This window comes from Nostoc sp. (assembly GCF_036917235.1).
GTDB lineage: Bacteria > Cyanobacteriota > Cyanobacteriia > Cyanobacteriales > Nostocaceae > Nostoc.
Map to the genome: position 1 here is coordinate 1 of NZ_JBALDU010000103.1, position 46,894 is coordinate 46,894.

Annotated in this window: 37 protein-coding genes and 3 pseudogenes; 18 read left to right on the forward strand and 22 right to left on the reverse strand. The window is 42.6% G+C overall.

From position 1 onward, the window contains the following. Positions 1 to 69: 69 nt before the first annotated feature. The 6 genes and pseudogenes from V7K44_RS29450 to V7K44_RS29475 all read right to left on the reverse strand — a co-directional run bounded on the left by V7K44_RS29450 (position 70) and on the right by V7K44_RS29475 (position 5,045). A complete protein-coding gene (locus V7K44_RS29450; protein ID WP_334937049.1) occupies positions 70 to 1,695 on the reverse strand; it encodes a MotA/TolQ/ExbB proton channel family protein in 1,626 nt (541 codons plus the stop codon). Between the two features lie 31 nt (positions 1,696 to 1,726). After that, a complete protein-coding gene (locus V7K44_RS29455; RefSeq protein ID WP_334937051.1) occupies positions 1,727 to 2,074 on the reverse strand; it encodes a hypothetical protein in 348 nt (115 codons plus the stop codon). A 285-nt stretch (positions 2,075 to 2,359) separates the two neighbouring features. Further along, positions 2,360 to 2,800, reverse strand: coding sequence for a hypothetical protein (locus V7K44_RS29460; RefSeq protein WP_334937053.1), 441 nt, complete (start codon positions 2,798 to 2,800; stop codon positions 2,360 to 2,362). A gap of 67 nt (positions 2,801 to 2,867) precedes the next feature. Further along, the gene (locus V7K44_RS29465; protein ID WP_334937055.1) at positions 2,868 to 3,557 is read right to left on the reverse strand and encodes a hypothetical protein; all 690 of its coding nucleotides are present in this window, start codon (positions 3,555 to 3,557) and stop codon (positions 2,868 to 2,870) included. A 92-nt stretch (positions 3,558 to 3,649) separates the two neighbouring features. Then, positions 3,650 to 4,378, reverse strand: a pseudogene (locus tag V7K44_RS29470) (Uma2 family endonuclease). A 22-nt stretch (positions 4,379 to 4,400) separates the two neighbouring features. Continuing rightward, complete coding sequence (locus V7K44_RS29475; RefSeq protein WP_334937112.1) at positions 4,401 to 5,045, reverse strand: restriction endonuclease subunit R; 645 nt, start codon at positions 5,043 to 5,045, stop codon at positions 4,401 to 4,403. Positions 5,046 to 5,277: 232 nt separating this feature from the next. Between V7K44_RS29475 and acs the strand changes: the two genes are divergently transcribed. From acs to V7K44_RS29500, 5 genes are all read left to right on the forward strand, one after another. Then, on the forward strand, positions 5,278 to 7,251 hold the full coding sequence (gene acs, locus V7K44_RS29480) for an acetate--CoA ligase (RefSeq protein ID WP_334937057.1): 1,974 nt from the start codon (positions 5,278 to 5,280) through the stop codon (positions 7,249 to 7,251). A gap of 333 nt (positions 7,252 to 7,584) precedes the next feature. Beyond that, positions 7,585 to 8,265, forward strand: a complete 681-nt coding sequence (locus tag V7K44_RS29485; RefSeq protein WP_334937059.1) for a tetratricopeptide repeat protein — start codon at positions 7,585 to 7,587, stop codon at positions 8,263 to 8,265. Positions 8,266 to 8,438: 173 nt separating this feature from the next. Beyond that, positions 8,439 to 9,626 carry a nucleotide kinase domain-containing protein gene (locus V7K44_RS29490; RefSeq protein ID WP_334937061.1) on the forward strand — a complete coding sequence of 396 codons (1,188 nt, stop codon included), beginning with the start codon at positions 8,439 to 8,441 and terminating at the stop codon, positions 9,624 to 9,626. A 41-nt stretch (positions 9,627 to 9,667) separates the two neighbouring features. Further along, a complete protein-coding gene (locus tag V7K44_RS29495; protein WP_334937114.1) occupies positions 9,668 to 10,174 on the forward strand; it encodes a DUF1643 domain-containing protein in 507 nt (168 codons plus the stop codon). 250 nt (positions 10,175 to 10,424) lie between these two features. Further along, positions 10,425 to 11,381 (forward strand): nucleoside triphosphate pyrophosphohydrolase family protein, encoded by a 957-nt coding sequence (locus V7K44_RS29500; RefSeq protein WP_334937063.1) that lies wholly within the window; start codon positions 10,425 to 10,427, stop codon positions 11,379 to 11,381. Between the two features lie 346 nt (positions 11,382 to 11,727). Here V7K44_RS29500 and V7K44_RS29505 read toward each other — a convergent pair whose 3' ends face one another. From V7K44_RS29505 to V7K44_RS29520, 4 genes are all read right to left on the reverse strand, one after another. After that, on the reverse strand, positions 11,728 to 16,998 hold the full coding sequence (locus V7K44_RS29505) for an nSTAND1 domain-containing NTPase (RefSeq protein ID WP_334937065.1): 5,271 nt from the start codon (positions 16,996 to 16,998) through the stop codon (positions 11,728 to 11,730). Further along, positions 16,974 to 18,305 carry a P-loop NTPase fold protein gene (locus V7K44_RS29510; RefSeq protein WP_334937067.1) on the reverse strand — a complete coding sequence of 444 codons (1,332 nt, stop codon included), beginning with the start codon at positions 18,303 to 18,305 and terminating at the stop codon, positions 16,974 to 16,976. Before V7K44_RS29510 ends, V7K44_RS29505 begins: the two co-directional genes overlap by 25 nt. Before the next feature lie 657 nt (positions 18,306 to 18,962). After that, complete coding sequence (locus V7K44_RS29515; protein ID WP_334937069.1) at positions 18,963 to 19,820, reverse strand: SDR family oxidoreductase; 858 nt, start codon at positions 19,818 to 19,820, stop codon at positions 18,963 to 18,965. 242 nt (positions 19,821 to 20,062) lie between these two features. Next, a complete protein-coding gene (locus tag V7K44_RS29520) occupies positions 20,063 to 20,293 on the reverse strand; it encodes a hypothetical protein (protein ID WP_334937071.1) in 231 nt (76 codons plus the stop codon). Between the two features lie 407 nt (positions 20,294 to 20,700). Here V7K44_RS29520 and tatC point away from each other — a divergent pair, with 407 nt between their 5' ends. Further along, the gene (tatC, locus tag V7K44_RS29525) at positions 20,701 to 21,495 is read left to right on the forward strand and encodes a twin-arginine translocase subunit TatC (RefSeq protein ID WP_334937072.1); all 795 of its coding nucleotides are present in this window, start codon (positions 20,701 to 20,703) and stop codon (positions 21,493 to 21,495) included. A gap of 258 nt (positions 21,496 to 21,753) precedes the next feature. Here the strand turns inward: tatC and V7K44_RS29530 are convergent, their stop codons facing one another. Next, positions 21,754 to 22,311: a hypothetical protein gene (locus tag V7K44_RS29530; RefSeq protein ID WP_334841426.1), complete on the reverse strand. Its 558-nt coding sequence runs from the start codon at positions 22,309 to 22,311 to the stop codon at positions 21,754 to 21,756. Positions 22,312 to 22,446: 135 nt separating this feature from the next. Beyond that, on the reverse strand, positions 22,447 to 22,755 hold the full coding sequence (locus V7K44_RS29535) for a DUF3067 family protein (protein ID WP_334937074.1): 309 nt from the start codon (positions 22,753 to 22,755) through the stop codon (positions 22,447 to 22,449). 229 nt (positions 22,756 to 22,984) lie between these two features. Between V7K44_RS29535 and petC the strand changes: the two genes are divergently transcribed. The 5 genes from petC to V7K44_RS29560 all read left to right on the forward strand — a co-directional run bounded on the left by petC (position 22,985) and on the right by V7K44_RS29560 (position 26,698). Beyond that, positions 22,985 to 23,524, forward strand: coding sequence for a cytochrome b6-f complex iron-sulfur subunit (gene petC, locus V7K44_RS29540; protein ID WP_334937076.1), 540 nt, complete (start codon positions 22,985 to 22,987; stop codon positions 23,522 to 23,524). Between the two features lie 98 nt (positions 23,525 to 23,622). After that, on the forward strand, positions 23,623 to 24,624 hold the full coding sequence (gene petA / locus V7K44_RS29545) for a cytochrome f (protein ID WP_334937116.1): 1,002 nt from the start codon (positions 23,623 to 23,625) through the stop codon (positions 24,622 to 24,624). Between the two features lie 125 nt (positions 24,625 to 24,749). Beyond that, positions 24,750 to 25,817: an SDR family oxidoreductase gene (locus tag V7K44_RS29550; RefSeq protein WP_334937078.1), complete on the forward strand. Its 1,068-nt coding sequence runs from the start codon at positions 24,750 to 24,752 to the stop codon at positions 25,815 to 25,817. Positions 25,818 to 25,847: 30 nt separating this feature from the next. Then, on the forward strand, positions 25,848 to 25,973 hold the full coding sequence (locus tag V7K44_RS29555) for a hypothetical protein (RefSeq protein ID WP_334937080.1): 126 nt from the start codon (positions 25,848 to 25,850) through the stop codon (positions 25,971 to 25,973). Between the two features lie 38 nt (positions 25,974 to 26,011). Next, the gene (locus V7K44_RS29560) at positions 26,012 to 26,698 is read left to right on the forward strand and encodes a Uma2 family endonuclease (RefSeq protein ID WP_334937082.1); all 687 of its coding nucleotides are present in this window, start codon (positions 26,012 to 26,014) and stop codon (positions 26,696 to 26,698) included. A 53-nt stretch (positions 26,699 to 26,751) separates the two neighbouring features. On the opposite strand, the gene V7K44_RS29565 is transcribed toward V7K44_RS29560, so the two are convergent. From V7K44_RS29565 to dnaJ, 8 genes and pseudogenes are all read right to left on the reverse strand, one after another. Continuing rightward, positions 26,752 to 26,949, reverse strand: coding sequence for a DUF6887 family protein (locus tag V7K44_RS29565; RefSeq protein ID WP_334937084.1), 198 nt, complete (start codon positions 26,947 to 26,949; stop codon positions 26,752 to 26,754). Further along, positions 26,933 to 27,124: a DUF6888 family protein gene (locus V7K44_RS29570; RefSeq protein ID WP_442940725.1), complete on the reverse strand. Its 192-nt coding sequence runs from the start codon at positions 27,122 to 27,124 to the stop codon at positions 26,933 to 26,935. Before V7K44_RS29570 ends, V7K44_RS29565 begins: the two co-directional genes overlap by 17 nt. A 69-nt stretch (positions 27,125 to 27,193) precedes the next feature. After that, positions 27,194 to 28,783 (reverse strand): glycoside hydrolase family 57 protein, encoded by a 1,590-nt coding sequence (locus V7K44_RS29575; RefSeq protein WP_334937088.1) that lies wholly within the window; start codon positions 28,781 to 28,783, stop codon positions 27,194 to 27,196. A 601-nt stretch (positions 28,784 to 29,384) separates the two neighbouring features. Then, complete coding sequence (locus V7K44_RS29580; RefSeq protein ID WP_334937090.1) at positions 29,385 to 29,954, reverse strand: Uma2 family endonuclease; 570 nt, start codon at positions 29,952 to 29,954, stop codon at positions 29,385 to 29,387. Positions 29,955 to 29,998: 44 nt separating this feature from the next. Beyond that, positions 29,999 to 30,718, reverse strand: a pseudogene (locus V7K44_RS29585) (Uma2 family endonuclease). Positions 30,719 to 30,811: 93 nt separating this feature from the next. Continuing rightward, on the reverse strand, positions 30,812 to 31,942 hold the full coding sequence (rsgA, locus tag V7K44_RS29590; protein ID WP_334937092.1) for a small ribosomal subunit biogenesis GTPase RsgA: 1,131 nt from the start codon (positions 31,940 to 31,942) through the stop codon (positions 30,812 to 30,814). Beyond that, the gene (locus tag V7K44_RS29595) at positions 31,939 to 32,196 is read right to left on the reverse strand and encodes a sulfurtransferase TusA family protein (RefSeq protein ID WP_334937094.1); all 258 of its coding nucleotides are present in this window, start codon (positions 32,194 to 32,196) and stop codon (positions 31,939 to 31,941) included. The genes rsgA and V7K44_RS29595 overlap by 4 nt, the downstream gene beginning before the upstream one ends. Next, a complete protein-coding gene (gene dnaJ / locus V7K44_RS29600) occupies positions 32,196 to 33,326 on the reverse strand; it encodes a molecular chaperone DnaJ (RefSeq protein ID WP_094347888.1) in 1,131 nt (376 codons plus the stop codon). Before dnaJ ends, V7K44_RS29595 begins: the two co-directional genes overlap by 1 nt. 166 nt (positions 33,327 to 33,492) lie before the next feature. On the opposite strand from dnaJ, the gene V7K44_RS29605 reads away from it, so the two are divergent. Then, positions 33,493 to 33,771: a hypothetical protein gene (locus V7K44_RS29605; protein WP_099102333.1), complete on the forward strand. Its 279-nt coding sequence runs from the start codon at positions 33,493 to 33,495 to the stop codon at positions 33,769 to 33,771. 188 nt (positions 33,772 to 33,959) lie between these two features. Here the strand turns inward: V7K44_RS29605 and dnaK are convergent, their stop codons facing one another. Both dnaK and grpE read right to left on the reverse strand, forming a co-directional pair. Next, positions 33,960 to 35,918, reverse strand: coding sequence for a molecular chaperone DnaK (gene dnaK, locus V7K44_RS29610; RefSeq protein ID WP_334937097.1), 1,959 nt, complete (start codon positions 35,916 to 35,918; stop codon positions 33,960 to 33,962). 227 nt (positions 35,919 to 36,145) lie between these two features. Then, entirely contained in the window at positions 36,146 to 36,892 is a 747-nt protein-coding gene (gene grpE, locus V7K44_RS29615; protein WP_334937098.1) for a nucleotide exchange factor GrpE, read from the reverse strand. A 442-nt stretch (positions 36,893 to 37,334) separates the two neighbouring features. Here grpE and V7K44_RS29620 point away from each other — a divergent pair, with 442 nt between their 5' ends. From V7K44_RS29620 to V7K44_RS29645, 6 genes and pseudogenes are all read left to right on the forward strand, one after another. Next, on the forward strand, positions 37,335 to 39,338 hold the full coding sequence (locus V7K44_RS29620; RefSeq protein ID WP_334937100.1) for a GspE/PulE family protein: 2,004 nt from the start codon (positions 37,335 to 37,337) through the stop codon (positions 39,336 to 39,338). A gap of 97 nt (positions 39,339 to 39,435) precedes the next feature. Continuing rightward, a pseudogene (locus V7K44_RS29625) lies at positions 39,436 to 40,566 on the forward strand (type IV pilus twitching motility protein PilT); the annotation flags it as partial. Positions 40,567 to 40,748: 182 nt separating this feature from the next. Continuing rightward, positions 40,749 to 41,972 (forward strand): type II secretion system F family protein, encoded by a 1,224-nt coding sequence (locus V7K44_RS29630; protein WP_334937104.1) that lies wholly within the window; start codon positions 40,749 to 40,751, stop codon positions 41,970 to 41,972. A gap of 121 nt (positions 41,973 to 42,093) precedes the next feature. Further along, positions 42,094 to 42,654: a hypothetical protein gene (locus V7K44_RS29635; RefSeq protein WP_334937106.1), complete on the forward strand. Its 561-nt coding sequence runs from the start codon at positions 42,094 to 42,096 to the stop codon at positions 42,652 to 42,654. A 425-nt stretch (positions 42,655 to 43,079) separates the two neighbouring features. Then, the gene (locus V7K44_RS29640; RefSeq protein WP_334937108.1) at positions 43,080 to 44,174 is read left to right on the forward strand and encodes a serine/threonine-protein kinase; all 1,095 of its coding nucleotides are present in this window, start codon (positions 43,080 to 43,082) and stop codon (positions 44,172 to 44,174) included. Between the two features lie 552 nt (positions 44,175 to 44,726). Further along, on the forward strand, positions 44,727 to 46,754 hold the full coding sequence (locus V7K44_RS29645; RefSeq protein WP_334937110.1) for a serine/threonine-protein kinase: 2,028 nt from the start codon (positions 44,727 to 44,729) through the stop codon (positions 46,752 to 46,754). The last annotated feature ends 140 nt before the right edge of the window (positions 46,755 to 46,894 follow it).

Here is a 46,894-nt window from a genome sequence, read left to right on the forward strand (position 1 = left end):
CTATTTTTTCTCGAAGATCGACAGAGTAGGACTTCATTTAAAAGGATTTATATTTTAATCTAGTGTACCTCATAATAGACGCAAGTGCTGTAATCCATTCCGTTGGTTGCCTAGTGTCCCCTCAAGTAAACTGTTTTGTTCTTTAAAGAACATTTGTAAATTCGCTTGATATTCTTGGCGGAATCTGGTTAGATCATCTTCTACTGTTTGACGAGTTGCTGTAAGTTTTGCGTCGATATTTCCTAAAGTAGCCAAAAGATTATCCTTCGCATCATTCATCAATCCAGAAGCTTGATTACCCACTGTTTGTAGAGTATTCGTTTGCTCATGGAAGGTTGTATTTGCTTGGGTGAGAATATGGATAATTCCAGTCCGAGTAGCTTGAAGCATCTGTTTTTCTACTGCTGCGCGTTCTTGTAGTGCTGTTTGCAGTTCTTCTCGAATTCCTTTGAAGGTAGCAGCCGCTTTTTCTGCACTTGCTTCAAAAGCACTTCGCTGGGCTGTCATTCCTTGAATACTTTGGTCTACGGCTCGATTAATTTCCTGTCCTGTTTCTTGTAAAACACCTCTTGTATCTGTTTGAAATTGATTTAAAGTATCTCCCAAATTGTTAGCAAATCCCTGAAGTTTTACCAAAGTTTCATTTTGAAAGTTCTCAATTGTCAAGATGGAACTTGCCAAACTTTGAGATATACCACCCAATTCTCTATGCAGTGTTAGCACTGCGGTCGAAGCTTGCTGTGTTAACTCTGCACTTCTATCTAGTCTATCTGCAATCGGTTCGAGTACTTGAACTCGCAGATCCTTTATGAGTTCTTCTAAAACTTTCTGTCCCTGATTTTCTTGGAGTTCTCGTAGTTGTTTCTGCTCTTTTAAAATTGCTCGCAGTGCTGGTAAGATAGCACTTTGCACTTGCTCTCCTACAGCTTGACCAATACCTTGGGCTGATAACTGATTTAAACCTGCAAACTGTTCTGCAATGCTCTTACCTACAGCTTGACCAATACCTTCTGCATTTAGCTGCTTTAACCCAGTCAAGTTTTTTGCTACAAGACTAAGTGCCTCAGCTACTTCATGGTTGGCATTATCTGCTGTTTTTAAAGTAGCGATCGCATTGAGTTTATGGCGTAAACTATCACGCCGTTTTTGCCGTCCCGAATCACATACAAACAAAACTAAGGTGAATACACTACCAGAACCAAGCCCCATCATGGAAGTGGAGAAAGCTGTTTTCATTCCCATCAGTAGCTCTTTACTGGCAGTTATCAGTTCGTTGGTATCTTTTGTAGATAAATTGATTCCTTGGAGTCCCTGTTGTATACCATAAAAGGTTCCTAAAAGCCCAATAGCAGTACACAAAGTTATTACGAAACGTAGGGAACTACGAGGTATGGGGTGGGCTAAGACAGATGGATACTTTATCAGTATGAAATTACCATCTTGCTGTTTGAATCTACTAGAGTCATCGGTTCCTAGATGGCCTTTTAACCATTTGCTAACTCTGTTTGAAAGTTTTAAATTTTTACCCTTTTTCAAATTACTCAAAAATTTAATTGCGGCTCCAGTTGTGCCACACTCTGAGAGCCAATATTGCCATAATGTGTAAAGCTCGATAATAGTTGCAACTACTAACACAAAAGCAATTACCCAATGAAAAGGTTCGTTATGCCAAATAATGCCCCAAACTTTTGCCATTTCGACGCTGTACCCCTCTTGTTTATTTTGGTTATATCTTTTTAAATTGCTCTAATTCTTTTTCCGCAAGAACTTCTTGAGCTACCCGCATTGGAAGATGTTCTGCATACAGGCGGTTTCCTATAGGTTCCCGCAGACGTAAGCTATAAACTGGCTCACCTTCTGCCTTTTTATCCTCAATTAGATAAACCTGTTCTGGTGCATAGCTTCGCAATAAACGTACCTGCAAACAGGTTTTTAAATCCCGTGAAGAAATAGATAGGGGTGAATCTTCTCCAAATAATTCACGAGCTACTTTCCAAGCATGGTTAACCGCCACAATTTCGTTAACCAATTTTTCCACCGAGGGGTAAAATAGTTTTGCAGTTTCACTAATCAATGCTTTTGACCTACTTGCCTGAGCTTCAATAGGTCTATAATTCCCAAAAGGGAAACTTATTTAACTTTTATTGGTAAAGCTATTTTGATAAAAGGGGTTTTTGATGCCAAACTGCTCTTTGGACGTTGAAAAAATGTAGAGTGTTTTATCGCCGTTACCGCGTTAGCATAAAGCACCAAAAACCTAAAATGGTGCGTTACGGAAGCCGTAACACACCCTACAGCTACAAAAGTTTTATTGCGAGCGATCGCACTAGCTGTTATTGGTTCCAAATAATTCCAAATTTCACAAAATATCTGCCAACTTTCCCACCAGAGTATTTGCTAAATCCAATAAACTGATATCATCTGTATTAACACTATTTCCTTCACCAGTTAGCAGATTTTTTACAGCAGATAGCCTGTCATCTACTTCAGAAATTCTCCAAACTTCATCTAAGTTTACTGCAAAATCAAACAGCGATCGCTCTCCTAAATGCTCTCTTACCCTAACAGCGACACTATCATTACTTACCAGAAATTCTTTAATAGTATCTAATTGAAAATTACCTAATATTTCATCATGTCCCCACGTTTCTAGCCAGTCTCCCTCCACATCCTCAACGTAAATATTGACAAAATCAACCCCATAAGTTAGCCAGTTCTGCTGCATTTGTCGCGCCGTTGCTAAAGCTTCAGCAAATGTATCTACTTGATTGTTGCAGGGAGTTTCTCTTTTATTAGCCATAGAAGCTGTAATTAGCACGTAAGTATGTAGGCTAGACACAAATCTGAAATACTAAATTCCTGAAATTTTACGAAAATTTTAAATATTTGCCACCAGAAAGGTAATCACTGTTATACAGGGCCACGTTGACTAACTGGTTCACAAAATTAGTATCCTTGGGATTGTAACTTAAGAACAATCCTCTCTCTATTTCCCACGATCGCAGTGTATTTTGCCAAGCTTGGTACTTTTGTTGATTGAGTTCTTCACTAACACTAGTAACTTGAATGCACAGTGGTTGATTGTTCCGACTAACAATTAAATCTGTTGCCATTGAAAGGTCGGCTATATAACGCTGCCAAAAACTACCTTCTCGCTGAACAATATCTTGGGCTATCGATCTAATGATATCATTATCAACTTGATTAAATTCACCTGCCATCAATTTTTGTTTCCAAATATAAAATTTGGAGTCACTTGCATTAAACCATCTGGGAAAGAGATAACCATACCAATATCTCTCAATCGGCGTCATTTGCTCGAACTTTGCTTTTTGTTCTTCTTCTGAAGGTAAGGATTTGATTATCAGCCAAATACTAGAATCCGTAATTACCTCTAGCAGAAAGGCAATGACGAAGGGTTTTGCAGTCAGAGAACCTGGCTTGATATCTTTTACCCAACGATTGATTTCATCTAATCTTCTCGCTAAATTATGATCTACCGAGGAAGCTTGCTCGATAAGGGACTTTAGCTTATCCTTAATCTCTATTGCTTGCAAACTATGCCCTACTTTCAGAAGATAACGCTTTTTTTACACACCAATAACTAAATCTTAACTTGAAAGTGTACTCAATTAATTTCCTGATGTCATCAAATATTCTCTAAGTCGATGCCCTGTGTGCGTAATACCTCCCGCAATCGAGCCAGTTCTTGCTCTGCTTGTTGGGCGCGTTCTTCTGCCTGTTCGGCACGTAAACGTTCAAGTTCCGCCAATTCTTATGATGATAGTATTAATTGATTTTCAGTAGTGAAGAATCTTAATTTACCTTCATAAACTCCTAAATAAAGTTCTAACTGCTGACTCCACAAACGTCCATCAGTGGTTACTTGGATTTCTTGATACTTATCATCAACTAAATGAAATCCCTGAAGTTCCATTGTTACAGGATCAAACCAGAAATAATCTGGTGTACGGAAGGTATCTTGGTAAACTTGTTTTTTTAAACCTTTATCAACTGCTGTCGTTGAACTTGACAAAATTTCCACAATCAAGTTGGGATATTTGCCGTCTTCTTGCCAAACTACCCAACTCTTACGGTCTTTTTTCTGGGTTCCCAAAACTACAAAAAAGTCTGGGCCGCGGAAATGTTCTGATTTTTTCTGGTTAGGACTGTAGTAAATCGTCAAGTTGCCAGAAGCATAAAAATCTTGCCTTTCTCGCCACCATAATTTGAGGATGCGAATCAGCAAATCGATTTGCTCACGGTGTAAATCGCTTTCCAAGGGTGGCTCGTAACTAAGTAGATCGCCAGGAGGAAAAATTACTTCTTCCTCTGAAATATTATCAGAGATTAATTCTAAAGTAGCAGGTTCAGACATCAGCGATCGCTCCGCAATTTATTTACTGAAAATTCGCTAATTTGCAGATGGCTTTGAAAACTTGCAATAACTCTATTGCATCAGGAGATTCGTTTAAACTTAATAGTGGCATTAACTGATAAGTTGGCTGCTCCTCACGTCTTAAATGAACAAATTGATAACGCAGTCCGTTGGTCGCCAGTCCCCAAACAGATGTTTGTTGCTCTAAACTCTTAAAAGCATAAGTAAGTAATTGAGGTAAACCTTCACCAACTTCGACTGCACTATTTTTAGTTTCAATCACTACAACCCAAAATGGCGGCGCAATCTTACTTTGAAAACTGTTGATTGCTAAAATATCCATCCGTCCGGTAATTCTTCTGTCTTCATCTTCAACTGCGATCGCAATGCTATCTTCCATTGTCAACTTAATCGGCACATCGTAAAACCCTGCTAACCGCATTAGTGGGGCAATTGTTAAAAATTTAACTAACCCCTCAGAAATTTTACCTGCTGAGAGATAACGACGGAAGTCATTTCTGATTCGCAATAAATCCTGTTGTTCAAACTCTGTTAACGATTCTAAATTTAAGAAATCAGCGAAGGAAGCATTGGAAAGCTCTTCCAGTTTAAGAAAGCGATGAACATCGTTGAGAGATAGGCTGCTAGCTTCGACGGTGAGCGTCATAGTTTCAGGCATTATTTGTCCAGACTACTTATATTTTGCAACATTCGCGGTAGATAGGCTGCAATGTAACGTCTTTACATTTCTTGAGCGCTTGCTTTTAGTAGATGAAAATGAATGTAAACTAAATAACTCGGCAATTTCCACCTAGCTTAACGAAAATCTAAACACCGTCTAGCACAACTAGGCTAAGAATAGTTTTTAGTAATAATAGCGATCGCACTCATAACTAACCATGTCTGAACCAAATATCGAATCAATCCTCCAAGAGAATCGTCTCTTTCACCCTAGTTCAGAATTCTCACAGAACGCCCATATCAAGAGCCTGGAAGACTATCAACGTCTCTATGACAAAGCCAAAGCCGATCCGCAGCAATTTTGGGCAGATTTGGCTGGAACAGAATTAGAATGGTTCCAAAAATGGGACACTGTGCTAGACTGGCAACCACCTTTTGCTAAGTGGTTTGTTGGGGGAAAGACTAATATTTCTTACAACTGCCTTGACAGACATCTCACTACTTGGCGCAAAAATAAAGCAGCCTTGATTTGGGAAGGAGAACCAGGTGATTCGCGTACTTTGACTTACGCCCAACTGCACCGAGAAGTTTGTCAATTTGCCAATGTATTGAAGCAACTGGGTGTCCAAAAAGGCGATCGCGTTGGTATTTATATGCCGATGATTCCCGAAGCTGCGATCGCGATGTTAGCCTGTGCCCGAATTGGCGCACCTCACAGTGTGGTATTTGGTGGTTTTAGTGCCGAAGCTTTGCGCGATCGCTTAATCGATGTTAAAGCTAAATTAGTAATCACGGCTGATGGTGGTTGGCGCAAAGATGCGATCGTTCCTCTAAAGGAACAGGTAGACAAAGCCTTAGCTGATGGTGCTGTTCCCAGTGTAGAAAACGTCCTAGTTGTCAAGCGCACCGGACAAGAAACTTATATGCAGTTGGGTGGACGCGATCATTGGTGGCATGATTTGCAAAAAGGAGTATCAGCAGATTGTCCCGCTGAACCGATGGACAGTGAAGATATGCTGTTTGTCCTCTACACTTCTGGCAGTACGGGCAAACCGAAGGGTGTAGTGCATACAACTGCTGGTTATAATCTGTATACCCATATCACCACTAAGTGGATATTCGACCTGCAAGACACGGATGTATATTGGTGTACTGCCGATGTCGGTTGGATTACGGGGCACAGCTACATTGTCTACGGCCCGCTTTCCAATGGTGCAACCACGATAATGTATGAAGGTGCGCCCCGGACTTCTAATCCTGGCTGCTTCTGGGATGTAATTGAAAAATACGGCGTTAATGTTTTTTATACTGCACCTACGGCAATTCGAGCATTTATTAAGATGGGAGAACAACATCCCAACGCGCGAAACTTGTCTTCGTTGCGTTTGCTGGGAACCGTTGGCGAACCGATTAACCCGGAAGCTTGGATGTGGTATCAGAAAGTAATTGGTGGCGATCGCTGTCCAATTGTGGATACTTGGTGGCAAACGGAAACCGGCGGTATCATGATTACACCGCTACCAGGGGCAATTCCCACCAAACCCGGTTCCGCAACTCTTCCCTTCCCTGGAATTATTGCAGATGTCGTGGATTTGGAAGGAAACACCGTACCCAATAATGAAGGCGGTTATTTGGCGGTGCGACATCCGTGGCCAGGAATGATGCGGACAGTCTACGGCGATCCAGAACGCTTCCGCCGCACCTACTGGGAACACATTCCGCCCCAAGATGGTAAATATACTTACTTTGCTGGTGATGGCGCAAGACAAGATGAAGACGGCTACTTCTGGGTAATGGGTCGTGTGGATGACGTACTGAATGTATCAGGACATCGACTCGGTACAATGGAAGTAGAATCAGCTTTAGTTTCGCATCCAGCGGTTGCAGAAGCGGCAGTAGTGGGTAAACCTGATGAACTTAAGGGTGAAGAAGTCGTTGCTTTTGTGACTCTAGAAGGCACTTATCAGGGAAGTGAAGAACTGATTAAAGAACTCAAACTGCACGTCGTCAAAGAAATTGGTGCGATCGCACGTCCGGGAGAAATCCGCTTTACAGACGCTTTACCCAAAACGCGATCGGGTAAGATTATGCGGCGCTTGTTGCGGAATCTAGCTGCGGGGCAAGAGGTATCTGGAGATACTTCGACATTGGAAGATCGGAGTGTATTGGATAAGTTACGAGAAGGCGCGTAAATAATTTCAAGTGAGTTTAGTAGGGTTGCACATATATGCATTGGTGTCAACTTAAGCCGAAAACTAACTATATTGGGTAGGTGTTTTATACATCACGCCCTCATCCCCTAACCCCTTCTCCCAAGGGAGAAGGGGAATTGAATCTCTAGCTCCCCTCTCACGGATGGGAGAGGGGCTGGGGGTGAGGGCAAAACGTTGTCACCAAGCGGGTTTCACGTAAAATTGACACCAATGACATATATGCTGCACTTACCGTCTGTCTTGTGATGCATTACGCGCTAACGCAGGCCAATTTATCATAAAGATTAGAACATTATTGAGGCATTCAGGGCGATGAAGGTGAAGTGCAAATCCAAATCAGCATTTGTTCAACCTATTGGCTGCATGATGCTGAGTATTATCAGTGTAATAGGAATATCACCATTAGTGTTAGCGGTTCCTGGACAAGTTTCTTTGCATTCGTCAGAACAGTCTGCACAGAGACAACCACAAAGAGTAGCACAAGCTTCAGGTACAGATGCACCAGAGCGATCGCAACTCCTGCAACAAGCCAATGGTTTATTTAGTCAGGGAGACTTAACAGGTGCAGAGGAAAATTTACGCAAATTAATTAAAAAGTTCCCAGAAGATGCTTTCGCACACTTTCAGCTGGGAAATGTGCTTTTTAAGCAAAAGAAACCAGAAGATGCAATTAGCTCCTATCGAGAAGCCATTCGCTTCCAGCCAAAATACGCTCTAGCTTACAATGCGATCGGTATTGTTTACGCAAGCCAAAGTCGCTGGGAAGAAGCCATTACTGAATATAAAAAAGCTCTGGAAATTAATCCTAATTATGGCGAAGGGCTGACTAATTTTGCACTAGCATTGTGGCAAACAAATAAAAAAGATGAGGCGCTATCTTCTTTAGAAAAAGCTTTAAATATTTTCAAATCACAGAATAGAGGTGAAAAAGTTAACCAAGTAGAACGAATTTTAAAAGAGATCAAAACTGCTGATCAGCCTGGTGTTTCCTGAAAATCATATTATTCAGTGGATAAAAGTTAAAAAGAGTTGCTGCGATCGGCTTTAGGGATACTTTGCCAGAAATGGTCTCGGATACGAAGATTATGCGACAACTGCCGCATAATCTTCGCTTATGAATAAAGAATAGGTTTGAAACTGATGCCGATAAACCAGGAGAACCGTGTATGCAAGTAAGACAAGAAATTTTTGATACTTATTGGCAATTTGCTGCTATGCGCCAGGAAGTATTTTTCAACAAAATTAACAACTTACCACCACCGTGGACGAGTGATCCAATTATTAATACTTATAAATTTTGTAATGCATATCGAGCAAGCGATCGCGTTTCACAATATCTGATAAAAAATGTAATTTACGATGATAAGAGGAGCCAAAATCAAGAAGAAGTAATTTTACGGATTCTACTATTTAAAATCTTTAATAAAATAGAAACATGGAAATACTTAGAAAGCAAAATAGGAGATTATATTAGACTGTCTAATTTCGACTCAAATGTATACTCAGATATATTACAAGAGGCTATGAATCTTGGATATGTCATTTACACTAGTGCATATATGTCTTGTGCCAGCAAAGAGTTTGGTTATGATAAGAAGCACCAGAATCATTTGGCATTAATTGATAAAATGGTTGTCCAAGATAGAGTAGATAATCGCATAGTCAAAGCCAAAAAATTTGAAGATGTTTTTCAGATTATTCAAGAATATCCATTGCTAGGTAAGTTTATGGCTTACCAATTAGCGACAGATATTAATTATAGTGAAATTATCAACTTTGACGAAAACAGTTTTACTATAGCAGGGCCAGGAGCCGAACGTGGTATCAACAAGTGTTTTGTTAATACAGATGGTAAAACATATACTGATCTCATTCATTGGATGACTGAAAACCAAGAGAGAGAATTTCAACGGTTAGGCTTAAATTTTCAATCACTCTGGGGTCGTCCGCTACAGGCTATAGACTGTCAAAATCTTTTTTGTGAAGCTGATAAATACTGCCGAGCAGCATTCCCTGAACTAAAAAGTAATCGGAAAAAGATAAAAGCCAAATTTACTTCAACACCTCAACCAATTGATTATTTTTATCCACCTAAATGGCAGATTAACGATAAGATTCAAGAAAGTTTAGCACAGAGATTACCACAAGTAGAACTTCCTAATTTGCAACTACTGAATAATAGTGATTGTCAGCAATTATCTTTAGAATTAGATCATCTATTAAAAACAACATCTGAAATTCCAGATAATCTATCAAGACAAGATAAAAAGCATGGGCAAAAAACTCAGAGCAAAAAATTAAAAGTTTTGCAAAATTTAGATACACAAAAATCACAACAATTGTGTTTATTTTAAGGTTTTATACTATATAAAATTCAATAGCAATTCAGAATAAAATATATGAAAAAAAAGGATATGTCAAGTTCGATAGCACTAGAAAATATCGCTATTTACTACGGCGTAAATGGAATGAAAATTTGCCGCAAGTTACCTTTGTGATGCTTAACCCAAGTAAGGCCAATGAATACGAAGATGATCACACGCTCACTAGATGTATTAGCTTTACCAAGTCTTGGAAAAAATATGGTTCTCTTGAAGTGGTTAACCTATTCGCTCATTGTGCAACAGATCCCGATGAGCTTTTTCAAGTAGATAATCCTGTGGGTATAAAAAATGATTGCTATATTCAAGTAGCAACAAAACGCGCTGACTTAATTATTTTGGCATGGGGTGCGAGTGAATATCTCAAAAAAAACCGTGGTCGTGAGGAAAAAGTGCTAAGTCTAATTTCTGGTCAACAACCTCTTCACTGCCTAAAGCTAACAAAGGAGGGATACCCAAACCATCCGGTACGTCTTCCAAATAATTTAAAACCAATTATTTTTCCTAATTCTTCCTTATAGACATATAGCACTTCTAGGTTGTGTGGAATACAGACCTAACCTCCAAGCCCTTCCCTATGACTGAAGAGGAGCAAGTTTCAAAGCCTCTCTCCTACAAGAAGAGAGGTCAGAGTTTATTGCATCCAAATGAGAAGCACTATAGCTTAATTCAAAACTCTAATGGCAATACTTTTTAAGACTCATCAGATTTATATTTGATCTTTACCATAATAGCTAGAATCAACAACTTTGAAATTAAATGAATTTCATTATGAATTTTTCTGAGTATCAAACACAAACACTGAATACAGACCAAATTCCTGCTGTGGAAGGTACTGAACTAATCATACCGCTACTAGGTTTAGTTGGTGAAGTTGGCTCATTAATGACAGAGTATAAAAAACATTTACGTGACGGTGATGCACACAAACTATTTAAAGAAGGCATCGCGGAAGAATTGGGAGATATGCTTTGGTATATTTCCAATTTAGCAAGTAAATTTAACCTTAATTTGGAAGACATTGCGGAAGATAATCTGAAAAAGTGCCATGATCGTTGGGGATGGAGAGATTCAGCACAGATAGATGATAAAGCTACAACCTACATATTCGACAATGACTTCCCTGAACATGAAACTTTACCACGAAAGTTTGAAGTAGAAATTACGGAGGTAAGCAAAGATAACTCAATCAAAATGAAAGCATTTGTCAACAAACAACAAATTGGAAATGACCTCACCGATAATTCATATACAAGTGATGGCTACCGTTTTCATGATGTTTTCCATTTTTCCTATGCCGCAGTTTTAGGTTGGTCAGTTATCACTCGTAGTGTGCTTAAACGTAAGCGCAAAAGTAATTCTAGTATTGACGAAGTTGAAGACGGCGGCCGTGCAGTAGCTATTGAAGAAGGTATATCTGCACTTGTATTTAGCTATGCCAAAAATCACGGTTTCTTAGAAGGAATTTCAACATTAGATTACCAACTATTGAAGACTATCAAAAATATGACATCCCATTTAGAAGTTTCTCAATGTTCGTTGGGTGATTGGGAGAAAGCAATTCTTATGGGCTATGATGTCTGGCGGCAGGTAGAGAAAAATCGAGGAGGAAGGGTAGTCGTTGACCTTGATGCACGCTTGATAAGCTATTTAAAAGATTCTAGTCTGCATTTATCCTCTGTGGAAATAAAACATTCACTTAACAATATCTTGCAGGAAAAAAAATGAGTGTTTGGTCATCACAAACTTTGAGTTCTCGTCTTCCTAGTACGGCAACAAAGTTTGTTAGATTTGCTGAACAACTCAACGCTTTAGGAATTGACCCAGAAATATTGGATTAGGAAATATTCTCATCTATCAATATTACATCTTCATATATTTCTACGTAGGCGTAGCCCGCCGTAGGCATCGCACAACGAAAATCAACGCTAGCTACTGGTTGAGTTGGTAGAGTCGATATGTACGACTATTTCTTCGGATTGCCGTAGGATGAGAGCATCGGTACGGGTTCTATGAATAGTTCTTTGGGACTTAACTCTGTTAGGGCTATTGGTTCACTTAACAACTATGCAGCTTAAATGCCGATTAGCTTAGAACACAAGGCGCGATCGCTTTTCATTACCTTCTGGTTAGTCTGCAAATAATCATGTAGCAAATCGCAACCCCGCGCCAGTAATTTATCCAGTTGGATATCTGCTAAGTCTCGGAAAATTACTGTGCCATTGCCACTACCCGCAGCCAGAGTCTTGCCGTCATGGCTGAAACTGACGCTGGTTAACTCATCTTTATCGCCTTTCAAAGCTATCAGCAACGTTCCTTCTCGGTTCCAAATCCTCACCTTGTCATCACTGCTAGCTGCCAGAGTCTTGCCATCGGGGCTAAAACTGACACTGATAAAACTATCGCCATCGCCCGTGAGATTATTTAGCAACTGACCGTCTCGATTCCAAATCTTCACTGTGCTATCAATACTAACTGAGGCAATGCTTTGACCATCAGGCGACCAAGCAACCCCATTTACCCGGCGGCTATGACCAGTTAATGTGTATAGCAATTTACCCTCTATAGTCCATATTTTCACGGTTTTGTCATCACTAGCTGAGGCTAGCAACTTACCATCTGGGCTAAAGCTTACCCAATTCACTGCTTCTTGATGTCCCTGCAAGGTGTTAAGCAGTTTTCCATCGGCACTCCAAAGCTTCACCGTTTTATCTTTACTAGCCGAGGCAATTACTTGACCATTAGGCGACCAAGCTACACTCAAAATGGCATCATTATGACCTTGTAAGGTGTTGAGCAGTTTACCGTCACCACTCCAAAGCTTCACCGTTTTATCTTTACTAGCCGAGGCAATTACTTGACCATCGGGCGACCAAGCTACACCCCAAACTTGACCCTGATGCCCCGTTAATATACGCAGTAGTTGACCGTCTCGACTGAAAAGTTTTACAGTTTTGTCTCGGCTTGCTGCTGCTAAGGTGCGATCGCCTGGGCTAAAACTAATGCTAGTTATCCAGTCATCATTATCGGCTTTGGGCTTTCGCAGTAACACATCATCCCAATGCCAAAGTGTAATAGTTTTGTCTCGGCTGGCGGAAGCAAGGGTGCGACCGTCTGGGCTGAAACTGACACTGTTAACCCAATTATTATGTCCCTTCAGGGTTCCCAGCAGCACACCTTCAGAACTCCAAAGTTTGATTGTCTCATCGGTACTTGCAGAAGCGATCGTGTTACCATCACGGCTAAAACTGACGCTGGTAACTCCAGCACTGTGCCCCGATAAGGTTCGCAGTAGCTTCCCGTCCAGATTCCACAGCTTGATTGTCTGGTCTAAACTAGCAGATGCAATTATTTTCCCATCGGGCGACCAAGCTACACTTTTGACTGCATCCTCATGTCCCTGTAAGGTTTTGAGCGGCTTACCATCGCGACTCCACAGTTTCACCGTCTTGTCAGCACTCCCAGAAGCTAAGGTTTGACCATCGGTTGACCAAGCGACACTTAATACTGCACCATCATGTCCCTGCAAAGTTTTGAGCAGCTTACCATCGCGACTCCACAGTTTCACTGTTTTGTCTGTACTCCCAGAAGCAATAACCTGACCATCTGGGCTGAAACTAACACTATTTACCACACCCTGATGCCCTAATAAGGTTGCAAGCAGTTGACCTTCTCGACTCCAAAGTTTTATCGTCTTATCTTGACTGGCGGAAGCAATGATTTGACTATCTGGGCTGAAACTGACGCTATTAACTACATCCTCATGCCCCGACAAGGTTTTGACCAAGCTACCATCAGGACGCCAGAGTTTGATTGTAGTATCCGCACTGGCTGAGGCAATTAAAGTGCGATCGCTGCTAAATGTAGCACTATTTACGCCAGATATATGCCCGTCCAAGCGGTTATATTCTCTGACCCCTGAAACAGCTTGATAAAGCGCCGTCTGTACTTGCTCTCTTGTATTGGAATCTACCCAGAGTGTTTGTTGTAATTTTCTCCCTGCCTTTAAACTTTCTTTTAAGGCATCAATACCTTTTTGCGAGGCAAAGAGGGCTTCACTGGATGCACTGAGGGTTTTAATTTCGCTATCTACTGCTGTCACTATGGAAACACTTAATCCGAAGATGGCAAGAACAGAAGCGGTTAGGGCAATTTTCAGCGAACGATTTAATTGAGCTTCACTAAGTCTTTGTTTCTTTTGACTTTCTGCAAGTTTAGCTGTTAACTCTTTTTCTTTAAGTTCAGCTCGTAATTGCTCAATTTCTAACTGACTTAATTCTTCCCGCTTGTGTAATTCTCGTAATTCTGTTAATAAGTCTAATCCCTGTTGGGGATGGGGAGCTACCAATTTGGAACGCTGCTTATTTTGACTAAGTTCGCTCTTGAGTCGCTCAATCTCAGCTTTACTTTGTTCTACTTTGTAGCGTAACTGATTTAGTTGTACCTGTAAGCTCGATTCTTGTTGTTGCAGGTAGCGAATCAAGTCTACTAAATAATCGTGAATCAGTTGATAGCGTTCTGGGACATCAGGGAATAGTACCACTAAACCGGAGCTAACTAAAATTTCTAAGACTAACTCTAATTTGTCAGCATCTTCTAATTCTGATAGCTGCGACGCTAACTCAGCACGAGTTTTAAAAGGTCGGTTGTTACTTTCATCTGTTAATAAGTATAAGACAAGTAACGCGGCTCGTTCATTTTCTGGGCCGCAGTCTTTAATCAGTTCTTTAATATATCGTTCGATGAGTTTATTCGGTCTATATGGCTGATATTCCTCTAGTGTAGTAATGCGTTCATCTTGAATTTGCGCTCCCACAACTTGTAATTCAATGGGGCGGACTTCTCCAAATTCTGTGGATAAATCTTCGATTAAGGCATCAATTAAAGCGGGTTCTAAATTAAACTGCGATCGCTCTGTCAATTTTCGGATAATTGCTTTAGCATATTCTGGCGAAAAGTTATTCAACTGATAGCGGATATGCTTGTCGAGAATATTATTATTAATCGCTTCCAGTGCCGAGAGATGTTTAAAGTCTAATAACCGATGTAAATAATCTTCTCGCAAGGAAAGGATGACTTTGACAAAGGGTATATTTAGACAATCGCTAATAAATTTATCAAACTCTTGCTTTTGATTGCGATCGCTATAACCAAAGAAAAATTCTTCAAACTGGTCAAAAATTAAAACTGTGATCAAATGGCGATCGGCATTTTCTTGGAGTTGTTGTAAAATGCTACCGATGGTGAACGATATACCAGAGTAAGGTAAAGCCTCCGATTCAATGGCTGGTTCTAGCTTAATATCAGCATAAATCGCCAGGGATGCATCACTAGACATCGCCTCACTTAAAGATTTTCCTAATTCCCGTGCCCAATCGGTATAAACTTGCAGTACCACAGGCACGGCTATTTGATCGCCAATGGCTCGAGTTTGCAGTGCTGGAACTAAACCCGCCGTAACGGTGGAACTTTTACCCACCCCTGATTGACCGTGAATCACCGTCAACTTTTGATCGGCGCGGCTAATTCTGCCAATTAAGTTATTAATATCACGCTCTCGACCAGAAGCGGCAATTTCTAAAGCAACGCTACTACTCCCAGAAGGTGACATTAATGCTGGATTAGTCGCCTGTCTTTGAGGTTGCAAGCGCCCTGCACCAATAAAAGCCCGAAAACCATACTGTTGCTCAACAGAACGGCGTTTCTGTCGAATGTAATAGGCTTCTAAATATCGCCCTTCTTCAAAGTAGAGCGATCGCAGTCTCCGCAATAAGCGAATATAACGATGAGCATCGTATTGATGGGCACTGCTTTCTAAAGCTGCTGGCAGTTCTTTTGTCGCCTTATCTAAGTATTCACGAGCGATTACTAGCTCACCTAAATTTCGCTGTGCTTTGGCTAAAACTAAATAGTAAATTTGTGCCAATAATAATGGAAAGAAGCAGTTATAAGGGTCGTTGTGCTTTTGCGCCTCACCTAATTTCAGCAGTGATACGTGTGCTAAGATACTCGCCTGTACCCACCGCGACTGCTCCACAGCCACTTGTGCCAGAAAACCGTAGTCACAAGCTAATTGGATTTGACTACCATAAGTTTGATGTAACTCCAGAGACTTTTGAGCAACAGTCTGCAATTCTTCCCACTCTTGCAGATATTGCAAAACCTCAGCAAGTTGATTAATAAATCCAGCAACTATATCCAAACGCCCAGCCACCTGCAAGATATTTAAGCACTGCTGAAAATAAGATTTAGCAGTGTACCAATGGCGGCGGTTTTCTATTTGATTTTGCTCTGCAAAACGGCAATAACACAGCCCAATATAAAACAGCAAAATTCCCTGTCGCAACAGTAGAGGAGATGGGCGATTAGGAGGCGTAGACGAAGAAAATACCCCCTCATCCTCCCCTGCTCCCTGGTCACTGAGCGTAGCCGAAGTGCTGCTCCCCTGCTCCCCGGTCACTGAGCGTAGCCGAAGTGCTGCTCCCCGGTCACTGAGCGTCTTGCCCTGAGCGCAGTCGAAGGGAGCCGAAGTGCTGCTCCCCTGCTCCCCTGCTTCCCCTCTCTCCACTAACTTTTGCCAAACTTGCAAGCTTTGCTGAAAATGGCTTAAACCTGTATTGATGCGATCGCTAATATAATTATCTAGACCAAAAACAAACTCTAAACTAGCGTGTAATTCTGGCTCTAAGGTAATACCACGATTGTGCAACTCTCGAATTGCAAAGTGGAGTTCATAGCTATGTTCCCAGACTTGCTCGACAGTGGAATAATGCTTTGCGACTTGAGGAGGTTGGTGTTGTGCAGCATCGGTTGATAACACCGTAGCAAATAAAGAGTCAGTTTCCTGTTGCAGAAATTGCAGCAGTGATTGAGTTGTCATTTCAAACCGAATCGGTGTAGCTGCCCAACTAGCAAAATCTGGTGCTAAACGGACTACCTTTTGCAACACTTCCTGATTCATCCAGACAATCATCGGAAATGGGTGGCGTTTGCGAAATTCATCCCGAATATGATTAATAGACCTCAGAAAATCGTCGAGTCCATCTACTGACTCTAAACCCAAAATCATCAACGCCGATGGCGGATTAGCTTCGGTTAGCAGTTGTAAATGAATACTTGTGTACAGACTTCTGGCATTATGCGGCAGAATTACCTTTTGAATATGGTGTACACCTGAAGAGAGTTCTTCGAGTCGTTGCAGCATAAGTTCTTGCAAAACTCGATAATTGCAGCACACCAAAACCAGGGAGAATTGACCGCTAGAAAGGGTAATTGCTCTCCCCAAACTCCGTAAAGCACGCTCGTTAGCTGCTCTGATATCTACTTGTGGGTGTCGTTCAACCATGATTTAAATTTTTCCGTCTCCGCTAAAACTGGGTTGACGGCAAACCAAGCTCCTTGATGATCGCGGTATTCAAATACAAATAGACTTCGCAAAAGGGTATGGTATTCTATATCACCTCTGACTCGTTGCTGTTGCACCACCTGAAAGATTAGTTCCCACTCATGGGGGTCGATAGCGTTAGCTCGGTAATCCCGCTGTCTTTGAATCACCAGTTCGACACATTCCCGATCAAAGGGTGGATCTTGTTCTCGCAGACAGTCAAACAGTAAACCTAGTAAGTCGCGTACATGACCACCACTAATCAGGCACAATCGATCTAGGGTTTCCAAACTATCAAACACCTCTGTAATTAAGCCTAACCGATCGCTAGGTAAAATGTCTGGAAAAGCTCTAGCTAGCACCATTTGCCGCATCATTGCTAGCCCTTGCGGAAAAATCTCTCCAGAGCGCAAACGTACAGGTATCATCGGTAGCATTTTTGGTGCAACTCCACCCCCCAAACGATGCTGAAGTTCGGCGCTATCGTTAGAGAAAGTCAGGGCTAGAGGAATAGTGTAGACTACATGACAATTCAGTTTGCGTAACTGTTCGCCACGCTGAATAAATAAGTATTCTGGCAGCGATCGCCCCGATGGTAAAGGTCGAATTGCAACTCGATCTAAGTTATCAACAATCACCACCAATCCTTTTTTACCTCTGGTTTTTAGTTCCTTGGTGGCACGTTCTAACAATTCTTGATTAATTGACTGTAAAATGTTTGCTGTTCGCGGTTCTAAATAATCTCTTAACCGCCGCCGCAATTGGGGACTTTCTTTAGTTTTAGCTGTAATTTTGGCAATTCCTACAGACAACTCTGCTTCTACTCCAAGGTCAATTGGCGTTTGCAAAAAATCGACAATTTCACCAAACAACTTGGTAAAGTAGGTAGGTTTGAGCCTAATTTTCATCGCTTCTAGGCTTTCACTCACCTGTCCAGCGATCGCTAACAAAACATCAGTCACATCCACGTCGGCCATTTCTAAGACATGGGTTGACTCAAAGTAAACTACGTGAAATTGCTGCACTTCTAACTCAGCTTTGAGGCGCAACAATTCCGTTGATTTCCCACAACCGAGATGTCCTGTAAACAGCTGACAGGTTGGTATATCTGGCGAAATTCGAGCGATCGTCCGCTGCAAAGCTTCAATAATCTTGCCACCCCGCACCGCAGCAAAATCAATATAGTACCTGCGATCGCTAGCATTTCCTATAATTAGAGGTCTGCTCGGATTGCAAGCCTGATAAAATCTTTCTAAATCTAGGAGCATAACTAATCAAGTTCACTCAGGAATGGGGATGCAAAAATTTACTAGATAAATATATTGAGTTTAGGTAATTTATGCCTTATTTTAATCAAACTATTAACTAAACTAGCAGCTATTCAGGATAATTGTTTGTATCTCTGTTCGATATAGCACATATTAATGGTAATGTTTTAGTTAAACTAAGCAGAAATACTACTATAAGTACAAATAGCAAAAATATCTAATATCAAATAAGGTACTCTTATGAATATTAAAAATATCCAACACAAAAAAAGGTACTGTTAAGTACAGTTTTGTAGCTCTCTCGAACTTATTATCAGCTTGATTTATTAACGAGCTTTCGGCAATTTTACAAAATAATAATCTACAATCCTTGTAGCATAAGGCTTTTAACCAAAACGTTGCTTAAGTAAACTTGAGTTAAAAGTTACTTTTTGACTAGATTTTGCTTTTCGTTCTTAAATCAGCACGATTTTGTGAATGAAAATCACGATTTTATTAATGAAAATCACGATTTTGTGAATGAAAATCATGATTTTATTAATGAAAATCATGATTTTGTGAATGAAAACCATGATTTTATTAATGAAAACCATGATTTTGTTAATGACAGACTTTGCATTCAGAGTGACGACCTGTGAAGTATTGACAATCAGTAATCTACAGCCCCATTGAGTATAAAATTATCTTGTCATGTAGCTTGTCAGGCAAAAGATGCTTTAGCAGCGCTCCAATTTTGGCATCTTGTCCAACAAGATAACGTGTCTTTGGTTGTTTTGCAGTGAGTGCATGGACAACAGTCTGAGCCACAATATCCGCAGAAATTCCCTGAGATGCGAGAATCTGCATTTTCTTGCGGACAATATTCATCGCTTGACCATAAAGATTTTGTGCTGATTGTGGTAGATCGTGCTGTGCTACTTCAGATTGACTTAGGGATTTTTCCCAAATTGGGGTAGCAATAGAACCAGGTTCAATAATTGAAACCGAAATTCCCCAAGGTCGTAACTCCATCCGCATCACATCAGTGAGTGCTTCCAAGGCAAATTTTGATGCATTGTAAGCTCCTAAGAACGGCGTTGGACTTCTACCAGCAATGGAACCCATATTGATAATTCGACCCCGACTTTGGCGTAAAAGACCAAGAAATGCTTGTGTCACAGCTAATTGTCCGGTGACATTAACCTGCATCTGGTGTTGAAATTCAGCGATCGCTAATAATTCTAACGGCCCAGGGACAGCAATTCCGGCATTATTCACTAAACCTAAAATTCCCGCACCACCAACTGCATTTGTTACCATATCAACCGCATCTGCGATCGATTCAGCGTCAGTAACATCTAAAAAAATCGGAATCAGCCTTGGCGATCCTTTCTGTTTAAGTGTCTGAGCATCAATATCTTGACGCACTCCAGCAAAAACAGAGAAGCCCAACTGGTCTAAAAGCAAAGCAGTGGCTTGACCAATTCCTGTTGAGGCTCCTGTAACCACTACTGTACGTTGATATTCTACAACCATTAATTTTCTTTGATGATGGGGCTGTCTTCAGGAGGCAGAAGGCAGAAGGCAGGAGGCAGAATTAACCCATGCTTAAAAGCGTGGAACTTAGGTTGTGGAAGCTTTGTATCGCACTTCGTGCCACGATGCTAACGCACTGCCAGTCTCAATACAATTCTTCTTTTTAAACTGGGTTATTACCCATAACTAAAGTTTTCATTCATACTTCTTCCCTCCTGCCTCCTGCCTCCTGCCTTTTTTTATCAATCCTTGCAAGTACCAAACCGAAGGCAATCTTCAGTTTGGTCATCTCTAGCCGATATTTGCCACGGCAAAATGCGTAACTGAGCATTTGTACTGTAAGCAATTAGCGCAGCTATTGTAGGAAACTGGTTTTTAACAATTGTCACGTTACTACTAGAAGTATTGCCTAGCTCAACATTGTATAAATAAACAGGCAATGCCATGAGGACAATGCAAATTATCCGGTTCATACCCAACCTCAGTTAACAATTTCCGATTACGATATGTATAGATGCCACCTTGACGAACCGGATTTTTAAAACTGAGTATTAAATGTTGATGTTGTGTGAATTTATGCAGCGCTACTAGCCGCAGAGACGTGATTTATAAATTATCGGTTCCACCTTTTTTTAGGTTAGGCATTGCCTACAAGATGGCTTCCTACTAACTTATGCAGATGCAAACCCAAAAAACAGGACAAAAAACCCACAGCACTCAAAAACATATCTTAGTAGCTGCATTCCCCAGATAAAATAATGAAGAATGCTGAGTCACCGAAATGGTCGATGACCGACAAACACTCATGATACAAGCCCATAAATAAATTTAGGGTATTGTTAATTTTGAATTTTGAATTTTGAATTCGGAGCGAAGCGACGTGACGCCTTCACAAGACGTAGATACTGTAAACGTTCCTAACCTCGACCCAGAAGGATATGGCAACTCAGACACCGATCCTCTTGATGAGTTGCCTGGTGAAATCGAAATGTCCCTTTTCGACCACCTAGAAGAGTTGCGGCAACGAATTTTCTATTCGTTGATTGCCGTAGCAGTGGGCATTATTGGCTGTTTCTTTGCCGTTAAGCCAATTGTCCAGTTACTTGAGGTTCCAGCACAAGGAGTAAAATTTCTCCAACTTGCACCCGGAGAATATTTCTTTGTCTCCCTGAAAGTGGCAGCTTACACTGGCTTCGTACTTACTAGTCCTTTCATTCTTTACCAGATTATCCAGTTTGTGCTTCCAGGACTGACTCGCCGCGAACGCCGTATAGTGGGGCCTGTAGTTTTGGGTTCGAGTGTGCTGTTTGGAGCGGGTTTAGTATTTGCCTATTTACTTCTTATCCCCGCAGCCTTGAAATTTTTCATCAGCTACGGAGCAGATGTAGTCGAACAACTTTGGTCAATTGATAAATATTTTGAATTTGTGTTGCTACTGTTATTCAGCACTGGTTTAGCATTTCAAATTCCCATTATTCAACTGTTGCTCGGTAATTTGAACATTGTCTCGTCAGAACGGATGGTTTCTGGTTGGCGTTACGTGATTATGGGATCGGTGGTTTTAGGAGCCGTCCTGACGCCTTCTACTGACCCCTTGACTCAAAGTCTCTTAGCAGGAGCAGTTTTAGCACTTTATTTCGGCGGTGTTGGACTAGTGAAGCTCACAGGTAAATGACATCTGAAATCGGTAAAAAGATTTTCAATCTTAGTTTGTGAGCAAATCTTTTTCCAAGCCCCAATGATTCGTAATTCGTAATGAAACCGATAGCGCAGCATTAGCGACTATTTAAGCGTCGGGTCAAAGTCTCCGAATTTTAAAGATTGTACCGTTATGGGCAGATGGGGTCTAAATGTTTATTCATAACGAATTACGAATTACGAATTGTTAATGTATGCCAGAGATGATAAATAGTTACCTAATTATCAAATAGAGTTAACCATCTTTACTTAACTCAAATAGACTTTTCCCATTAGCAAGAGGCAAAACATAAGCAATCTCACCTAGCTCGGCTTTCTCTGTGCCAAAAAATGTACCTCGATGCTCAGGAGTGATTAGCAATTGAGTTGTTTTTGGAGTTGATACGGAACTAATGGATATCTCTACATAACCCCGTAACTCAAAATTTGCCTCTTCTCGAAGTTTTTTATTCGTAGCATCCGGTTGCAGAATAAATAAGCCTGTATCATTAGCATTGATAGGAAATGTAAAGCGTGATTTCTGTATACCTCCTGCGCCCTCAAAAACACTGCTTACAGGGCCATCTACACCAGTGGTATCCAAAACGGTGAGGATTTTTTTAGGATCTAGTCCGGGCGTTCTGGTTGTAACTACAAGTGAGAGAAATACGAGTTCATTAGTGACATTGGCAATCGTAAGGAAATAGCCTTGGAGAACTTTTCTTGCTAGTGGGCTAAGTTCAGGTTCTTTATCTGTAAGCTTTTTTGGAAGTTGAGGCTTAAGAAGAATTTCAAATGTTGAGATAAAAGCCATTTGTTTTTTCCTTAAAAACGTGTATTTTTTCTTACCTTACCAATAGGTAAAAGGATTATACAGGACGTTATGGTATTTTTGAATAAAAAATACTGTAATTACTTAGAAATTTATTAATGTTAATACAATAGCGGGTCATAATATCCATTCCGAAGAGCGTTCGCCCAAATCTAGAGGGATGCTAACAGCTTTGCCGAGTCGGGGGCGATCGCGTGTTTGAGCAATAAAAGTTTCTACCTGTGTTGATCCACCCAAAGCATGAAGATAATTGGCAATGCTATCGAGATGTTCTTGGTATTCCGCCTCACTCAAGGGAAAAGAAGCTTGCTCCAGATATTTCCACATTACTTGCAAAAATATCTTTCCCTGTGCCCGCCGAAACTGGACATCATAAGAATATCCCCACTTATCAAGCAATATCTGACGTAATTCCTGTCCTGTCATAGCTTTTCTCAATCAGATTTTACATTTAGTTATGATGTTAAGTTCCGTGACTCCAGTATGATAAGGATATAAAGAAATGTAATGCTAACAGAAAAGATGCTTTTTATATCTTGGAACAAAGAATTATGGCATCGTTGTGAGCGCTAGCATTTCGACTTAGACAAGAGTTGCTCAAGTACTAGTACTTTTGTCAAAATGCTTAACAAAATACACAAAGAGCGCGTAGATTATGGCTCAATTTTCTGAATCAGCAGACGTGCCCGATATGGGGCGTCGTCAGTTCATGAATCTGCTCACTTTTGGGACTGTCACTGGAGTAGCTCTGGGTGCATTGTATCCCGTTGTCAAGTACTTTATTCCACCAGCAGCAGGTGGCGCAGGTGGCGGTGTAACGGCAAAAGATGAGCTAGGTAACGATGTTAGCGTCACTAAATTTCTTGAAAACCGGAATGCAGGCGATCGCAACCTAGTCCAAGGGCTAAAGGGAGATCCTACCTATATTGTGGTAGACAGCAAAGAGGCGATCAAAGATTATGGCATTAACGCCATCTGCACCCACTTAGGTTGTGTAGTCCCTTGGAACGTTGCAGAGAACAAATTTAAATGTCCTTGTCATGGTTCCCAGTATGACGAAACTGGTAAAGTTATTCGGGGCCCAGCACCCCTATCTTTACCTTTAGCCCATACCAACGTAAACGACGACAAAATCGTTTTAACCCCTTGGACTGAAACCGACTTCCGCACAGGTGATGCACCTTGGTGGGGTTAATAATTTTGTCTTTAGTCATTTGTCCTTTGTTCAGGGCTTAATGACTAATGACTAATGACCAATGACTAATGACTAATTCAATTGTCGCCCTTATAGAGATGAGAAATGTTTTCCTAACAGCGAGGTTAACTCGCAGTGCTAGAGCGATTGTAAAAACATTGCTCATAGCGATCGCTACTGTGACATTTTACTTCACCAGCGATCTAGCCCTTCCCCAATCAGCTGCCGCCTATCCTTTTTGGGCACAGCAAACCTATCCCGAAACCCCCCGCGAACCAACAGGGCGAATTGTTTGTGCCAACTGTCACCTAGCCGCCAAGGTTACAGAAGTGGAAGTTCCCCAATCGGTGCTACCTGACACTGTATTCAAAGCCGTGGTGAAAATCCCCTACGATCTAAGCGCCCAGCAAGTTGGTGCCGATGGTTCTAAGGTTGGCTTGAATGTCGGTGCAGTACTGATGCTACCCGAAGGCTTTAAGATTGCTCCTGAAGACCGTCTTTCCGAAGAACTTAAAGAAGAAGTTGGCGACACTTTCTACCAACCCTACAGCGAAGACAAAGATAACGTCGTCATCGTCGGACCTTTACCTGGCGAACAGTATCAGGAAATCGTCTTCCCAGTTCTTTCTCCCAACCCCGCAACCGACAAAAACATCCACTTCGGTAAATATTCAGTTCACGTAGGTGGTAATCGGGGACGCGGACAAGTTTATCCCACAGGCGAAAAGAGCAATAACGCTGTTTACAACGCTTCTGCTACTGGCACAATTACCAAGATTGCCAAAGAGGAAGATGGAGACGGTAACGTTAAATATCTAGTCAACATCCAACCTGAATCGGGTGATGTTGTCGTTGATACGATTCCTTTAGGGCCAGACCTACTTGTTTCCGAAGGGCAAGCAGTTAAGACTGGTGATGCTTTGACCAGCAACCCGAACGTCGGTGGATTCGGTCAAATAGATGCAGAAATCGTACTGCAAGATGCATCAAGAGTTAAATGGATGATTGCGTTCACCGCTCTTGTAATGTTGGCTCAAGTTATGCTTGTGCTGAAGAAGAAGCAGGTTGAGAAAGTTCAAGCTGCTGAAATGAATTTCTAAATTCTTTGCTAAATTATTACTTGTAGGACAGGCATCTTGCCTGTCTTTTTTAACGTTAGTTATACGAAGCCTGGAAATTTGGGGCTGAGGATTGCTATAGAAAATTTCCCTACTGGAGACACGACATGGATGGGACAGCCTTAGTTGTGGGCGCGAGCGGCATCATCGGCAGCAATCTTGCGAGAGAACTGATCGCGAATGGGTGGACGACCTATGGGTTGGCCCGAAATCTTAAAAAAGGCGTGGAAGGGTTACGCCCTGTTGCTGCCGATCTGCTCGATCTAGCTAGCCTGAAAACTGCGCTGTCAGACATCGCCCCGACGCATATCTTTATCACGACGTGGATGCGTAATGCGACCGAGGCCGAAAATGTCAGGGTCAACGGCACGATGGTTCGCAATCTGCTAGATGTTCTGTCACCGAAGGACTCAGTGCAGCACGTCGCCCTCGTCACCGGCCTCAAGCACTATCTCGGGCCATTCGATGCATACGCCAGAGGCGGATCGCTGCCAGAAACTCCATTGCGCGAGGAGCAGCCCCGACTCGACATCGAAAATTTCTATTATGCTCAGGAAGATGAGGTCTATGCCGCCGCAGCCCGTGACGGTTTCACCTGGAGCATTCATCGCCCTCACACTGTCATTGGAAAGGCGGTCGGCAATTTGATGAACCTCGGCACGACGCTAGCCGTGTATGCCGCGATCTGCAAGGAAACCGGGCGTCCGTTCCGCTGGCCAGGTTCTGAAGCGCAGTGGAAGGGCATCTCCGACATGACCGACGCGCGGGTGCTGGCGAAGCATCTAGTCTGGGCAGCGAAGACCGAAGCGGCCCACAACGAGGCGTTTAACGTCGTCAATGGCGACATCTTCCGCTGGATATGGTTGTGGGGGCGGCTGGCTGACTGGTTCGGCATCGATCCCATCGGCTTTGACGGCACAACCCACCCGCTCGAAGCCGAAATGGCGAATGAAGGTGCTGTCTGGCGCGAGATCGCAAAGCAGCATGACCTCGCCGAGCCGGATCTGAGCCGTCTATCGTCTGCATGGCACACCGATCTCGATCTTGGGCGTCCGATTGAGGTTATGACTGATATGTCGAAGAGCCGCAAACTCGGCTTCTCCATATACCAGAAAACAGACGAGTCGTTTTTTGACCTGTTCGAGCAACTACGCGCAGATCGGTTGATTCCGTAGAACCTGGGTGGATGGCACTGGTAGCGTTTTATGGGTGCCGAACGACAAGAACTCGGACTAAGCAGCGATGTCTACGACGGGCTACGCCTACGCAATCTGGAATTGTTTGGTGATTTCTCAGCCTCCCAGTTATGGCGATCGCATTTCGAGCGATAGTATTGAATCTAGCCCTAGTTGAGTTGAGGGATTTGCCCATGACAGCCTCAGTAGAGTATATCCCCGTTACCCCGATTGAGTACCCAGATGAGGATGGTAAGCCGATGGCTGAAGGTGATATCCAGTGCACTTATTTGACTTATGCAAGAAATGCGCTAAGGATTTATTTTCAAAATCACCCAGATGTATACATCGCTGCTAATCTATTTATTTACTACGAAAAAGGTTATCCAGAATCGGTTGTCGCACCAGATGTATTTGTGGTGTTTGGAGTGGAAAACCGTGACAGACGCTCTTACAAAACCTGGGAAGAAAATAATCAAACCCCAGATTTTGTTCTAGAGATTACCTCAAAAACCACCCGCAGCAAAGACCAAGGTGCAAAGAAAGGAATTTACGCCTTTCTGGGAGTGCGTGAATATTTTCAATATGACCCCACAGGCGATTATCTCAATCCCCAACTCCAGGGTTTACACTTGGTTGATGGTAATTATTTTCCAGTAGCAGCCAATACCCTGCCAGATGCTACAGTGTCTCTACCCAGTGAAGTTTTAGGACTAGAGTTACGCCTGGAAGCAGGAAAACTACGTTTTTACAATCCCGCTACAAGTCAAATACTGCTAACTCATGAAGAGGAAGCAGCCGCACGACAAGCCGCAGAAAAGAAAGCGCAAAGATTAGCTGCTAAACTCCGAGAATTGAATATTGATCCAGATAGCCTTTAAGGTGGGTAAATAACACCCACCCGATTCTTACTTACTGAAGTTGGAGAATAATCTTAAAGCTCTCCGTTAATCTTACGCCTGATGATTTCCATCTGGGCTTGCATATCAGCTTCGGTAACAGGCATAGGATAGCCTTTAGAATTAGGGTCGCGTTTGCTCATCAGAAAACGTAGAGCTTCAGTGTCTTCGCGGTTTTTCACGACGTAAGCTCTCAACTCTGTAAAACTCATTTGCTCATAATTTTGGTTCATTGACAAAATCCCAAATACCATTACTCAAAATGATGATTTGAACTTCATCTCCAGCCAGGATGTAAACCTGTCCGGTTTGATCGTCAAATCGAAATAAGCGGATGTCTTTATAAAGATTTGACAGCATTTGGCAAACGCTTACACAGGCTAAGGCTTGTTCTGTTGTTGGTAAAATAAACGCTCCTCACTACTAATATAGGGTAGGCAATGCCCACCCTACTAATGTTGATTACTTTGTGTGAGACTATAGCGGACGATAGACGCGATAGTTGATTTCGGGAAAGATATTATCCATTAACTCGACTTTTTCCAACCAACCACTGTCAACTTTGCCGACTTTCACATCTTCGTAGAGCTTATTGAACCGCATCAGGTGCGATCGCGTCCGTCTAACTGCATAGGGTACCATCGTTCCCGTCCGCATAATAAAAGCCCAGTCGGAAGATTGTGCTAATAACAATTCCCGCGCTGCTTGGTTCAATGCTTTTTCCCCCAACTCATCTTCTGGTTCCAGATGGGAGATTTCAATCATCCGTTCAGCAGCTTTGTGCAAATGCGGATAAATCCACGCATTCGTTTCATTCAACCAATACTCATGGAAACCCTTGAAACCCCAACTCGACTGCGAAGGACGACACACTTGCTGAGTTGGCTGATCTCGCAAATAGTCTGCTAAATGGGTCATTTGATATGTTTTTTGGTCATACCACGATTTGCGGAATAGGTAATCAATGAACCAAGGGCCTTCATACCACCAATGTCCAAATAACTCTGCGTCATAAGGCGAAACGATTACTGGCGGTCGCTGCATTATACCATAGAGATGCTCAGATTGCCGCTCTCGGTTATACATAAAATTATCAGCGTGTTCTGCGGCCTTTTCTCTAGCCCAATAAGGATCGTAAAGTGCCTTATCTGAAAGTCCTAAGCCACGCCCCGTAATTTTGTGATACTTGATGCCCGTATTTTTCCGCTGACCATTGGGCATAATATAGGGCTTAATATACTCATATTCTGCTTCCCAGCCCAAATCTTTGTAAAATTCTCGATATTCCGCAGCCCCAGGATAGCCCACCTCAGAAGACCATACCTGTTGGGAGGATTCATGATCTCGACCGAAGACAGCAACACCAGTTTCCGTATAAATTGGGGCGTAAGTGCCAAAGCGCGGACGGGGACGAGCGTAAAGGATGCCATGCCCATCAGTGAGGAAGTAGCGTAACCCAGCATCAGCTAGCATCCGCTCTAAACCTTCATAGTAGGCACATTCCGGCAACCAAATGCCTCTGGGTGCTTTTCCAAAGGTTTGCTCGTAATGTTCGCAGGCTACCTGAATTTGCGCCCACACTGCTTGCGGATACATTTTCATCAGCGGTAAATAGCCGTGAGTAGCGCCGCAAGTGATAATTTCTAGGTTGTTACTGTCTTGAAACTTCTTAAAAGCTGTCACCAAGTCCCCGCCGTAGCGTTCCCATAGCTGACGCGCTTCGCTAAATTCAGTCGCGTAATGTTCGGCTAGATAACGGAGATGCCCGTTGTTGACATTATGTTTTGCTTCTAGTGCTATAAGTTCTTCTAGTTGAGCTAAGTGTGCTTCGTAGCGTTCTTGAAGCAAAGGATCGCGAAGCATCGACACTAAAGGGGGTGTCATACTCATCGTGATTTTAAAGTCGATACCGTCTCGCTTTAAGCCTTCAAATACTTTCAATAAGGGGATGTAGGTTTCTGTGATGGCTTCATAGAGCCATTCTTCCTCCAGCACGTAGTCACTTTCCGGGTGACGAACGAAGGGTAGATGTGCGTGGAGTACAAGCGCGACGTAGCCGATAGCCATAGTGATTTTGGGGTGATACTTGTAAGTTGAAGGTCGAGAGGTTTGGCCGAAATTAACAATATTTTAAGACTTTATGGGGATCGTAAGAATAGTTTTCAATTGAGTTAATTACAGTGCTTGTGAGGACACAACATTTGTTATGCCTCCATCGCCTTTTGTTATTAACTAGTTGTAAAATCTGCCTATTTGTTTATTGTATAATCCTACACTGAAAATATTTACTCCGGTTCAAGACCTTTAGCTGGTAAGTGTTCTGCCAATTTTTCACCTAACTAACCTCAACAATTCAAGGTGCGTTAGCCTACGGCGTAACACACCTTACTTCAAATTTATATTTCTTCATATACATTGAATTTTGATCGCCGACTTACTCAATTGCGGGTTTGCTTCTTCTCCCGGCAATATTCTGGCTTAACGTGCGCTTCTATAGGAGGCTCACGTTGGTTTAAAAAAATGTCATTTATAACTGAGTCTTCCGAGAAATCTGGCAGTATTTTTTACTTTCTAACTTGGGTTTGTACTGGCTCTGCCCTTTGCCTAGTTTGTTGGTGTAGCTGAGTTTGATGAGCGATGTCTACAGCGGGCTACGCCTAGGCTAAAATTATCCAAAAAAACGCTGAACTCGAATGCCGAAACCTGGTAACAATGGTGATGTGATTTCGTCATCAGCCAACAAGGTTGCGATCAGTTTTAATTGGGCAGCTTCTCGGCGATAAACTTCTAGCTGCTGTAATTGCCAATTTGCAATCCAATATTCTTGCACTCCTGTGGATGAGTATAGTTTCAGCTTGGCTTCTCGATCTCGACGTTCGTTAGTTGTCCCAGGAGAAAGCACTTCCACAATGAGTTCTGGCGCTCCTCTCAAATGCCCTTCATCATCTAGCAGTTGTGCTAAACGCTCATGACTAATCCAAACTAGATCGGGTATGACATTATCGGCATCTGTAAAAATTATGCCGGGAGTTGTAATAGGTTCACCTATTTTACTGGAACGAGACCAAATTTCTAATTCTAAATAAATATTACCACCAGTTCGCTGATGTTTCCAGTGAGGCGCTCTGGTCACAAATAGCTCTCCGTCAACAATTTCATAGCGCTTCCATTCGTCAGTTGTGAGTAATTCTAAGTCTGAGGTTGTCCAACGAACTTTATCAGATATTGTTTGGTTCATAGCATTATTTTCCCATGCCTAGTTTAGAGATAAAATTCTATTTTTCAGAATATTTGCTCAGGATCAATACCTGCGGCTCGCAAGCGTTCTGCCAATATTGCAGCCCGTTGACGTTCTTGTTCTAGTTGTTGATTTGCTTCTTCCTCTGGCAACATCACCAGCTGTCCATCTGGTGTAAAGAAGCGTAATTTGCCCAAATATACTGCCAAATACAGCCCTAACTGCTGACTCCACAACCAACCTTACTCAGTGGGTACAAGGTCTTGATATTGCCCATCAACTAAGTGAAATCCCTGTAATTCTAGGTTATTTGGATCAAACCAAAAGTAATCTGGAGTGCGAAATGTATTCTGGTAAATTTGCTTTTTTAAACCTTTATCAACCGAGGCAGTAGAACTAGATAATAGCTCAATAATCACATTGGGGTATTTGCCATCTTCTTGCCACACAACCCAGCTTTTGCGGTCTTTTTTCTCTGTATCTAAAACCACAAAGAAATCAGGTCCTCGAAATTCTTCTGACTTTTTCTGATTGGGACTGAAATAGATTGTCAGGTTGCCGGTAGGATAAAAATCCTCGCGTTGGCGCAGCCCGTCGTAGACATCGCGCCACCACCATTTAATCAAGCGAATGAGTAAATCAATTTGTTCGCGGTGTAAGTCAGATTCCAAGGGGGGTTCGTCACTATAGATATCACCCGGTGAAAAAATTATACTCTCAGTGACAGCTTGTAAACCAGGGGTGTTGGCAAGGTGCTGAGACATACAAGATAGTTTTATATGTTTGTATCTATGCTATCGTGACCAACCTTTGCATTATGAATGCGTAGCCACAGCCCGTCATAGACATCGCACTCCTTATTCCTCATCCCGATATAACTCTTGCAAGTCCTGTAACTGAGTCTTTCGGGAAATCCGGCGATATTTTTTACTTTCTAGCTTGGGTTCGTATTGACTCTGCCCTTTGCCTTTGCTTTTGCTTTTTAACTTCATGGTAGATTCTGGATCGGCTTGTTGGTGTAGCTGTGTTTGATGAGCGATCGCAGCGTCCAAAAATTCTAAATAATGTTCGTATCGTTCCCAGTCTCCCCGCACAACACATTCAGGCTCGTCTCGATGCAGACAATCACTGAACCGACAGCTAGCAACTGCTAACTTTTCTCTGGCTTCTGGGAAATAATGGATTAATTCTTCTGGTATACAATCCATATCCGGCTGATTAAAACCGGGAGTGTCTGCCAGTAAACCACCACTAGGTAACTCAAATAATTCTATATGGCGAGTGGTATGACGACCACGAGCCAGTTTACCAGAAACTTCTCCGACTCGCAGCTTGGCAGAGTCAATCAGCGTATTAATCAGGCTGGATTTACCTACACCAGAAGGCCCAGCGATTACAGTTATTTTATTGCTCAAATATTTGGCTGCTTGCTCAGTATTAATACCATCTTTAACGCTGATAAATATTGGTTCATAGCCCCAACCAAGTAGGCGATCGGTAACTTGTTGTTGTTCCTGCGGTGAAATTAAATCACTTTTATTCAAGCATAAAAGCACATCCAAGCCAGTAGACTCAGCTTTAATGAGAAACCGACTCAGCTGATAAGGTTCCAAAGGTGGGTCGGCAACGGCAAATACCAAGAGGATTTGGTTGACATTGGCGATCGCCGGACGATCTAACTCACTTTGGCGGGGTAAAACCTCAGCGATCGCTCCCCGTCCTCCAGCCCAATCTGGCTCTTCTACCACAACGCGATCGCCTACCATCACCTGTTGTCCAATTTTTTTCAGACGTGTTCTTCGGGTACAAAGCAAAAGAGGAGGCGAGGGGCAGTGGGGCAAAAGGGTATTTAAATTCAGTTTTTCCTCTGCTTTCCTCCTCCTCTGCTCCCCTGCCTCTTGCTCCATCTGTACTCGGTAAAAATTAGCCTGTACAGCCACCACCGTACCCAATAACTGTCCAGTTGCGTCAAAAATTTCCCCTGTCATTGGCTAGCAACTGGACGGCGCACTAACAGAGAAAAATAAGTAGTGCAGTCTGTAATTTGTTCCACCTGATAACCTGCCATTGTCAAACTATCAGGAACCTGCTCAATCGGCTCACCAGGGTCTAACCAGACTTCTAGCAAACCTCCCAATGGCATTTTCTCTAGACGTAGTTTTGTCCGCACGAAATTAATCGGGCAAGGGGTGCCGCGTAAATCCAGTTGAGCATCGGGAGTTAAAACAGAAGAGGGCATCATCACTTAAATAAATTTCCCAAGAATCCTTCTAGACCGCCTTTACCAGTCCGATCGCCCTTAATTTTAGCTAGCTTCTCCAGCAGTTCCCTCTCCTCTGGGGTGATTTTATTGGGAATATCAATTAATACGTTCAGCATGTGATCCCCACGACTTACGGGATTACCCAAACGGGGTACGCCGCGATTTTCCAACTTCATCACTGTATTCGGCTGAGTTCCAGCTGGAATGATTAGTTCTACTGGCCCATCTACTGTATCTACCTCTAACCGACAACCTAAAATCGCTTGCAGGTAGCTAACTTTGATTTCCGAGAGAATATTAATCCCATCTCGTTGGAATTCCTCGTCCTCATTCACGAACAAGTAAACGTATAAATCCCCAGGAGGACCACTACGTTGACCGGCATCTCCTTCACTAGAAATCCGCAAACGTGTGCCATTATCCACCCCCGCTGGAATGGTAATTTTGAGTTTCTTTGTGACTTGATTTGCGCCCTTACCATCACACGCGTCACACTTATCTTCAATTACCATCCCTGTGCCATTACAGGTGGGACAAGTCGAGACTTGGGTGAAACTGCCAAAGGGTGTTCTAGTTACACGGCGGACTTGAGCCGAACCGCCACAAGTCGAACAAGTCCGAGGTCGGGTTCCAGGTTTAGCACCAGAACCGCTACAAACTTCACAATTTTCTAGATGGGAAATGCGAATTTCTTTTTCGCCACCAAATATCGCTTCCCGAAAGTCTAACTTCAGGTCTAGCCGCAGGTCATCACCCCTCGCAGGCCCACTGCGGCGTCTTTGTTGGGTGGGATTACCCATACCACCAGCAAAGCCACTAAAAATGCTTTCAAAGATATCGGCAAAACCACCCATATCGCCGACATCTTGAAAGCCCGCGCCAGCAGCACCCGATACACCCTCTGGGCCAAAGCGATCGTAACGAGCGCGGGTTTCGGGTTCTGAGAGTACCTCATAAGCGCGGTTAATTTCTTTAAAGCGATCCTCCGCCCCCGGTTCTTTGTTCACATCTGGGTGATACTTCCGGGCTAGACGGCGATAGGCTTGTTTGATTTCTTCTTTGTCAGTGTCACGAGAGACACCCAGGATTTCATAGTAGTCGCGGGCCATATAGCAAAGGTAAAAGTTAGAAGGAAGAAAGCAGAAGTCAGTAGAACGTCATTCACGGTCACTTGCTACCCTATGGATAAGTATTTTGCTTACAGATATGCAAGAGCAAAACATTATCCTTTAAAGGGCGGCTTGCCGGAGGGCAGGCAGAAGATAAAATTAATTTTTGTTAATAACTGATTTTACCCTTTACCTTTTACAAAAATCACCGACAAATCTTGAGCAACAGGTGCTTTCCTCGTGGGAGACGACAAAAGCTATAGAAGTTAGGAACAGGGGGAGCCTCTGCTCAGACTTCTCACTGCCGAGTCGGCTGTCTCTTTTACAATTGTGCTACGTAGGAGAGGAAAACCTCGCCCATCAACCAGAGGGGCTAGCCGCACCATTAGGTGTGGAAAACCACCCTTATGCAATGGAAGTGGCTCTGAACTTGCACATTGCCTAGCCCAAAGTAATTTGCTTCTACAATCTAGCAAACCGCTGGGGTCTTGTGAAACTTCGCTAAATATTTAGATATATTAAAATGTCTTAATAAAAATTTACAACTTAGAAAGTGGGAGCAGGGAAGATGAGGCAGACAAGGGGACAAGGAGAATAACCAATGCCCAATGCCCAATGCCCCATGCCCAACCCCTAATCTATCGCCTCATAATCAGCCTGAGCGGTACTTTCTTCGTCAAAATCAAAGTTGAATTGTGGTATTAGCGTGCCATTCATTGGTGAGTCTACTTCTGGGGTAAAGTGACCAGATGAACCCCCCTCAATCTCATCAGTTTGGCTGTTAGCTCGATTGTAAACATCAGCACCAATTGCAAACAAGGTTTGTTGGAAGTCGTCTAAGCGCTGCTTAAATTCCACTGTGGAAATGCTGGAGTCAATCATTGCCGCTTGGAGTTGTGCAACTTTTTCACTAGCCAAAGTTTTCATCTGGTCGCCGATAAAGTTGCTATTATCCTTGATGGTGGATTCATAACTGAACAACAAATTATCTGCTTGGTTTTTGAGTTCAACCAGTTCTTTACGTCTTTTATCTTCTTCGGAAAACAGTTCGGCCTCTTGGCGCATCCGTTCGACTTCGTTGCTACTCAAACCACCTGTATTAGTAATCCTGATACTCTGTTCTCTACCTGTACCTTTATCTTGGGCAGAAACCTTCAGGATACCATTGACATCGATTTCAAAGGATACTTCAATTTGCGGTACACCACGGGGCGATGGGGGAATTCCTGCTAGCAAAAACTTGCCGAGACTCTTGTTATCTCGTGACATCGCTCGTTCACCTTGGAGGATGTGAATTTCCACTGAGGTTTGCCCATCAACAGCGGTGGAAAAAACTTGTGACCGACTCGTAGGAATTGTAGTGTTGCGTTCAATGATTTTGGTGAACACTTCACCTAAAGTTTCAATTCCCAAAGACAGAGGGGTGACATCCAGTAGTAAAAGATTATCGACTTCGCCACCCAACACACCTGCTTGGATAGCTGCTCCCAATGCTACAGCTTCGTCAGGGTTGATGGAGCGATCGGGAGCTTTGCCGTTGAAAAACTTAATTAGCGCGTTTTGGACTGCCGGAATACGGGTAGAACCACCTACCAGAATAATCCGATCTATGGCTTCTGGTTTGAGATCCGCATCTTTGAGCGATTGGATCAGTGGTTCGATGGTCGCTTCAATCAATTTCGCGGCGAGTTCTTCAAATTTCGAGCGACTGAGTTCCATCTCCAGATGCTTTGGCCCGGTGTCATCAGCTGTGATAAAGGGCAAGTTGATGGAGGTATTCACCATACTGGAGAGTTCAATTTTTGCCTTTTCCGCAGCTTCCCGCAGGCGTTGCAGTGCCATTTTGTCTTTGGAAAGGTCGATTTTGTCTTGTTCTTGGAAACGTTCCATCATCCAAAGGACGATCGCATTATCAAAGTCGTCTCCACCCAAGTGGTTGTTACCACAAGTCGCCTTCACTTCAAAAACGCCATCCCCAAGTTGCAGGATCGATACGTCAAAAGTACCGCCTCCCAAGTCAAATACTAAAATTAGCTGCTCTTGGTCTTGCTTTTCCAATCCGAAAGCTAAAGCCGCAGCTGTTGGTTCATTAATGATTCGCAGGACTTCTAAACCTGCAATTGTGCCAGCATCTTTAGTTGCTTGTCTTTGGGCATCTGTGAAATATGCTGGTACGGTGATCACTGCTTGAGTAACCTCCTCACCCAAAAAGTTTTCCGCATCCTGCTTCAGCTTTTGCAGGATCATGGCAGATAATTCTTGTGGCGTATAATTTTTTGAGCGAATTTGGACATCAACAGTCTCGTCTCGACCTTTGACACAGTTGTAGGGGACGCGATCGCGTTCTATTTCAGTATCTTCCCAACGCCGCCCGATGAATCGTTTAATACTGTAAATCGTGTTTTCTGCATTGGTTACGGCTTGGCGCTTTGCCAATTGACCAACCAAGCGATCGCCACTCTTCCCAAATCCCACAATACTTGGAGTAGTTCGTCCACCTTCAGAATTGGAGATTACAAGTGGTTGACCACCCTCCAAAACTGCGACGCAACTGTTAGTAGTGCCTAAGTCGATCCCAATAACTTTTCCCATATTTGCCAGTATTTTTACTGAATATTTCTGCTGTAATTTATCGCGGACTAACTTTTTTACTAAGAACAAAGGCTAGCGGATAACGTCTGTGCAACCCCTGTTGCTGATAGCAATCATGAAGTTGAAACACAGAGAGTTATCCAAAGCCTTGTCCAAGTTTTAGGTACGCGATGCTCGTCTTTGCTATAACCCAGGCACTTGAGGTCAGCGAGGCGAGCGACTACAGCTTAACTGCTGGCTGAACTCGACTGATCTTCTGGTGCAAAAGGTGTATCTTCCTTGGGAGCAGCTACTTTGACCATTGCATGGCGTAGCACGCGATCGCCCAAGTAATATCCGCGCACTAACTCTTCTAACACTGTTCCTTCAGGATGTTCATCCGTAGGTTCCCGCATTACTGCTTCGTGCAGGTTAGGATCGAATTCTTGACCTTCGGGACGCATTGGCGATACACCCAAGCGTTTCAAGCTATCTACTAATTGTTTGTAAACCCCTTGGTAACTTTTGTGCATGGTCATTTCGGCATCAGACTGTGGTTTGAGATGCGATCGCGCCCGCTCAAAATTATCGACTACTGGTAGCAATTCCAAAATCGTATTTCGCTTCACCTGCAACTCTAGGTCTTCTTTTTCTTTGCTAGTGCGTTTCCGGTAATTCTCAAAATCAGCGGCAATCCGCATATATTGAGTACTACGCTCTTCTAGTTGCGTTTTAACGGACTCGATTTGTTGATTCAGTTCTGCCAAAGCTGCCCTTTCTACTTCAGTTTTCTCAGTTGCAGCGACGCTATTTTCTGGATTGACAGCAGTATCGCCTGATATATTTGTTTGGGCTGCCACTTGCTCTGTCACCTCGCTGCCAGATTCATTGAAATTAGTTTGGGCTGGGAAGTCACTCTTCATTGCTTGCTTTACCTCTGTTGGTTCACCCAATTGCTGGCTTGTATTGTTTATCTGTTTATTTTCATCGATCATTGTCTATTCATTCCAGATTCTATTTATGGCAGTGTATCTCCACAGCTTGCAACCGTCGTCATCCACGACTTGCAACTGAGGCTGATTTTATTGCCGACAAGTTCCTGGAAGTGATATAACCGTCCTCTTATTGTGACAAATGGTGAACACGTTAGCCCAGACACCACTAAGGCGGGAACCCGAACGAGTAGGACTGGGGACTGGGGAAATTGGTAAATAGATCCGCGCTGTAGGGGTTTAGTAAAAGGGCGGTTAAAAACCGCCTCTAGACGAGGCTTTACCCACCTCCGTGGGTTTAAAACACTCAATTTTTCTTTAGTCCGCGCAGGTGGACTTTGTTTGTGTAGCCGCGAATTCTATTCGCTTTTTTGGAAAATGAGAATTCTATCTCCCAGGCTGGGAATACTTTAAGCAGAGGTTCCCCCTACTCATTCGCTCATTTATGAACTCGTCACCACAACGGCGCAGTACCGCTCTAACTACCAGAACAGAGTTTTCGCCCTTCGGCAACAAGCTAGTACAATCTGGCTATGTCAATACCGAACAGATGAGGCAGGCATTAATTGAAAGTCGCAAATCTGGCAGACCCTTAACGGAAGTATTAGAGTCAATTACTGGGCAACAACTATCGCCTGAGTTGCTCAGGCAATACAAAAAACAGCAGCTATTTGAACTGAAAATACTATACGGAGTTGAATTCCTCGATCCAGAAGTCAATTCCGTTGGCAACACGATGATGGGGAACCTGATTGAAACCCTCATCCCAGTGGATATCTGCCGTCGCCATCGTTTAGTACCACTGTCGAAACACGAAGACCAAACCCCGCCCTCAGTTTTAGTGGCGATGGTTGCTCCAGATAATCTAGAGGCTTCCGATGACCTGAATCGCATCTTGCGCCCCCAAGGTTTGGCCTTGCAGCGCATGGTGATTACCCAGGAAGATTACCAGCAGCTAATCAACCAATATTTGGATGAAATGGCTGTTAAGCAGAAGCACCTGGAACAAGAAAAGTTTACAGATATTAATCAGGATTTAGAAAACCTCGGAAATCTCGATCTTTCGGATGCTCCTGAAGAAATGGAGGCCGATCTAGGGGCAGCGATGAAGGGTGCAGAGGATGCCCCAGTCATCAACCTAGTCAATAGAATCCTGGCTAAAGCGTTGCATGAGGGCGTTTCTGATATTCATATCGAACCACAAGAAGAAAACTTACGCATTCGCTTTCGGAAGGATGGGGTACTGAAGGAAGCTTTCGATCCCCTACCGAAAAAAATTATCCCGGCGGTGACAGCCCGATTTAAAATCATCTCCAATCTAGACATTGCTGAACGCCGTATGCCCCAAGATGGACGTATCAGGCGGATGTTTGAGGGACGTAAGGTGGACTTCCGGGTGAATACCTTACCCAGTCGCTACGGGGAAAAGGTGGTACTGCGGATTTTGGATAACTCCTCCACCCAACTGGGATTAGATAAGTTAATTACCGATCCAGAGACTTTACATATTGTCCAGGATATGGTTAGCCGTCCTTTTGGGCTAATTTTGGTAACTGGACCAACTGGTTCTGGGAAAACAACTTCGCTGTATTCTGCACTCTCTGAAAAGAACGATCCCGGAATTAATATCAGTACCGTAGAAGACCCAATTGAGTACAGTCTTCCAGGGATTACTCAAGTACAGGTGATTCGGGAAAAAGGGCTGGATTTTGCTACTGCGTTGCGGGCTTTCTTGCGACAAGATCCAGATGTGCTACTGGTGGGTGAAACGCGGGATAAGGAAACGGCAAAAACAGCTATTGAAGCTGCCTTGACCGGTCACTTAGTATTAACTACTTTACATACCAATGATGCCCCAGGAGCGATCGCTCGTTTGGGAGAAATGGGGATTGAGCCTTTCATGGTTTCTAGTTCCCTAATTGGCGTTTTAGCTCAACGTTTGGTGCGGCGCGTATGTTCTGAATGTCGTGTTCCCTACACTCCCACAACCGAGGAACTGGCTCGTTATGGTCTATCAGCTTCCTCTGATGTGGGAGTCACCTTCTATAAAGCTAACACCTTGACATTAGATGCGATCGCAGATGCCAAAGCCAAAAATCACCTTTGCCCAAAATGTAATGGCAACGGCTACAAAGGGCGTTGTGGTGTTTATGAAGTTATGCGAGTCACCGAAAACCTGCAAACTCTCATTAACGAAGATGCACCCACCGAACGCATCAAGGAAGTGGCAATAGAAGAGGGGATGAAAACCTTGCTGAGTTACAGTTTAGACTTAGTGCGCGAAGGTTCCACCACTTTAGAAGAAGTAGAACGAGTGACGTTTACTGATACTGGCTTGGAAGCAGAGTTAAAAGCCAAACGCAAGACTGGTCTTACCTGTCGGAGTTGCGATGCCACATTGAAACAAGAATGGCTGGATTGTCCTTACTGTATGACAGCTCGGTTTTAAGACTAGTCATTAGTCATTAGTCATTGATGAATGCTTAATAACTTTAAACAACTGACAAATGACAAAGGACAAATAAAAAACATTAAAAGGAAGCAGAACTATGGAAATGATGATTGAAGACCTGATGGAGCAGTTGATTGAATTGGGTGGCTCGGATATGCATTTATCCGCAGGTTTGCCTCCCTACTTCCGCATCAGTGGTAAACTCACCCCCATAGGTGAACATATATTGACAGCCGATCAATGTCAAAGGCTGATTTTTAGTATGCTCAACAACACCCAGCGTAAAACCTTAGAGCAGAACTGGGAGTTGGATTGTTCTTATGGTGTTAAGGGTTTGGCTCGCTTTCGGGTCAATGTTTATAAAGAACGTGGTTCTTATGCTGCTTGTTTACGAGCATTAAGTTCTAAGATTCCTAACTTTGAAAAATTAGGTCTGCCAGATATCGTGCGGGAAATGACAGATAAGCCCAGAGGGCTAATTCTGGTGACAGGCCCTACAGGTTCCGGCAAGACAACGACCCTCGCGGCAATGATTGACTTGATTAACCGCACCAAGGCAGAGCATATTTTGACGGTGGAAGACCCAATTGAATTTGTCTACGAACCAATTAAAAGTTTGGTTCACCAACGGCAACTAGGTGAAGATACTAAGAGCTTTGCTAATGCTTTAAAAGCAGCTTTGCGGGAAGATCCAGATATTGTTCTGGTAGGGGAAATGCGCGATTTGGAAACGATTTCCTTGGCGATTTCCGCAGCAGAAACAGGACACTTGGTATTTGGCACGCTACACACCAGTTCTGCCGCACAGACAGTTGACCGGATTATTGACGTTTTCCCCCATGAAAGACAAACCCAAGTGCGGGTGCAGTTGTCTAACTCTTTAGTGGCGGTATTTAGCCAAACCTTGGTGTCTAAGAAAAACCCTAAACCCAATGAATATGGCCGGGTGATGGCTCAAGAAATTCTGATTGTTACTCCTGCTATTTCTAACTTGATTCGAGAAGGCAAAACATCTCAAATTTACTCAGCGATTCAAACTGGCGGCAAGTTGGGGATGCAAACTCTAGAGAAGGTTTTAGCCGATTTTTACAAAAATGGAACCATTTCCTTTGAAGCAGCGATGTCTAAGACTTCTAAGCCAGATGAAATCCAACGTCTCATCGGTACTTCTGTGCCACCACAGGCAGCAGGTGCGAAACCTGGTGCGGCTGCCAAAGCGCATTAAAGGAACTGGGAAGTAATGATTTTAGATTTTGGATTTTAGATTGAAATTTAATCCAAAATCTTCAATCCCTTCGGGTTCAGCAGTCACTCATGGGGGAAACCCCCAAGACCGCGCTGCTTCACCAAAATCCAAAATAAAATTGCCCCATGCCCAATTAATAACAACTATTTTGAATTTATTTTATGCCAAACTTCGTTGCCCGTGTTCGGGATTCGCAAGGAAAATCTCGAACCGAAAAAATTGTTGCCGAATCCTTGGTACAAGCTCGGACTAATCTCAGAGATCAAGGTTTTGTAATCCAAGAACTCAAGCAATCTCAGGGATTTCAGCCAGATGTTGCCTTCAAAAAATTCCAGAATTCCTTAGTTAAGGTTTCTGTGAAAGACAAAGCTGTTTTTTCGCGTCAATTTGCCGTTTTGATGAATGCGGGAGTTGCGATCGTTAGAAGTCTGGGGGTACTTTCTGAACAGTGTAGTAATACTAAACTGAAACAAGCCCTGGTGGAGATTAGCACCGATGTTCAAAGCGGAATGAATCTTTCAGAGGCAATGCGAAAGCATCCTGACTGTTTTGATGGATTATATGTGAGTATGATTCAAGCTGGCGAAGTTGGTGGTGTTCTAGACGAAGTATTGAATCGTTTAGCTAAGTTGTTAGAAGATGTTGCTCGTCTACAAAACCAAATTAAATCAGCAATGTCTTATCCAACTGTTGTGGGTTTTATCGCAGTTGCTATTTTTCTTGGCATGACCATTTTTCTGATTCCGATTTTTGCCACGATTTTTACACAAATTGGAATCTCATTACCACCTCTAACGCAATTCTTGATGGATGCTAGTAAGTTTTTGAGAAGTCCGGGTGCTTTCGTCCTGCTTGCTGCTCTTATAGGACTAAAATTTGCCTTTACACAATACGGTAAAACTCCTACTGGACGCATCACAATCGATCGTCTTTCCCTCAAGATGCCATTGTTTGGTGACTTAATTCAAAAATCTTCAGTTGCCCGCTTTAGCCGGACTTTTGGTTCTTTGACTCGTTCAGGTGTACCAATTTTAACTTGCTTAGAAATTGTCCGAGATACATCAGGAAACCAAGTAATTGCCAATGCCATAGATGCAGCCCGCATGGAAATTCAACAAGGAGGTATGATTAGCATTGCTTTGCAAAAAGATGCCGTTTTTCCAGCTATGGCAATTCAGATGATTAGTATCGGAGAAGAAACTGGAGAATTAGATGGAATGTTGATGAAAGTTGCTGATTTCTATGAAGATGAAGTTGAGCAAGCAGTAAAAGCAATGACCAGTATTTTAGAACCGGTGATGATTGTAGTTCTAGGGGGAATGGTAGGAACCATTTTGCTAGCGATGTATCTGCCGATGTTTGCGGTATTTGAAAAGCTGGGATAAAGGATTAATAGTTAAGAGTTAGAAGTTAGGAGTTAGGAATAGAAACATTTTTTTTCTAACTTTTAACTTCTAAACGATTAATTTTATTCTTAACTCCTAACTACTCATTATTTAATAAACTATGACTGTGCAAAAATCTCAGTACGAAGCAAGTTTGGCAGAGTATAGCAATCATCTAGCTGCGATCGCCTTACTAAAGCAATATCGGCCATACTTGGAGATGATTCCCAGTCTGCGCCGTCCAGATGAAAGTGTCATCACTATACCTTTGCCAATCGTCCGGCTTCGGAATACTGCTACAACAGCCCCACAAACAATTTGCTTACCCTGTGATGTGGCAATTTTGATGTGCGATCCAGAGTGGAAAATCAAAACTGGAGCAGAAATTTTAGTCTTTATTCATCGCGCTCACGAAGATTTTTCTGATTTGTTAGGACGTTGGCGACAAACCCAAGTTTACCTAGACAATGATTATGAGTGGTTGATGCCTCTCCGTCACAGTCATATTTTGAGTGAGGGAGCTAATGCTATATATCCTCTATTTATCGTTTTTAGTGATACTTTAGAACGCATCCAAAGAGGTCTTGTGGGAGCCGAACTCCCATTTATTATGCAAACACCAGATTTGCTGGTTGAGGAGAATCTCACAGATATTTTCTCTTCACAAACTCCACCAGTTTAGGTACTTACAGCAGAATTCAGAATTCAAGCAAGAGTAAAATACGCTCTATACCTGGCTAACAGATGAATCGTTGTGTACCTGACTAGTTTGAAATCTGCTGTATAGTCAAAAAAACATCATAAATGTACTAAGCGTGAAACTACATATTTTTACCCCCGGCTATGCCGTCCCCCTTTTGCTAAACTAGAGGGGTTTTATTATTGCATCTTCATACAAAATTGTTATAAGTACCCACGCAACAGACTTTCACCTCTAACAAACTACAAATTAGCTTGTGACATATCCGTAAAAGGACCAGTTCTACAAAAATTTATTTTTACTTTTTGAAGAGTAATGAGGATTTAGCAAAGATTCAGTAATCTTACTGTTGCCAATAAAGAATTGTCATAGAATTAGAGACATTTAAAAGCAGATACTTTATACTAATGAATCGTTTTTCTCAAAAAACAACGAATTATCAACAGAGCATTTCACAACAAACTCAGTTGAGTCAGATGTGTGGTTCCAAAAGGCTATTTCGCGATCGCTATGAAATACTGCAAATTTTAGGTAGAGGTGGTTTTGGTGTGACATTTTTAGCCAAAAATGCCGTATTACCTGGGAATCCACTGTGTGTCATTAAACAGCTTTGTCCAAAAGTGACTAGTCCCCAAAGTTGGCAAAGGGCGTGTATGCGCTTTGAAAAAGAAGCAAGAACTTTGGGGCAACTCGGTAGTCATTCGCAAATTCCCATGCTATTAGACTACTTTCAGGCCAATGGGGAGTTCTTTTTAATTCAAGAATATGTACCGGGTTTGACTTTGGCGCGAGAAGTGCGGCAAACTGGGCCCAAAAGTGAATCCTCAGTTAAGCAGTTCTTACAGGAATTATTACCTGTATTACAGTATCTTCATAAACATCATGTGATTCATCGGGATATTAAGCCTCAGAATTTATTGCGGTGTGAATATGATGGCCGCATAGTGCTGATTGATTTTGGTGCGGTGAAAGAGAAATTAGTTGACGCTTGTGAAAACTCAATCAATCAAGCTGCAAATACCAACTTTATCGGTACTAGGGGATTTGCACCACCAGAACAGTTTTCTCTACGTCCAGTTTATGCCAGTGATATTTATGCACTGGGTGTAACTTGTATTTATATGTTGACTGCTAAAAGTCCTTTAGAATTGGACTACGACCCAAATACTGGTGAAATATCTTGGCAAAAACAGGTAAATATCAGCAACAGTTTCGCCCAGATTTTAGGAAAAATGGTGAAAATTACTTTAGAGGATCGGTTTAAGACTGCCGACGATGTGATGAAAGCTTTAAAAAGTGAAAGCTATTTGCCTACTTTGGCTAACTGTCTAACTACCCAAAAATTAAATAATAAAAATATTACACAACACGAAATTACACAAAACAAAATTACACAACATGAAATTATACAACACGAAAATTATGATGTATATATGCCACCTGTAGCCAGAACTGCTAGTGCCATTCGGAAATGGAGAGCAAGATTCAAGGAAACAAGATAACATACAGCAGAATTCAGAATTCAGAATGGACTACGCCCCGCTACGCTAACAGGAGTAAAACACGCTTTATACCTGGGTAACAGACTTAGCTTGTGTATCGCACCAACTTGAAATCTGCTGTAAGTTGCAGCCTTTTTAGCTGAAGTATCAAATGAATAATTAATTATGGGCAATTTAAAATAGCCAAAACAAATTTAGTAAGCATTTTAACTATATTTGGTAGTCAGTAATGATTCATTAATCGGGGTTTATCTTCAATACTTAGTCAGTTGTCGCTTGCCAAGATACAAGCAAAATTACTAGCTTTAAAACTTCCAAAAAATATTTTTATTCAAATTATTATATAATCGATAGAATAATTAATCTTATGGCTCTCGTAGTTTTCCACAGATGAGGAAGACTGACTACTATTTACAAAAGCTAACTATATAAGTAATTCCCCAATCCCCAGAACAGGGTTTATCTACCACAAGTAAGCGAGAGTCAATTATCTTAAGGGAAAGTTCGGGGCAAACTTAGCCTAAGTTGTCACGCAGTCGCGCCTGTCAGATCATGATCTGCTGCTTAAATCCCGATTGCTCAAATCCCCTGAATCCCAATGGAAAGAAGTTTTGCCAAAGTTGTAGCACCCCGCTGGTGTCACTTTTAAGAAATCGCTTTCGTGTGATCCGAGTCCTTTCAGATGAGGGGGGATTTGGCAGAACCTATCTATCAGAAGACGTAGATAAACTCAATGAACGCTGTGTTATCAAGCAATTAGCTCCAAAATTCCAAGGAACTTGGTCGCAAAAAAAAGCGATGGAGTTGTTTGCCGAAGAAGCGCAGCGACTACAAGACCTTGGGGAACATCCCCAAATCCCGACTTTGATAGCTTACTTTGAGCAAGACGGCTGCCTATATTTGGTGCAGCAGTTTATCAATGGAGATAATTTGTTAAAGGAGTTGCAACAACGCAAGGCTTATAACGCTAGAGACATTCAATCTATTTTGCTAGATTTACTGCCCATCCTCAAATTTATCCACGATCGCAAAGTTATTCATCGAGATATCAAACCAGAAAATATTATCCGCAATAAAAATGATGGGCGATTATGCCTGATTGATTTTGGCTCCTCAAAGCAATTTACCGCCAAAGTTCAGCAGAAATCTGGCACATCCATTGGTTCGCATGGTTATTCTCCCCTAGAACAAATTAGAGATGGGAAAGCTTTCCCCGCCAGCGACTTGTTCGGTGTGGGGGCTACCTGCTTTCATCTGCTAACGGGAAATTCCCCGTTTCAGTTGTGGATGGAATCTGGGTACGCCTGGGTGAGTAATTGGCGAGAATATTTGCGGAGTCCGATAAATCCTGAGTTGGATTTTGTCATCGACAAGCTTTTAAAAAAAGATATCCAGGAACGTTACCAGTCAGCCGAAGAAGTCCTGAGAGACTTGACTCCCAAACAACTCCTCGCCCTGCCACCGGCGGGGAAGTCATCTGGTAAATTACCACCAACTAAAGCACCAGTTTTACCAAAAAGTTATCCATTACTGAGAATTTTAATCTTGGTAAGTGCTTTCATTCTGTTATTTGGATTCAGCGAATCTTGGTATAAACATTTTCGCCGGATTCAAACCAGTTTGGTCTCTAGGTTGATTCAACACAATAGTCCTGGTAAAAATGACGCGATTTTGAGTCAGATTAGCTTGGGTAAGGTTTCCTTGGATAACACCCTCCAAGGACACAAAAACTCAGTTTTATCTGTCGCCATCAGCCCCGATGGCAAAACCATAGCCAGCAGTGGCGACGATCACACAATCAAACTTTGGAATCTCGCAACCGGAAAACTAATCGCTTCACTCAACGGGCATTTTCAGCAGGTGAATGTCGTAGTAATTAGTCCAGATGGCAAACTTCTGGTTAGTGCCAGTGATGATAACACCATTAAAATCTGGAATTTGGCAACGCGCAAACAAATTCGCACTCTTATAGGTCATTCTGACTCAGTTCATGCCCTAGCCATCAGTGCTGATAGCGAGACTTTAGTTACTGGCAGTGATGACAACACGATAAAAATCTGGGATTTGGCAACAGGAGAGCAAATTCGGACACTAGCAGGGCATACATTTTGGGTGCGCTCGGTGGCTATCAGTCCTAATGGTGTGATTCTGGCCAGTGGCAGTTTTGACAAGACGATCAAAATTTGGAATCTAGCAAAAGGATACCCAATCCGCACACTAGAAGGAAATTCTCAAACAGTGACAACTGTGGCTATTAGCCCAAATGGTAAAACTTTAGCCAGTGCTAGCCGCGATCGCACCATCAAACTTTGGAATTTAGCTACCGGAAGAGAACTTCGCACCCTAGCGGGACATGGCAACACTGTCACATCCGTAGCCTTCAGTGCCGATGGTAAAATTATTGCTAGTGGTAGCCGCGATCGCACTATTAAACTGTGGAATACAGCTACAGGAGAAGAAATTCTCACATTAGCAGGGCACACTAACACCGTAACATCTGTTACCTTCACTCCTGATGGCAAAACCCTTGTTAGCGGTAGTGAAGATAACACTATTAAGATTTGGCGGTTGTCTCAGTGAGTGGGAATTAGGGATTGGGGATTGGCGATGAAGGAGAGTTAGAATCTCGTTCATCCACCTTTGAACTGGATGAATCCATATCAAAGACTCGTTCATCCACCTTTGAACTGGATGAATCCATATCAAAGACTCGTTCATCC

What these genes read in the sequence shown, in the direction of transcription:
- dnaJ (WP_094347888.1), bottom strand. Translation starts at nt 33,326, where the DNA reads ATGGCCCGCGACTACTATGAAATCCTGGGTGTCTCTCGTGACACTGAC.
- V7K44_RS29475 (WP_334937112.1), bottom strand. Translation starts at nt 5,045, where the DNA reads ATGACGCTCACCGTCGAAGCTAGCAGCCTATCTCTCAACGATGTTCAT.
- V7K44_RS29535 (WP_334937074.1), bottom strand. Translation starts at nt 22,755, where the DNA reads ATGACAGGACAGGAATTACGTCAGATATTGCTTGATAAGTGGGGATAT.
- V7K44_RS29550 (WP_334937078.1), top strand. Translation starts at nt 24,750, where the DNA reads ATGGATGGGACAGCCTTAGTTGTGGGCGCGAGCGGCATCATCGGCAGC.
- V7K44_RS29460 (WP_334937053.1), bottom strand. Translation starts at nt 2,800, where the DNA reads ATGGCTAATAAAAGAGAAACTCCCTGCAACAATCAAGTAGATACATTT.
- V7K44_RS29515 (WP_334937069.1), bottom strand. Translation starts at nt 19,820, where the DNA reads ATGGTTGTAGAATATCAACGTACAGTAGTGGTTACAGGAGCCTCAACA.
- V7K44_RS29500 (WP_334937063.1), top strand. Translation starts at nt 10,425, where the DNA reads ATGAATTTTTCTGAGTATCAAACACAAACACTGAATACAGACCAAATT.
- grpE (WP_334937098.1), bottom strand. Translation starts at nt 36,892, where the DNA reads ATGATCGATGAAAATAAACAGATAAACAATACAAGCCAGCAATTGGGT.
- V7K44_RS29555 (WP_334937080.1), top strand. Translation starts at nt 25,848, where the DNA reads ATGGGTGCCGAACGACAAGAACTCGGACTAAGCAGCGATGTCTACGAC.
- V7K44_RS29595 (WP_334937094.1), bottom strand. Translation starts at nt 32,196, where the DNA reads ATGATGCCCTCTTCTGTTTTAACTCCCGATGCTCAACTGGATTTACGC.
- V7K44_RS29520 (WP_334937071.1), bottom strand. Translation starts at nt 20,293, where the DNA reads ATGAACCGGATAATTTGCATTGTCCTCATGGCATTGCCTGTTTATTTA.
- V7K44_RS29505 (WP_334937065.1), bottom strand. Translation starts at nt 16,998, where the DNA reads ATGGTTGAACGACACCCACAAGTAGATATCAGAGCAGCTAACGAGCGT.
- V7K44_RS29575 (WP_334937088.1), bottom strand. Translation starts at nt 28,783, where the DNA reads ATGGCTATCGGCTACGTCGCGCTTGTACTCCACGCACATCTACCCTTC.
- V7K44_RS29530 (WP_334841426.1), bottom strand. Translation starts at nt 22,311, where the DNA reads ATGGCTTTTATCTCAACATTTGAAATTCTTCTTAAGCCTCAACTTCCA.
- V7K44_RS29560 (WP_334937082.1), top strand. Translation starts at nt 26,012, where the DNA reads ATGACAGCCTCAGTAGAGTATATCCCCGTTACCCCGATTGAGTACCCA.
- dnaK (WP_334937097.1), bottom strand. Translation starts at nt 35,918, where the DNA reads ATGGGAAAAGTTATTGGGATCGACTTAGGCACTACTAACAGTTGCGTC.
- V7K44_RS29485 (WP_334937059.1), top strand. Translation starts at nt 7,585, where the DNA reads ATGAAGGTGAAGTGCAAATCCAAATCAGCATTTGTTCAACCTATTGGC.
- V7K44_RS29450 (WP_334937049.1), bottom strand. Translation starts at nt 1,695, where the DNA reads ATGGCAAAAGTTTGGGGCATTATTTGGCATAACGAACCTTTTCATTGG.
- petC (WP_334937076.1), top strand. Translation starts at nt 22,985, where the DNA reads ATGGCTCAATTTTCTGAATCAGCAGACGTGCCCGATATGGGGCGTCGT.
- V7K44_RS29510 (WP_334937067.1), bottom strand. Translation starts at nt 18,305, where the DNA reads ATGCTCCTAGATTTAGAAAGATTTTATCAGGCTTGCAATCCGAGCAGA.
- acs (WP_334937057.1), top strand. Translation starts at nt 5,278, where the DNA reads ATGTCTGAACCAAATATCGAATCAATCCTCCAAGAGAATCGTCTCTTT.
- V7K44_RS29630 (WP_334937104.1), top strand. Translation starts at nt 40,749, where the DNA reads ATGCCAAACTTCGTTGCCCGTGTTCGGGATTCGCAAGGAAAATCTCGA.
- V7K44_RS29640 (WP_334937108.1), top strand. Translation starts at nt 43,080, where the DNA reads ATGAATCGTTTTTCTCAAAAAACAACGAATTATCAACAGAGCATTTCA.
- V7K44_RS29645 (WP_334937110.1), top strand. Translation starts at nt 44,727, where the DNA reads ATGATCTGCTGCTTAAATCCCGATTGCTCAAATCCCCTGAATCCCAAT.
- rsgA (WP_334937092.1), bottom strand. Translation starts at nt 31,942, where the DNA reads ATGACAGGGGAAATTTTTGACGCAACTGGACAGTTATTGGGTACGGTG.
- V7K44_RS29580 (WP_334937090.1), bottom strand. Translation starts at nt 29,954, where the DNA reads ATGAACCAAACAATATCTGATAAAGTTCGTTGGACAACCTCAGACTTA.
- V7K44_RS29620 (WP_334937100.1), top strand. Translation starts at nt 37,335, where the DNA reads ATGAACTCGTCACCACAACGGCGCAGTACCGCTCTAACTACCAGAACA.
- V7K44_RS29490 (WP_334937061.1), top strand. Translation starts at nt 8,439, where the DNA reads ATGCAAGTAAGACAAGAAATTTTTGATACTTATTGGCAATTTGCTGCT.
- V7K44_RS29565 (WP_334937084.1), bottom strand. Translation starts at nt 26,949, where the DNA reads ATGAACCAAAATTATGAGCAAATGAGTTTTACAGAGTTGAGAGCTTAC.
- petA (WP_334937116.1), top strand. Translation starts at nt 23,623, where the DNA reads ATGAGAAATGTTTTCCTAACAGCGAGGTTAACTCGCAGTGCTAGAGCG.
- V7K44_RS29635 (WP_334937106.1), top strand. Translation starts at nt 42,094, where the DNA reads ATGACTGTGCAAAAATCTCAGTACGAAGCAAGTTTGGCAGAGTATAGC.